This window comes from Paenibacillus sp. VTT E-133291, from assembly GCF_002264395.1.
GTDB lineage: Bacteria > Bacillota > Bacilli > Paenibacillales > Paenibacillaceae > Paenibacillus_AQ > Paenibacillus_AQ nitricinens.
Genome location: NZ_NFVA01000014.1, coordinates 1 through 57,671, shown reverse-complemented (window position 1 = coordinate 57,671; position 57,671 = coordinate 1). Strand labels below are relative to the sequence as shown.

The following is a 57,671-nucleotide window of genomic DNA, read 5'->3' as shown; positions in this document are numbered from 1 at the left end:
TAAAGGCAGCAGACAATACTACACCAACCATATAACGTGATGCCACTCAATTCTTGATCCAACATCCCCTTCAAGCTCGTTATACCGCATCATCAGGAATTTTTTGCGGAATGTAGAATCTTTCCGTTGTCTTGGATTTGCTAAAATCGCTTAAGAATTTTTGCGCATCTTTCAAACCACCGCTTACTTTATCAAGACCTTCACTACTAGTAGATAGACCAGATTCCAGCTTCCCCATCTGGTTCTGCAGGTCATTCAGAACACCCAGCAATTGCTTTTGTCCATCATTAATTTGAGTCACGCCTGATTGCAGCACAGCGGTTTTTTCCGCTATTGCCAAAGTTTGCTGAACATTAGGGTCGTTTGCCAGCTCTGGTTTGCTTTGTACCAAATTATTCACTAACTGCTTCTCCAACTCCTTGCCATTTAGGTGTGTAGTCATTTCGGTGATTCCAAGCTAGGATTTTTTATCCTGCAATGCCTTGATGACTGAGGCAATAGAATACTTTTTTGTATCGGTTAGGGCCTCATTGCTGCCGCTGTTAAATACCGCAATGATATCAAATGTTTCTTTGTTACTCTCATTCATGGTTTTTAACATCATATTTGCCAGAGCGCTTTGTGCAGTATCAGGTATCTTTATTTGCCCTTTCTCCTGCACCAGCTTTTCCATATTCGGCATCGTTATCAAGTAGTGACAAAGGAACCTAATGCTCCTTAGTCTGAAAATCAGCAGACTCCCTGCAATCTAATGGCATTCCAAAAGCTGTCTGTAAGTTCTTCTTCGAGCTCAAGCCAATACAGTAACTCACTTTCTTCCATCATTTTAGCGAACATCTTCAAAGGGCCATATACAGTGCAGATCAATGCCATGGAAGGCAGGGGGCGAAACAATTTCTCCTCCTTACCTGATTTGGGTATTTCTAGAATGAATTTTAATAAATCACCGATTATTGCTTTGCTATGTTCGTCTAAGTAATATCCATCTTCATGCAAGCCTTTCTTTTGCGATTTTTTTGCGCAAGAAATAAAGAGTCCTTTATAATGTAATAATGTACATAAAGACGGATTTGGAGGGAAACAAATGGCAAGTCATAAATGGGTATTAATCATAGACGATGAAGATGATTTAGCTCGTCTGATGAAGGCAGTTTTACATAAAGAAGGTATTGCAGACGTTGTAACGGCCGGGACAGTTGCAGAGGGATGGGACAAGTTTCAGGAGTATAATCCTGAACTTATCTTGCTTGATATTATGCTGCCAGATGGAGAAGGATATGACTTATGCAGGAAAATTCGGGAAACATCAAATGTACCGATCTTATTTATGTCTGCAAAGGATGAGGAAATTAATAAGCTGTTAGGACTGGCAATAGGTGGCGATGATTATATCACTAAACCGTTTAGTCCAAAAGAAGTCGCTTATCGGGTAAAAGCACAGCTGAGAAGAGCTGGCTTTACAGAGGAAAAAAAGGCTCCGAAAAGTTTGCAAGTAGGCCCCTTTGAGCTTAGTGCCAATGAGACAGAATTAAAAAAGAATGGCGAACCCCTTGTGCTTACCGCCAAAGAAGTCGGTTTAATGAGCTGTTTCATGCATCATCCGAATCAGATCATAAGCAAAGAAACCTTGTTTGAACAGGTATGGGGTGAAGATTTTTTTGGTTCCGATAATACAGTGATGGTACATATTCGCCGCTTACGCGAAAAAATTGAGGCAGACCCTTCAAAGCCCGCCTTTATATTAACGGTTAAAGGGTTAGGTTATAAATTACATACCAAGGGGTGAGATAAGTTGAAATGGAAATTGACACTCCGTTTTTTAAGATCGGTCATGACTATTGTTGTGATCGTTGGTATAGTAAATGCGATTTTATTCCTTTTTATATTCTTTTTACAGCTAAAAAACAATAATTTCGGCACTGAAGAAGCATCTGCAGAAACCTTTAGCCGGACCTTTTCACAATATGTAGAACTACAATCCGGCAGACCCGTTGTCAACGAAGATGGCCTCAAAAAACTACAGGAAATGAGCGCCTGGGTACAATTTTTGAATGACCAAGGGGAGCAAGTAGCAGCCTTTTATGCCCCTGAAGAATTGCAAACAGCGTATTCTCCTATTGAAATCGTACAAATGTATAAGTATAAAGAATTAGATGCAAGCACGACTGTTTTTGTCAGCACAGCCCAAAATTTCAGCTACTTTTTAGGGATTCAAAATCCGAAAATAGGCCGCTATGTAATGACCTATGACTACGCTAAAATTTTTAAAGATGTTAATATTTTTCTCTCCATTTTTCTTATCGTTGATGTTCTTATTGTAATTATCATTGGATTTTTATTTGGGAAAAAGTTAACTGCACCACTTCATACATTAATAGAGGGTATTCAACAGCTCAGGGAACGACGTTTTAAGAAAATGCCTACTCCCAAAGGTGTGTATGAAGATGTGTTTCGTAATATGAATGAGCTATCTGAAAAGCTCGATCGACATGAAGAGGAACGTAAGCATCTCGACCAAATGCGTGAGGAATGGATTAGTAATGTTTCACATGACATGAAAACACCACTCGCTTCTATTCAAGGGTATGCAGAATTTATAAACGACAGTGCCACAGATTTAACAGCACAAGAATTACAGGACTACACAGCAATTATCAAGAGTAAATCGATGTATATGAAAGATTTGTTAGATGACCTCAATTTAACGACGCGTTTGCGTAATCACCAGCTATCCCTGCAATTTGAAGAAGTAAATCTCGTTCAGTTTCTACGAGAAATGACGATTGAACTTTTAAATGACCCGACCTTTGGTGAACGGCAAATAGAGTTTGAGGCAAATGAGGTTACAGCCGTATATAATGTAGATAAAAAGTTACTAAAACGAGCGATCCTTAACTTTATCTACAACGCGCTGGTGCATAACGATGAAAATGTCGTGGTGAAGATTCGAGTGGAAACCATTCATCCGCATACCCAAATTACAATTTCTGATAATGGCCAGGGTATTCCGGCTAAAGATCTGGAACAGGTATTTGAGCGCTACTATCGGGGTACAAATACTACAAGCACACATGGAACTGGACTCGGAATGGCCATCGCAAGAGACATTATTTGGGCTCATGAGGGGAAACTCGATTTGACGAGCGTTGAAAATACCGGAACCACCATTACTATACTTTTATAATACAATTGCCTTATTTACTCATTAGGCAGAAAAAAGGGCTGTACTCCACTTACTTTATTGGAGACAGCCCTTCTTCAATCTATTAGTTTTTTAGTGCCTTTAGCGGAATATCCTCTAATTTCACTTCATCGAATGAGGATACTTGATCACCTTTTTTTACATACATTTTCAAGTACGCTCCTTTGCGAAGATTTTTTTGTGCATTAAATTGGAGTGGAATGGTTTCACCTTTGGCATTTGTAGCTTCCAGTGTATACGAATAGGAAGTCATCACTGTACCATCGTTCAGTTTATATTCATGGGCTTCCCCATCCTTTGTTATTTGTAAATAGTAATTATCGGCATTAAAGCGATTGAAGTCAAATTTAGCTAGAGCAAAGACACCTGCAGCTCCTATAACAAACAAAATACCAATAGTAATTAGAAATTTTTTCATCTCAATCATCCTTCTGTTCTATTATTTAGTGTGATAATACGATTGTAAGAAGCTACGGTTAACAAATAATACAATCCGTAAATTACGGTATAAGCAATCATCCAGAGCAACACAGGTTTTGCTAAGTCCATCATCATTAGACTAGAGAAGGCTTTTAAAGCTACTACACTGTGCAATAACCCAACTGTGAGCGGTACTACAAAGATAATGAATACCTGTGACGCAATGGATTTTCGCATTTCTTTTGCATTGACACCCATTTTATGCAGCATATTGTACTGAGATTTATCTTCTTCTGCCTCAGTTAATACCTTAAAGTAAATGATACTGCCTGTTGCAGCCAGAAATACGAGACCCAGAAAACTTCCGATAAACAGTAGAGAGCCGACACCTTCCAAGCTTGTTTGGTAATCTTGCGGACCACTTGAAAATAGCGCTTCTTCTGGTAATTGATTTGCAATTTTTTGAGATAAATCTACTGAGGCATGATCTACCCCGAGGACACGATAGTGCTGCACTTTCCCATCATTTTGCAATATTTCATACTGATCATCTGAGACTACTACGGTTATACCTGCTGTACCTACATTCAATACGGTTTGCGTGTTAAAGCTTTGGAATGTGAGTGGATGGCCGTTGCCTGTTGTTATAGTTTTTCCTGTATATATAGGTGAGAATCTTTTGTCATATCCGATATCTAAAATAACCGCGTAGCCATCATTTACATTTAATTTTTCTTTATGTTGTACACTCGCTAATTGGTTGTAGGTTTTTTCATCGATAACTGTATATTCTCTTTTATCAGAGCTATCGAATGTGGATGGTGAGTTTAACTCTTTCGTATGAAACGTAATGGATAGTGCTTCAAATTTTTTATCGTATTTTGTATCTGATAGCACAGCACTCACTTGCCTATCTATTTCTGAATCTGTTGATTGATACATAAAGGTATTCGGATTAATCGTTTTCGCTGAGTCATTCGTATTGTAATAAAGACTATATACCGCTCCACCGGCAGTTACTGTCGTAGCACTTAACACCGCAATCACTGTTAATGTTCGGGCATTCCCACGGATACGGTAGAGCAGCTGTGAAATAGTCATTACATGAAGGCCTTTCCACAGCCACTTTTCATTTTTCTTAATCATCGCCAACACAAATCCAGTCACACTGTGGAACAATAAAAAAGTACCCATAATAACCGTTGTTAAAATAATGAATACCGTCATAAGAAATCCAATTTGAGCCCATACGTTAGAAGTGAATAAATCCTGCATCGCGAGCCAATACCCTAAGACAATTAGCAATATTCCAAGTACAGCAACGATCATCGATGATTTGGGCGCCACTTCTCCCTTTTTTGAAGCATGAAATAAATCAATCAGTTTAAATTGATAAATCAAGCGATAGCCTTGAAAGGATGTGACTAAGAAAATAATCAGAAATACGATAGCAGTGTTCATTGCTGCCGCCGCTGAAAATGTAAAGGGTGCTATAACGTTATATCCCATTAAATGAATCAAAATCGTCATAAACCCTTTTGAACAAAGGAACCCCAGTACAATCCCTACTACTAAAGAGAATAATCCTAATAATAGATTTTCAAAAAAGAGCATAAAGCCTATCTGACGATTACGAACACCAAGCAGCGCATACAATGCCACTTCTTTTTTACGTTTTTTCATAAAAAATGAATTGGAATACACTATAAATATGACCACGAAAAAGAAGAGAATGACTGCGGCTCCACTCATTAGTGAACCTAGTTTTTGGGATGAAGCCGTCTGTTCTGCTATCGTGTCACTATATTTCAAGGTCACAAATGTAAAGTAAATGATGATACTAAACACCATCGAAGCAATGTATAAAAAATATTGAGAAAAGTTTCGTGCTATATTTCTTCTGGCTAGACTAAATAACGTCATCTACCTCACCCCCAATGGCTGCATGAACATCTAAAATCTGTTGGAAGAAGGCTTTGCGTGTTTGATCCTGACGATATATTTCTGTTGAAAAGGAACCATCCTTGATGAAAATAATCCGGCGGCAGAAGCTTGCGGCAAATGCATCATGGGTCACCATCATAATGGTCGAATGGTTATTTTCATTTAGCGTACTTAAGCTTTCCAATAAACCGGTTGCTGATTTGGAGTCAAGCGCACCTGTTGGCTCATCAGCCAAAATTAGCTCAGGTTCTGTCACAAGCGCTCTAGCCGCAGCGGTTCTTTGTTTTTGCCCCCCAGAAATTTGATAAGGATATTTTGCCAGTAAATCTTCAATCCCAAATACTTTGGAGATCTGAGTCACGAGATGATTGATTTCCTTTGCTGGAACTTTAGCAATCGCCAAGGGAAGCAATATATTTTCCTTTACAGTCAAGGAATCGAGTAAATTGTAGTCTTGGAAGATGAAGCCGAGATGTTCACGTCGGAAGTCTGCTAAAGCGGCTTCCTTCATATCATGAATACTCTTGTTCTTCATATAAATCTTGCCTTCAGTTGGAGAATCTATAGTAGCTAACAAATTTAGCAAGGTTGATTTCCCCGCTCCGGAAGGGCCCATAATTCCGACAAACTCACCTGCATGAATGTCAAAAGATACATCTTCTAACGCTGTATAAGCAGCACTTAACTTCCCATACACTTTTTTTACTTTTTCAACTTTTAACAATGGTTCCATTCATTTCACCTCATAATTTGCTGATACTTATACTATAGGCTGTGAACCTTACAGCAAATTCATGCCAACCTTACAATAAGCTTAAATCCACACAAAAAAAGGGATACCCTGTAGCCATTTAAGACTACGGAGTATCCCTTTTATTCAAGATTTAGGTAAGTTTTGAGCCGAGAGTTCTACATTATTTTTCTCGTTGTATATAAATCAGAAGCATCATCAAAATAGAAGCGGCGTTTCTGTTTGCCAAACACGACTAATATCGCATGGATGAACAGCACGATCGATAATATGAACAAGGTCAATCCAGCACCCAGCGTTAAGAATATGGATGCCTTATAAAATGGAGAATCCATTGATAGCTCCACGTTATTTAACGTATTCGCAATGACTGTTATGAAGTATATCGCGTAAATCGCACCAAAGCGTTTAAATAATCGCTTGTTTGTTTCCTTTTGGCTTAATTTACTGTCATAGCGATAGCGCATAATTTTCGTACCGATGGTCGCTCCGTTCCAAATCCACGGAATTATAAAAAGTGTTACAAAAAGCGTCACTGTCGTCGCAATAAATTCACTAACGATATTCACGTTGGTCATACTCAACACCACTTTAACCACTATGTTGCTGATAAATATATCAATCATAACTGCCAGCAACACAGACATCCCTTTCACTTCATCAAGAGCCAATAATGTTTCTGATTTCTCATTAATTTTCTTTTTGGAGGGGAATAACGCCAACACGGCTGGAGCAATAAAGAATCCCAGTACCCCGCCAGTAGTATTCAACAATAAATCATCCACATCAAAAATACGATAAGGGCAATTATAAATTCCGTAAATGCCGGTTACCTGTGTGACCTCATAAAATAATGTTAGTGAGAAGGTGATCCCTAGCGCTTTCTTCCAGTGTTTCTTGTCTTGAAAAAAGTATCGCAAATAAACACCAAAAGGTAATAACAGCAAAAAATTAAAAAAGGCTTGATAGAACGATGGTTGGCTAAATAACAGTCTATACGTTGCAGGCTGTGACAGAACTACACCACTATTATCAAAGGTACTCACAATAAATTGAAAAGGTATAAGGGAATAGTGTTGTGTACCCGGTTTTTGTAGCGAACAAGTATTGCGTGTTTCTGGCAACGGCAACAAAACTAAAAATAACGCTGCTAGAAAGTAAAAGATAAATGAAAACGAAATTAATGTAGTTGAAAAAGGCAGATAATTAAACTTTCTATAGGTATACACGAGCCATGGGATAAATAAGGCGAATGCTAAAACAACAAAAAAGATCGCTGCCACAAAGATTGGTTGCGTATATGCTGACATTTCTAGTTCACACCCCATAATTATTTAGTATTCATATTAACCATAAAACGGATTCTAATTCAACTGGAGTTGGAACATTTTATCAGATTTAAGGATTCTGTAATGTTGACATTCATTTAATGTAAGGTTCGCAACTTATAGTGACTTCTAGGCAAATAAAATTATTTTCAAAGGAGAACTATAATGAACCCCTCCATCTCACAAAAAGAAAGAATTATTTCACTCGACATCATTCGCGGACTTGCTCTTTTTGGCATACTGCTTATAAATGTTGGGGGCTTTAAACTTATTATGGAAGGAGATCCCTTGCCAGACTATAGTGGCATTAATGGAATCATCAGTACTTTAATCACCATCTTCGTACAAAAAAAATTCTTTTCTATTTTTTCATTCCTTTTTGGAGTAGGCCTGTACATTTTCGCCTCAAGAGCTGAAAGCCGGGGAGATCAACCAAGAAAGCGTATGGCTAGACGTTTACTAATCCTCTTGCTGATGGGAATCATTCATATATTTATCTTTTGGGGATCGATTCTACCCGCTTACGCCATTATCGGATTGTTGTTGATCCCTTTTTATTACGCGAAGATTTCTACCCTTAAAAAATGGCTTGTTGGCATGACATTAATTTATATCCTTTGCCTGATGTCAACAATATTTTCACCCTCACTTGGGGTGTTATCAACTGTGTTAGATCTGTTTTCTAATGACGCTATACAAATCTTCATCATGTTTTTAACTGGCTTTTTAACCGCAAAATCAGGTTGGCTGACACGCATACAACAATTGTACAAACCGATTAGATGGATTCAGATTGTATCTTTTCTTTTGTTCGTTGGTTTCTCATTATGGATTTGGAACGCTTCTCAAAGCGGGAACAGCTATGTAGATTCAGTTACAGCCATAGGGTCACTTCCAACCACTTTGTTTTACTTAACCACATTATTTCTACTATTAGAGAATAAACATATCGTGAAAATTTTGAGACCCATAGCACGAGTTGGTCAAATGGCATTTACAAATTATGTAGCTCAAAGCATTATAGGGACAGCAATCATTTCAATTATAGGTCTCGAAGTCGTCTCACCAAAAGATATTCTCTACATCGCTGTTCTGATTTATTTGATTCAAATCATTTTTAGTACCATCTGGTTCAAGTTCTTTTCTATGGGACCCTTAGAAAAGGGTTGGCGCTTGTTGACCTATGGAACAAAACAAACTACAAAACGATAAAAACTCTCGCTAACTTGGGCAGCGATGGTAGTTGATGTTCTCATTTTTCCAATTAAGCATCGTTTTCATCCACTTTTAACAGCTTCGTGGTCAATCTTATCGCTCTGTTCACACCAACGGTTGAACCGCATGTTCGATGAATTTGTCTCATCGTGATATCTTTATCCTCAGTTGCAGCGTGCATCTTTACCGGAAGTTCGTCAAGAATCGAAAAATTCATAAAAAAACGCCATCCTTTCCAAAAATTCTATAGAGAGGATAACGTCTTTTTGCTTTATAGGTAGTGTAAAACCTTAGCTTGATAGCGATGGGGTAGCGTCAGGAAAATGCGGTTATCCTGCCGCTACCCCGTATACAAATTAAGTTACAAACAACTAATTTGAACTTAATGCATTATTGACAGTTGCGCTGTCCACGATTTGAATAAATTTATTAACCTTATCATTCTCATCAAATTCATATAGATGGCAAAAGTCTGCTATAAATGATTTTCCTGTTGCTTTATACGTCCCACTATATTTTCCGTAGACGATAACAGTGTTATTATTAAACGCATAGATTTCATCTTTTGCAGAATAGCCATCCCATTCGGTTCCAAGGCGTTCATGTACGTTTTTCACTACTTCATCTGGACCTACATAAGTACCCGCATAAGGAAATCCAGCAGCTTCTGTCCAAGATACATTATCACTTAAATACATTTTGAAGGCATCCAATTTTCCTTCACCGGTTAATACATACGTTTCATGTAATAATTTTTGATAAATATTCATAACATTACCCCCAAGGAATTTCTTTCGTTACAACTTTTGCACTTAATTCTAATACGCCTTTATTTGCATAGCCTGGATATGCTGCTTCAAGTTTTGCAACAAAATCCGTAGAAGTTTTACTTTCTTCAGAGGCTTTAATTGCAGTTTTCAGATAATTGCTAGTTGCAATAAGGGCTTGATTATCTAAGGATTTTTCTATTGAACCATGGCTTGGTACGATTATATTAGCATTTAATCCTTGTAACACTTTCAAGTTCTCAATCCAAGCTTCCATTGCTTCTTTTGAGCTAGTATCTGCTAAGAAAACATGTATTTCGTTGAATATTTCAATGCCACCAATCAATAATTTTAATTCTCTGTTAAATAAGCTAGTTCTGTAATTATCTAAACCTACAAGTTCAAATGTTAAACCTTGAAAGTCAATAGTTTTTTCTGCAAATACTTGAGGCAATACAACATTACTTGGCGCGTTTTCTCCAAGTGCATCTTTCCAAACTTTTAATTTACCTAAAACAGAATGAACAATATGTTCAACAGTAGATTCTGTGGCATACGCAATGGCTTCTGGATAAGCTGCTTTAATACTTTCTAACCCAAAATAGTAGTCCGGATCTCCATGAATAATAAAAATTTTATCTAAAGACAAGTTATTTTCATTTAGGAAATCAACAATTTCTTTCGAATCGGATTGAGTAAATTTCGCATTTATTAAGAATGCATGTCCTGCTTTTTCAACTAAGGTTGCAGTCACCATAAAACTTTTTTCTTCAGAACTAAATATCGTCAATTTCACATCATTTTGATTTATTTCGATTGTTTTAAACATAGAATTTTATCTCCTTTTTATTGAACCATCTTTAATTTCTAACGCTTTTTCAGGAGCTTTATTCTTCCTCTCAGCCGATATATTCTGTGGAATGATAAATGTTTTATACCTTAAATTAAAATCCTTAATAACAATCTTTAAAACGTGCTTCAATTTTATCCGACGTCATTACTCCGCCACCAATAGTAATTAATTGGTTATCCTTGTGTAGAAGTAAAGAGGGGTAGCTATTTATACCAAGTTGTTGAACCGTGTTGAAATCATTTTGAACATCTATTATAGTTTCTTGAGATTTTAGTCGCTCTAGTACTTGTTCAGGATCCAAATGATGATCCATAGCTATCTTACGATATGTTTCAGGGTCACTCAGACTTTTTCCATTATAATAAAACGCTTTTTGCATGGCAGAAGTAAATTCTAATAAACGGTTCGGTGCTAATGAACGTAAAGCTGAAAAGCCAATTGCAGCATCCTTTGAATTCATTGTAAAAGTACCTTCTGACAACAACGCCTGATATGAAGGACCAAATTCCGCACCAGTAAGTTCATTTATTCTTTTATTACCTTCTGATATATATGAGAATTTTTTTATTGGCAGATTATCTAAAAATAATCCTCCGGATAAAACAGTTAACGGAATTTCAGGGTGATTTTTGTGAAACCCTTTAATACTTTCTGAAAATCCATAGCACCATCCACAATATGCATCCCATATATATATAAGGGTGTCTTGTTTTATCTCCATTAAAAACGCCTACCTTTATTTTTTATTATTAAGCAGTCTCGCTGTTACTTAGAAATTCTCTGCTAACTTTTTAGCGCGTAGAATTGCATCTTCTTTAATCTATTGTGCTTTTTCAGCGCCTTATTATGCCCTTCAACATCTATTGCTTCAAAAGAAGGGACGCCAAAAAAATTCTTTATTACCTAAAAATGGAGATGCCCCCTCTCTAGTTCTTCAGCTGGACCTTCAGAGTAGAAAGCACCAGGTGCTTGAGTATGAAGTGCTTTTTTATCTGTAACAGGGACTGTTACTACTACCTGTAACTATTGTAGTTACAGGTAGTGTGAAAGTCAATTCTTATTAACGAAAAAATTAACTTCCTATTGTTGGGCTCAATCTAAAAACCTTCAGATGTACTTCCTTGGTATGTATTCAAAAGCCTCCCGCGGGGAGATTTTCACGATCACTCACTTTCCTGATTCCAATTCAAGTCGAAATTTCTTTTCCCAACCCAAAAACCCCTTTTTTATAAGGGGTTTTTGGGTTTAAGCGCTTTAACTTTTCGGCGAAGAATCATACCCTAAACTTTAATAATCAGAGAATCAAGTCTACGGCATCCTGCGAAACCCACACTTTATCCTTAATCATTACCGTCAGCACATTGAGTTTCGTTGTTTTGCCATCCAGAATGGCGATGTTTTTATCAATAGGCAGCTTGAGAACCTGACCTGCTTTTTTCACTACAACCACCGGATTCGTCTTATCGGTCTTGTCTAGGGTGATCGTAGCTCCTTTGGACATGAATTTATCACTGGATACGTACAGCGTATCCTGAAGCTCAGCCAGATTTAGTCCGGTTACTTCTTGAATATACTTATTCACATCCGTATTCTGGATTACACCGCTGTTCACGAAATCGGTCGGTTTATAATTAGCCGGATGGTAGGCGAACAATCCGACTTCTTCCGATGTGTGATCATCCGTAGAGAAGGTTACGCCTATCTTATTTCCCAAGATTTTACCGATGACCGGCGAAAGGTTATCCTTCATACCTAATCTGACTTGATCCGCTTCTTCTTTGGTTAAATCACTAAGTCCATAATTATCCGCAAGGACCTTTTTGAAATTGTTCTCATTAATACTGTCTTCAATGTAATAACTGGTATGCTTTGCTTTCTTCATCACGGAGACTAGGTCTTTAGTAGAATCATAGTTCGTCATATTGAGCCCGCCAGTAGCATGATCTGAAACGGACAAGACTGCTGTATTTCCGTCTTTTTCTGCAAAGTCAACAGCGGCTTTGAAGGCTTTATCAAACGCTAATGTCTCACTCATAATCCCCACCGGATCGTTATCATGACCATACCAGTCAATCTGACTTGCTTCGACCATCAGAATGAAACCTTTCTCGTTCTGTGACAACTTCCCTACAGCAACTTTGGTCATTTCAGCAAGGCTCGGTTGCTTTTGCGGGTTCAGGTCAAAATCAGCATCCAGTGCTTCGGGGTTGAACAGACCCCAGATTTTATTCGTTTTAGAATTCATTAAACCTGCTTTATCCGTTACGTATTCATACCCATTTGATTTCAAGACTTTGGTTAAATCTTCTCCATCCTTGCGGTTAATATCTTCTTTGCCGGGTACCAAATACCCGGACCCACCCCCAAGAAGAACATCTACACCACTGTAGACCATCTGTTCTGCAATTGACTGCGCATTGTCACGCGTATATGCATGACTTAAAAATGTAGCCGGCGTCGCATCCGTTAATTCACAAGTAAATACCGTTCCTGTACTTTTCCCTGCCATTCTCGCTGCATCCATAATTGTAAGCAGAGGTTTGTTCACGTCCTCTGGCTTAACTGCATCCACGAACGGCATCGTGATTCGGTCGGGCAGTATGGATACCGTCTCACTCTTGACCTTATGGCCTGTGGCATAAGCCGTAGCTCCCGCAGCGGAATCTGTGGTAAGTGAATCCGTAGAGTAGGTTCTCACCAGCCCGCTGAAATACTTGTCCATCGTAAGCGCCTGCCCTCCCTGATACCATCTGGCCAAGTTCACATCGGACAAGCTCATCCCATCCGTAATAAACAGGATCACGTTCTTGACCGTTTTGTTTGTAGGCGCATCAGAGTTATTGGCGCCACTGGCATAGGCCGTTCCGTTCCCTGCTGCAAGCAGACTGCAAACCATAATTGTACTGCAAATTCTTCCGATAACTTTTTTGCGCATTTGAATCCTCCTCTAGCAGATTTTATTAAGTACGTTTCTAGTTTAAAGGAGGATGGTTTGCGGGAGCAGCACCTATTCTCTTTTTATATATTAAATTCTATGCATATTTTGACTTGACCATTTAGCAATAACTACTTGTTCAGATTATCAGATAAATACTTTACTATGCCTTCTTCGGAGTCTTGAGAATACTCCCACACCATGACACCAGCCAATTTTTTATCTTTGATATATTTAACTTTTGCCTGCAAAGCTTCTTTATCTTCATACGTAATAAAAGTATCACCATCATACAAATAGGCCGTCTTAGCTGTATCGTCAAAGTATCGTTTAAATCGATCTTGACTCATATATTTTTCTTTTATTGTCTTGTAGCTTAAATCTACTTTGTCGATATTGATGGGTTTACCCAGTAAAAATGTGGCGCCCTTATTCTCATCACTTTTAACATTCTCCCATCCGTAGGAATAAGCTGGAACACCTAGTAGAAGCTTACTCGGATCAACATCACGATCTAAATATAAACGAATTATACGATCCACGCTGGTTTTGCTCTTACTATTCTTATCTATAAATAAATTTGAATTATACCCTGTTGTTTCTGACCAAGCTCCAGTCAAGTCATAGCTCATCACATTAATGAAATCCACGTACTTTTCTACTTTTTTAACCTCAACGTTTTTGAAGAACCAATCTTCATTTCCAGCAGCAAAGGTTAAATAGTAATTTTTATTTTTACGCGGAAGTCTATCCAGTTTTTCATTAAGTTCCTTCATAAGACTAGTAAAGTTCTTGGTATCTTCTGGTCTGGCTTTAGTTGTGTTCCAGGAATCAAAGGCTGGATATTCCCAGTCTATATCGATCCCATCTAAATCCAACTCCTTAACCATTGCGATCATACTCTCAGTAAAAGAGTACCGGTTTCCATCCATAGAAGCATCGGAGAATCCGTCCGCTTTATATCCGCCAACACCAAGGATGAAACTCGTTTTTTTATTATTTGATTGCAGCTTTTTTATATTTTCTTTAATGATCTCATTTTTAGCAGGGTCCAGATCAAAATATACATTGGTTTTATCAATTTTAGCAAAGGCGAGAATAGCAATATCAATGTTTTTGTCTTTTAGATTAAGATCTTTAAAGTCTTTCCATAACGGTATGTACACGGAGGTTATTTTTTTGTCTGAATCATTGAGATTGTAATAGTAAATTCCCATGCCTATAGCTAATATAGCGATGAAGATTTTTGTATATATACTTATTTTCATCATGTTAACTTCTTCCCCCAAATAATACATGTGTAATATATTTATTTAGATTTAAGACTTTAACCGTGATATAGCTAAATAAGAATACAATAATGACATTAAAAGTAAGGTTAACTATGGATTGGAGTAGAGTAGCTTGTATTTCTGCTCTTCTGGATACCAATATTTCAACTAACAAATGAATTAAGTAGATACTAAAGCTAGCCTTGGAAATGGAGCTGATTATTTTTTTGACTTTGTAATTCAACTTCTCGCTAATCACGGTTTCTTTTTCTTTAAAATAGATAAACGTTCCAATAGCCATAAAAAATGTTGAGAGTGAATAGTTGCCATAGAACATTTCATCTAACACACCACTAGATAAGGAAGAAAAATAGGTCGCTAATGGCGTTACAAAAAAGGATATAATGCCTAAGTTAAAGAAAATATTTTTAGCTTTGATGGATATCGTATAGTTGAAGAGATAATATCCCAGGATAAAATATCCTAGATAACCCATGAACAAGGGGATGTTAGTTATGGGAATATTAATATATTCAGAGGTCAATCTGTATACGAGGTCGGAGATGAATTTATAAACCACACTAACCAAAAACCATATCAACAGATAATATTTTAAATCCTTTTCACTGCACACTTTTACCAGCTTACTAATTAATGGAACTGTTATATAGATCGCAATAATCGCATACAGAAACCATAAATGTATATAATTCTTATCAAAAATTAAACCGTACGAAAAATGAATGAAAAAATCATAAACGCCCATGCTGCTTTTTTGAATGATATATTGGGTGTAAACGGCATAAATAAGTGACCAGCTAACTAAGGAAATGATTAAAGGAAGTACTTTTTTAATATAAAATTGCCGATATGATTTCACTTCCACTCGAAGGATCATCGCACCACTTATCATAAAAAATATTGGCACAGCAAATCTAGATATCGAATTAAAAATGTTGCTAATCCACCAAGAGGTTGTATTGAAATCATTTGTCCTTGTAAGCAAGTCTGCAGTGTAGTGCAAAATGATAACAGCTATGATGGATATTATTCTTAACACATCTATAAATATAATTCGTTTATCTTTCAATATATGATTCATAAGTACCTCCTAATGAGTAGTTTGCTGATAGTTACAGTAGCAGACTAGCTGATACTTGAAACACCTTTTCTCTCAACGAATCCCCAGCCCTCGTCATTATCAAAGTATTTAAACGTGCCTACGATATTCATATAAAGCAGCAGATTTCGATAGGTTAGTAATTCAACTTGGCTAAATAAAAACATTCTTAAATAATCTTTAACTGAATAATTGCTGCCATATTTTTTGCATAAATAGAGAGAAATTCCGATTTGCAGCGCATTAATGACAATTACAGACAACATGAGAATAAAAGCCTTAAATAAATTGGTACCTAAAAAGAGTGATTGTATAAGATAAAAAATGCTTGTAAATGCTGTTAATGTACCTAGAACAAAACCATCGATAGCAAAAAAGAGACTGACACCAATGCTAAACTTTCGTGATAATTTGGACCAATAGATTAAAATGCAATCTACAAAGGCTTTTTGCCAGCGTATTCTTTGTTTATAAAAGTTACTTAAGTTTTCTGGGCATTCCGTGTAGCATACGGCTTCTGGCGCGTAGACGAGCTTCTTATTCAAGTTATTCGCTTTAATGAACTCGTGAATTTTTAAAGTAATATCAATATCTTCGCCTACAGTACTTCTAAACCCGTTAACGTCCACCAATATACTCTTATAAAAAGCACCAAATGCGCCTGAAATAACGACAATTGAATTAAAAACGGATTGTGTTAGTTTTCTAACATAAAATCCATGGATGTAACTGATAACTTGGCTTTTTATAATACCTTTACCAGTAAATTTATCTTGGATAACGCCGTTCCTTTTCTCAGCGCCCTGTACGATCTTTACCGTACCCCCTAAGGCGATGATCTTATCATCTTGAAAATATTGATTTACATATTTAAGCGAGTTAATTTCCAGCATGCTATCTGCATCCAACGTGATCACAATATCAGTATTCGCACAATCGATACCGGCGTTAAGTGAATCTGCCTTTCCGCCATTGACTTTATCAATTACAAATATTTTTTCATATTTCTCCGAAAAATAAATCCCTTTAATAGCAGCGTATGAAAGCTTCCCCTCTGCTTCTCTATCACTTATCGATAAGTCCAAAAGCTCATGTAATTTTTGAAACGTCTGATCCTTTGAACCATCATTAATAATGATGACTTCATAATTACAGTAATTTAGGCCCTCCATTGCATCTATGCAGTTCTTAATGGTGAGCTCCTCGTTATAAGCAGGAACTAAAACGGAAATCGATTTTTCATCACATTCGTTATTCAATTTCTTAACTTTACTGAAAAATAAAGGGATGACTGTGTAAAGAGTTTGAAACCCAATAAAAATGAAGGTTAACAAATAAAAAAAGTATTGCATCTCCTCACTCCTTTTTATCTATCTAAAGCTTATAATTCTATGAATTGAACTGTTCTCCAGACAGTTAATCCCACACTAATTTCAATCACTTACATCCTTTGTTAGTAATTCCAACTAATAATAGTAAATAAAACCAAAAATAGCAACCTTTGAAAGCGTTGTTATTGTAATTTTCTGAATAATATATAGTTTTCCTCTTTATTTTACATACATTAATTTTCATTTCACAAAAAAAGAAGAAAGAAGAAACTTTCAAATTCCAAGTATTAAAGAGGAAGATAGGAGAAATGTAAATCGGGTTCTGAGGAAGTCGTTTCATACTAGAAAATAGCATATTTCTTCTATTTATGGTAGACAAATTCCATTTATTTTCATATAATCACTATGAAGTTACAGCAATTGTTATCATTCAATGAATTTAGCCCTACACACCTTTTTCTCTACCTTTCATGTCGATATATGAGCTCTTATGAGTTTATATAAATACGTTCAACAAAGAAAGGAGTTGTAATTGAGATAAGACGTTCGGGTATGAATGCATCATTCATTCGCAGTGCATATTTCATTAAAAGAGGAGGAATAAAATGTCATCTTTTCGCATTTCTCATTCACCTTGGGTAAAGCTGCTAGCTTATGGGAGTATCATGTTGATTATTTCATTGGTTGTAATGCTATTTCCGGAAAGGTCCTTTTCTCACGGCTATGTTGAAGGACCTGCTAGCAGGGCAGCACTCTGTAAATCCGGACAAAATACAGATTGTGGCCCGATTGTTTATGAGCCCCAAAGTCTAGAGGCACCTAAGGGGTTCCCTGCTGCAGGGCCAGCAGACGGGAAGATTGCAAGCGCTAACGGAGCTTTTCCCAAGCTTGATGAACAATCGGCTACACGCTGGTCTAAAGTCAACATATCTGCTGGACAAAATACTTTCACTTGGAAACTGACTGCCGCTCATTCGACAGCAAGCTGGAAATACTATATTACAAAGCCTAACTGGAATCCTAATGCCGCTCTTACTCGAGACTCATTCGACCTGACTCCTTTCTATTCGGTGAACTATGGAGGTGTACAGCCACCCTTCTCTTACTCAGACACGTTTAACGTTCCGGAACGTAGTGGATACCACGTCATCTTGGCTGTGTGGGAAGTCGCAGATACTCCGAACGCCTTCTATAATGTCATTGATGTCAACTTTAGCGGAAGCAACCCTGTCGATACCCAAGCGCCTTCCGCGCCAGCAGCTTTGACGGCAACTGCAAAAACATCCACCAGCGTTTCCTTGGCCTGGAACGCATCCACGGATAATACCGGTGTAACAGGGTACCAAGTATTTAACGGATCTTCTTTGGTTGCTACCGTATCCGGCACAACATTAAATTACACCGTATCTGGATTAACCGCGAATACTGCCTATACCTTTAGTGTCAAGGCAAGAGACGCTGCTGGCAATGTCTCAAATGGAAGCAATTCCGTCAGTGTTACCACCAATGCACCCGTCGGTAATGATACGGAAGCACCAACAGCCCCCGGCGGCTTACATGTTATGGGGACCCCAACATCCTCCAGCATTCAGTTAATGTGGAATCCGTCAACGGATAATGTTGGTGTTACAGGCTACCGTATTTATAGAGGAACGACATTAATCACCACTATACCTGGAGCCACAACGGATTATACAGTAACAGGGCTTAGTGCAGGAACAACATATACGTTCAGTGTATATGCCTTCGACGCCGCAGACAATCAATCAGCGGCCAGCACCATCAATGGAACAACCGCGACAGCGTCTACAACCCCAGCTTGGGCACCTAATACCTCTTACACAGTCGGTGCGTTGGTAACCTATAATGGTTCTGTGTATGAATGTCGTCAAGCCCATACATCGATAACCAGTTGGGAGCCTGCCAATTCCCCGGCGCTATGGTTATTGAAATAATGATGTGAAAAAATCAAATCCCTAAATTGGGTAAAACCACGAGATACAGTGAAACTGTACTTCGTGGTTTTTTGCTTTTTAATACAATTGAGGATTCATTGCATTCCTGCTTCTGCTGGAAGCGAATTACTTCTTGTCCCCACTGCTTTAATAACGAAATTGTAGGATTTAGCAGAATCTATGCCGTTTAATGTATAGCTGTAACTTGTCTGACTGTTTACCGCCGGCACATACACGCTCCAGTTCGTGCTGACTTTATCATTTTTCTCGTAAATCCGGTAACCTCGCACTGGCTCAGAGCTATTTACAGGCGCTTTCCACGAAAGAACTGCACGGTTCCCGGACTGTCTTACTGCGCTTGGATTTTGGACTATGCCGGGTTTAACGTCAGTCCTTTTAATACTGTAAGCGTCATAGACGGCAATGGGTTTATCTTTAACTGCTGTGTAGGATGTGAATTTCAGCACGTCGCTTGTAATGGATACATCCACGAACATTTTCTTGTTGGGCTGATCGTTTTTTGCTGCAAAAAAACTGTCTGCATCTGGATTAATAGCATAGAATTTCGAAGCGGCTGAGTTGCCCATTAGATACACGGTCCCTTTGGGATTCAGCACATTTCCTTGCTCATCGGTAATAACATTCTTAATCGGAACGTTGTTCAACATTTGAAAAGACCTCATATACATATGGTCATGTCCTTCAAACACCATATCCACACCCAGCTCATCAAATACAGGAATCAGGTATTTCCGGTAAAACTCTACCCGGTCGCTTTCTGCCGAAGCATTATCCCCTGAGGAATAAGCTCCCTTATGCATAGAGACGAATTTCCACTTCTTATCGGTCTTTGCCACCTGATTCCGCATCCATTCCAATTGCTTCGTGAACTGAATATCTGCTTTGTACGGCTTGACCTCTCCTTCGTACTGGGAATTGATTTGCATAAACAGGGCATCGCCGTATTCGAAAGCATATACCGACCCGTCATGAGCACCCGTCCCAACATCTTTTGGTAGATTAAAATGATTATAAAAGTTATTATTCGGATAATCCTCTATCTCATGGTTACCGATAATCGGTGCAAATGGTACATTGGCAAATTCTTTTTTCGGCACACCCAAGAACCACTGCCACAGCTGCTCCAGATCACCGTCATCCGTTAGATCCCCTGTAAGAAGAACAAACTTGGGATCTACCGTTTTCTCAATAGCTCGCTTAAAAGTATCCTGCCACAGATCGAAATTCGATTTACTTGAGCCTTGGGTGTCGGTTACGTAGAGGAAATGGAAGTCCTGATTATCCGCCTTGTCCGTGGTAAAAGAACCCGCCTCGCTCCAGCCGTCCGCATCACCGTTACCGGCCCGGTAGATATACTTGGTTCCAGGCTTAAGACCGCTTGCAATAACCTTGTGGCTAGCGAACTTTTTATACTTCTTGGAGCTTCTGTCTCCTGATGTCATTAAGGTTTCAATAACTGTTGCGCTGCCCTCATAAGAAGCTGCCAGTTGTTCCGGGAACTCGCTTCCTCCCGCATTGGAAGCTTCCACTACTTGCACTACTGTACCTCTGACGGTTTCGGCTGTATACCAGTCAAAGGCAATACTTGTCTTTGGGTCCCCATTAAAAGTCATGTTCAGCAGCGTTGGTGTTTTGATGCCGGTATCCGGAGACTTCGTCTTAAAGCTCCAGGTAATATCGTTCTCCGGTGTCCGGCCATCCGCAGTCCCCTTAACAAGCTCTTTTGGGATGGTCACGTTGTAAGTTTTGCCGGCAGTGAAATTAGGGTGGCTGACTTTGACTGTATCTTGACCGAGGAGCAAAGCAGAGATGTTGTTAAGAGGAACATTGTTTTCTGTGATTACAACCTGATAACTACTGTCGAGGCTGATGGCTTTGTTAAACTTCACTGTGATCTCTGCGTTAAGGGGAACATCTGCAGCCCCTGAAGCGGGAGTTTTGCTAACCTCAAGTGTGGGAGCGTCCCCAGGTTCGCTGCTGCTGCGTGTTCCTTTAATTACCACATCTTTAATTCTGCTCGAGCCTGAGCTGGACACCGTTCCCCCGCTTACGCTTTTTGCAGAGTTTACCACCCAGCGGATATAGAGTATATCTTGATTGTTTGTTCCGGCAGGCAAAGCGAGGTTCGTTAATTTGCAGGAATTATTGGAACAATTAAAATTGTTCTGGGCTAGAACAAGGTTGCCGCCCGTAACATCTGTCCATTCCTGTTGATCTATACTGTATTGCACCTTAAAATCCCTGGGTCCTGTACTTGAAGAGGTTTGCTGTGATGAGAGGAAGATACCTTCGAAGCCTTGGGTAGAAAGCGTGGCAAGCCAGTATTTTAGACCCGTTCCTTCATGCCAGCCCTGGTTGCGTACGCTGTTCTCACCTGAATCATAGGTGTATGCATCCGTATTAGTTCCTACATCACGAATGGATGAAGACGATTGATATACCCCGTCTGTAGCCGGAAATACACCATTTTCGCCTTTGTCTTTAAAAATCCACTGGACAATCGTTTCCTGAACTGCCGCCGCTTCACTTGTAAGGTCTTCCTCAATTTCCTCCCTTCCTGCTGAGACAATACCGGTCAACTCCATGGCAAGCAGCAAACCTATAACCATTAGACTGATTACCTTGTAAAATCTATTTTTGAGATAAGATTGGTTGTTATCCATTCAGCCCATCTCCCTCTAAATTAATCTTACTTATCATTGAACCGCCGTCACCAAGAAGAACGGCGGTTCTGTCTACTCTTGCATTCCTGTTATTGAAGTTCCCAATCGGTGACTTGAAGGACTGCCGAATCTGCACCCTTCAGGTCTGTCTCTCCCATGTTGAGCAAATTGCTCCACTGCTTCACACGGTTCTTGCCGTTAGGCGGAGTGTTGTACTCATTAGTATCCACAATCTTGGTCCGTTCTTTATAGAATTTGGTCATGAAAGTCTTCTCATCTGTGCTGCTTCCTGATTTACTCAAAAGCCCTTGAAGAGTCTCGGAGCCGCCGGTAGCACCATGGTTTAGCGCAGCATCCACGAAGGAACCAATCGTTAATGCCGAGTTAAAGCCGCGATTGCGGGCCTGCTCCACACTGTATTTAATGTAGATATTGTAGAATGTTTTCCACATAGCCTCTCTCCACTCGGGATCATTTTGCAAATTGCCGATTTTTCTGCAGAAGCTCTCTTCGCTTTCATTGATTTCGAGGATTTTCCCTTTCATCGAACCCTTAACACCGATCCGGGCCAATGCGCCTTTAACCGAAGGATTACTCGCGCCTTTGGCAGCATCATATGCCTTGAACAGATCCGGACCGTCGGGACCGGTATCATTTGAGCCGCCTGTAGTCGCACCGAATATTCCAATCGTATATCCGCGGTCATCATCAATATCTTCACAATATCCGTAAAAATTGATCCAGTTCAGATCGTCCTGCTCCGGTTTGTTGACAAGCATCATAATATTGTTCCACTGCTCACCATCCAGACCTGTGTTGTCGCGCAAGAATTGAAGTGTTGCCGGTGAGAAATTAGAATCCGGGTTCCCTGCCGCATAACTTTTCTGTTGAGATGCATTGGACAGATAGCCATAAGAAAAAATCATTGAAAAACTGAGCAGAATCAACAATGAAAATTTCATCTTCTTGGAAACCTTACTATTCGTTGAATTAAGCACCGCAATCTCTCCTTTAATTAAATAGTTTAAGCGCTTTAACTTTGAGTGGCAGCGAACCTTATCCCCAACCTATCTGAGCATGACAGCCCTCCTTTTTCCAACACTTGGTAATTCAATTCAAGCTTATCTCATAAAGTTTGACTAAACAGCACGTATTTTCTTGTAATTATTAAATTTTATACATATGTTGCTACAAACCCTAGATTAAGTCTACAATCCTCTTAGGAGGTGCTGAATGAAGCCGGTATTTTATGAGTCTACTCTTTTTGAGATCAGCCGCAAGAAACAGGTATACACCAGCATGCCTTCAAGACACTATCATGATGCCTATGAGATTCTGTATTTAATATCCGGGGATTTTTATTATTTTATAGGGGACAGAACCTACCAGGTTGCGGGCGGTACGTTGCTATTTATGGATATTCATGAAATGCACAAACTGGTCAATTCTGGATGCAATATGTATGAACGGGTTACACTGCTGTTTAAAAAAGAATTCCTGCAGCATTTCTGCACTGGCGGTCAATGTGAGGAACTGCTCGAATTGTTCAAAAGTGATTACCGCGCTTTGAAGATGACCGGGAAGGATCAGTATTTCATCGAACAGCTTTTTCAGAAGATGATCCAGGAGGGAAAGAAGCAAGATCGTGGATATGAACAGTACCAACAAATAATATTGGTGGAGTTGCTTCTCTATCTTAATCGTAAACTATTTGACAGCCGTGTAGCTCCAATGTTGGAATCCAATCGCACACACAAGAAAGTCCTGGACATCGTTAATTATGTAAATCAACATTATATGGAACCGCTTAAGCTCTGTGAGATTTCACGGCAGTTCGACATAAGCTCTTCCTACCTATGCCGAACTTTTAAAGAGGCCACCGGCTTCAGTTTTATTGAATATATTAATAACATCCGCATTAAAGAAGCGCGTGATTTGCTCGTTGGCTCTTCTTTTAATGTTACTGAAATTGCAGGTATGGTTGGGTTTGATAACATCTCCCATTTTGGACGGACCTTCAAATTAATGATGGGTATCTCGCCGCTCTGCTTCCGCAAACAATTTAAGTCATAACAGTAAAAATACTGGAATGCGTCAAGACATTTCATCAAGACGAACAAATTGCAGGTTTCTTGCCTGCAGTTGATTTAGCACTTCCTCTAAAGCTTGCAGCATAAAATAAGGAGCATGCCGGTCCGCGCCCACAGTCTCACCGCTGTCGTGAAGTAAGACAACGGAGCCATCGGTGATTCCATCTAAAAGAATGGCCTGCATCCGGGTTTGACAGACCCTGGTGTTCCAGTCGCCTGCCTTCAGCGACCATAGAACAATTCGATACTGCTTGTATCGAAAGAAATCAAATAGATTGATTAATCCCCAAGGTGGACGGTAATGAGTGGGCCTGGTTCCGACAATAGACTCTATAATATCAGCGGAGCGGTCCAGATGTTCTCGCCTAATCGTACGGGGCAGCATCAGCCAGTTAGAGGTATGACAATAATTATGGATGCCAATCTGATGGCCTTCCCGATTCATTCTTCTGATCAGGTCTGGATACTGCTCCGCTCGCGATCCAAGCACGAAAAAAGTGGCTTTCACTTGATGTAACTTCAATAAATCCAGTAATTCCGGCGTATATTCCGGATGTGGTCCATCGTCAAAAGTGAATGCCACCTGTTTCTTTACCGTTCCTTTGCGAAAGACACCAAAGCCGCTCACTCGCGTAATCAAACTCGGAATAAACATGTAAAGGGTGGCAGTACATAGTATTCCTCCTATAAGATATGTAAGAATAATTACACCTCCATATTACAAGCTTAAGACTTATCCAGAATAGTTCTGTCCGGGTGAGAACCGATTCTTCAGTGAGGCCCGTGAATGAATCAGTAACATCGGGACCAGTTGTTCGGTTCGCCGACTGATTCTTTGTCTGCCTTCCGGATGCATGGCAGACAGCAGCAATCGAAGATAAATGGTGGTGATGCGTTCAAAAACACCGGACTTTATATTTTGCTGTTCAAAACCAAGACCATGTGTTAATCCCCGATGGAGCAGTGTAATACCTAATAAAGCCTTGACCTGCCTGAACTCGGACTGCGATTCGAAGGCTTCATTGATTTGCTGCATTGATTTACGCAGCATGCGAGCCGTTTGGAGTGCAGCACGATCCGATCCTTCGGACTGGATCAACTTCAGGATACTTCCATTATCGAGGTGGAGCTCTCCCACCCACTCGCCCTGGTTGATGACCGTGGCGTCTTGGCATATAATAGGCTGTCCCCGGTGCTTTTTTAACATCACGGTACATATACCAAAGTGCGACTTATGCGCTCCACGAAAATGTGAAAGCAACGCAAAAGCTTTTTCCCACATCATCCAGACGGACTGCACCGTGGTTTTACGTATTTTGAAACCCAACTCATCCACCATCCTTAAAACGGTTATAGTCTCTCATTTCATACATTGTGCATAACGGATCGGCTGCAACAAAGGAACATAATGAACCTCATTAAAACTTTCTTAACGTCTACATCTATTGGACGCCATACAGTGGAATTTCTCTGCGATTATATTAAATTTTCGTATAACTTTTTTCATTAGCTACTCTTTCTAGTATTTTTTGAGTTGTCGTGGGGAAGTCACTACCCAAACGATGAAAGCCGTTAGTGCCACACCACCGAAAAAAATGTACCCATTAAAAAACAGGTTATTTGTGTATTGGTTAATCCAACCGAAACGATACACCACGGAGTCTTTATGGTTAGTAAATCCATTGAGATTGTTAGATAATGAACGAATTTTAGATGTTTCTCCCCAAATCATTATTCCTATAATAAGTATGGAGGTTAAAGGGAGTGTAACATGGACAAGTTTACTTTTATTCTTACTTTTGAACCCCCTAATTAAAGCACCTACATTAAATAATAAAATGGTGAACAACAATAATCCTACAACCAAAGCTATGATACCTGGGTTACCATTCCCTGAAATACTTCCACCAGGACTATATTTAAAAGTCATCCCTTCTACAGCAAAAATACTAATCACATTTAATATCAAAATAATGAGTAATTTTCGCAACATAATGCCTCCTCTTCACCTGACCTAACTGGTAAAATACTAAAAAGGCGGCTTTCCCCTTTGCAGAAATCTCTGTTCAAGGAAAGCCGCTTCTTCATGTTGTCAATTCTCTGAATTTTGTCTAACGTGTTCAAGGATACTTGCTTAGCTCAGCTTTTCCAGCCAGATATCTTTAAAATCGACCCACCCAAGTGTATTCAAATGGACGCCACGGATTGAAGGATGTAAGTATGTTCGAAACTCTTTATGATGGAGAAAAATGACCGAAGCTTCGTCGCTTAAATGTTCCTCAATCCCCTTCAAATGCTGGCGTCTGCCAGTTTCCGTATCGGCGCTTAAGGCATCGTCAATTCTTCCGTTAATCCAGTTCAGAAGCTCATCGTCCAAATACGCCCGGAAAGGACTGTCCCCATGCTCATAAACTTCAATCTCACATACCTCGTCTTCAGCCAAGACGAATCCTACGATCATCAAATCTTCGTCGTGATGTGGACTGCCACAACCAGGTTTATCTTCCCATGAAATGATCTTTAGATCTACCTTAATACTCCACTGCTCAAGTCTTTCCACAATCCATCGAGCATCTTCCTCAAACTTCTCATGGGCAGTGAAGCGGATGACTGAACCGTCATAATTCGATTCACGCAGAACAGTTTTTACACGATCTAGACGGAACGGTTCAACAGAGCGGGATTGGCTCGCTTCCGGGTGGAAACCGAAGGCAGATAGCACGCGATCACCCCCCAGTTCCGAGACCAGGTCGCCAGTATTCAGAATCATGCGTACCGCCCGGCGGAACGCCTCCGACTGCTGTGCACCCGGCCGTCGAAGATTCCAGGTTAGCATCGTACAGCCATTGGATAATTGCTTTAGCGTCTGCCAGTCTCCGTTATGGTTTCCCAGCGGATGATTCTCGACGAACTCGTGATGCAGCACCTCGGGAATATTAATTGTTGACTGAAGACATTCCTCCGGCATGGTAATCATATCCACACCATCCAAATAGGGCCTTCCTTCATGATAGGCAGTGTGGGCAGCCAACTCGATGCAGTGCGATGACTGCGAGACGATCCGAAAAGGGCCGGTGCCGATCGGCAGCCGCCAGAAGTCCGTCTCTTCCATACCACCCAAGTTGGCAGGCAGGATGGATGCTGCGCTGGAGCACATGTACCTGTCGAAGATTCGGTTTGGCTGCTTCAAATGCATTTGTATTACACGCGGGCCTAGCGCTTCGATCCGTTCTACTCCCCGCAGCAGCCAGCGGTTATTGGTGTCTCCGCGCAAACGCTCCAGCGTAAAGGCTACATCTCTTGCGGTCAGTTCGTGCCCATTATGGAAGTGCACCCCCTTGCGTAGATAGAAGGTCCACTCACTCGCTTCTGCATTGGACGTCCAATGATGAGCGATACTCGGAACAATTTTGCCCGCAGCTTCATCAAACCGGAGGAGGCGGTCGTAAATTTGCCGCAACAGATGTGCGTCAGCGCAAAATCTTACTTGAGCAGGGTCAAAGGTCGTGATGGGACTGTAAATCGGGAAGCGCAGTATGTCACTCGTAGAGATACCATCACGTGCTTCCTCTTTTCGGTAGCCAAATTGACCGTTTAGCCATTCAAGGAATTTGGGCTTGGCAAGCGTTCCCTCACCGAACAATTGTAGCCATTCAAAAGCTTGCTTATAATCCCCTTTTTCTGCCCAGCTCTGGATCAAGCTTAGCAGGAAAATTTCCTTGTCCGTCTTGAAAGCGATCCGCGAGCGATTCCCACGTCCGCGCCCCGGAATCCAATCAATCAGACCTTCTTCCTCCAGCCTGCGCAGGATAAGCTTCGCGTTCCGAGTGGTGCAGAACAACGCTTCCGCCAGCTCCTCCAAGGTTGCTTCTACGGGCATTCCCTCACTAATCCCCCCACCGAAGCGGTCGTAAAGCGTAAAATACCGTTCAGTCATGATCACCTTTTTCTGCCTCCTTTCGGTTATATTCCTCAAAAGAGGAAATCATGTGTGGAAAGTATACGCTTTTTATCCCCTTTTGAACAGCGCATAATAAGTCTTACAGAAATAAGGAAGCGGGGGAGAACATATGTTGGAACATCCATATCTGATTGAGAAACTGAGAGAATATCGAGAGGCAGAAATAAGTTGGCGACTTTTGAGGCGAATTCAGAGCTGCTTATGGAAAGTTAAAAGAAGTAACACCACACAAAAATCAGCTATCCATTCGTAAACTGGCTTTCGGCTTCCAAAACCCTCATGACCAACTCCTGCAGGATAGACGTAAAAAAAGACGACTCGAACGTCGTCTTTTGGGATGTATTCATTTTCAACTCCTATTAGGACTGTATGACATTGAGGTTTCCACAAGCCTCGTTTCCAATGGCTTTGTTTTTCTCAAAAAAACGAGCGTTATGAGAAGAAACACCAGCCATATCTGAAGCTGACGGATCTAGATAAAGTTTGGCACTATTAACTGCTAACACAGCATCATTAAAGGCACCAGCAATTAAACGAACCTTACTGCCATAAGTAATAAAATCACCTGCTCCGAAAATCCCGGGGATACTGGTTCGCATCCGCTGATCAACAGACACACCATAATCTTCTTTGTCTAAGCCCCAGTTCAGTAAATCCCCAAAATCACGATCAAATCCATGACTCACGATCACTTCATCGACTTCAATTTGTTCTATTTCACCAGTCTCAGCGTGTTCAAGAGCTACAGTTCCAATGCGTTCACCTACGCCATATAAGCGAGAGATACTATACGGTGTCATGACCGTAGCGGATGTTTTCATTTGGGCTACAGGCAGCTCATGTGCAGTAAACTCATTTCGTCTATGTACCACAATGACTTGCTTCGCCAAACTCACAATTTCATTTGCCCAATCCACTGCGGAATCTCCTCCGCCAGAAATAAGAACACGTTGATCTTTAAATCTCGATAAATCTGTAACGGTGTAGTGGAGATTATTCAATTCATAACGGTTTGCACCTTCAATATCCAGCTTTTGAACTTGCGTCATTCCGCGACCAGCACATAGTAATATAGTACGTGTATAATGAAGTCCGCCTGTTTTGGATGTCAGAATAAATATATCATCCTGCCGCTCCATATGAGCAATTTCCTGTCCTAGTACAAGGGTTGGATCAAAAGTTCTAGCCTGCTTCTCTAAAGAATCTATTAAGCGTTCACAGCGTATTGGATCAACGCCGCCAACATCCCACACTAACTTTTCAGGATAGGTGCGCATGAATCCACCTAATTCCTCTTTGGCATCAATTAGTTTTGTACGCATGGCTCTCATACCACTATAAAAAGCTGCATACATGCCTGCGGGGCCACCACCAATGATCGTAATATCATAGATATCGAGTTGTTTTTCGTTCACTTAAGGCACCAACTTTTCTACGATATAGTCAATAAGCTTACTTGTTCCAATTGGACCTTTGGCTTGAATATAATCATTGGTACGTATTGGGAAGACATCATTATTTTTGACGGCTTTCAGGCTTTTCCACAGCGGATTCTTTTCTAATTCTGCTAATGATTCTGAGCTATCAAGATCCACCATACTTCTTGTTTCTAGGAAAATATAATCCGGTTTGATGTCCGGTAAAATCTCTAATGAAAACTGTGTGAACCATACATCGGAATCTTTAGTAACTTCAGGACTATTCAGCCCGAGCGTTTTATAAAAGAATTCACTAACATCGTCATCTGCTTTTGGACCTAAATAACGGTACCGGCTAGGTTCTACTCTAAGCACGAGTACGGTTTTATCGCCAATTGCCAGATGAATTTTTTCTTTGGCCTCACTCGCCTTCTGATCAAGAGCAGTTAACAGCTTGTCCGCTTCGGCTTCTTTATTAAAAAGTACTGCCAGCTCTTTCACCGCATCATGTACCCCTACACCTGCGTTTAGAGCGACTGTCGGCGCAATTTTTGACAACTCATCATACACCTTGGTATCCAAGCCTTCACCTGGCGTAATAATCATATCCGGTGATAAGCTGAGCAGTTGCTCGAGGTTGTATTCATATTGTGTTTGTGAGATCAGTTCAACTCCGTGTTGTTCCAAATAGGGTGTCCGATAATCAGGTTCAATCTCAGGAACGACTACACTCACCTGCGGGATAATGCCCATCTCGATTAAATCCTCTGCATAACTCGAACTCGTGACAAGAATGTTTATAGGATTAGCCGGGATGGTGACCTCCCCAAATATATCACTTACCACTCTTGTTTCTTTATCATCACTTACGTTTGTTTGATTATTACTTACTTTTTGCTCCGTGGAAGCTTCTTCTGGCTTATTTGCTGATTTGGAACATGCCGTTAAGACAAACACTAATAGCGTTATTCCTATCAACGTAAATATACGTTTTGACATCATCTATTCTCTCCCCTTGTATTGATAATAATTATCATTATCAAAGATTATCAAATAAGAAGATATCATTCCATAGGGAATGGTGCGAATTTAATTGGATTATTGTGCTCTACACTATTAATGGCTTATTAAGTTACTAACAATTTGATCAATTATAATCTTCTGCCCATTGACTCCACAACCATCTACCCAAAGACTTGTATCAATATAGGAAACGTGATTATTTTTGACTGCTTTTAAATTTCTCCACGGTTCGCTTTCCATAAGTTTATCCATATTTTCTTCAGCACTAAAATTCTCCATCACACGTTTCTCTACGAAAAGATAGTCAGGATTAGCCCTATACAATTGCTCTATCGAACAAGGATTAAACCATGCCTCGCCTGTCTTTAAAAACTCTGGAAGTGATAGTTCCAACTTCGTGTAGAGTAATTGAGAGACTCCGCTTGAGTTCCCTCCTAAATATCGATATCCGAAAGCTTCTACTCGTAACACCATTACTGTAGCACCGGATTGAACGATGGGCTGTAATTGTTGCCGTGCTTCGTTTATCTCATTTTCCATTTGAGTTTGGAGTTTTTCCGCTTCTTCCTTCATCTGAAATAAAGCGGCCAATTGACTAAGGAGAATATCTATATCCATAGTTAGACCTGTTATGATTGGAGCGATTGTGCGCATTTTCTTCTTAATATCTTCTGTTAAAAAATGTCCAATGATTAATTCTGGCTGCTCTTGTTGAATCAACTCTATATTCGTATCATATTGGGGCACTTCCAACAGTTTAACGTGATGCTTTTTAAATAGTTCTCGTTGATGTTGAGGTACTAGTAACGGTGTTACCATTACAGCATGCGGTATTATCCCTAATTCGATTAGAACTTCAGCACAGAGTGGTGAAATCGATAAAATATATCGTTGATGCAATTGTTGAGCATAATTTCTGGGTGACACACCTGCAAAGTGTTTGAAGCGACGACTAAAATAGTGCACATCTTCAAAACCAACCTTTTTAGCAATCTCTTGCGATTTCGCTGAAGTTAATAATATTTCTTCTTTCGCACGGTAGATCCTATAATTGGCCAGATAGTCTAATGGAGGCTTCCCACATTGCTCACTAAATTTCCGAGAATAATGCCACTGACTTATCCCTGCAATTTGTGCTAATTGCTCGCGTGTTATCATCTCACTATAATGTTCCTGGATATAGTCAATAGAACGAAGAATTCCTTTTTCTGTCGTCTCTTCATCACCCGATTGTTTTTGATATAAGTGTTTCAACAATCCATATAATAGATGCTGGTTTCTGACCATCGATTCGCTGACACTACTAGCCAAATTCTCATTCAAACTATCACTAATACTCGTCAAAAAACCGCCCGTCAACTGTATAATTTGATAGGTATTTCCAACGGGGACATGCCAATTGAATTTAGACACCTTACCTTCTGCAATGAACGGGGAATAGGTATCAAATTGAATTTGCCAACCTGCTAAATCCAGATTTCCTCCTTCTAAAACTTCAATAAATGAGTTTGGTTCAATAGCAATTAAATTGCCGAAAGAGACTTGAACACGATGCCCATTCATATTCCAAATCGCTTGACCATCCGTAATAATGATTAATGTATTTGAAGTAAAATAATGAATTGCTTCCACAGTGATCCATTTAGCTGGTATCGGTTGAGTGGACTCCCATTGAGCGATCCATCCAAGATCATTTGGTTGTGCTTTCAAATTCTCTCCCCCTATTCTCCTCTGTTCAACATCGGATTTTCAAAATATTCCTGATTCTTCGCAGCAAGCTTTTCAAGCAAAACTTCTGCGTATGCCAATTCCTTATAAGGCGTCAACGAGGATCATACAAGAAACAAGCTGTGGATAAAGACTTGCGAATAATCTTGCTACCAATCAGACAACTCCTCTACCCAGTCAAGTCATGTTCGGTGGACAGACGTTGCTTGGCTTTTACCGATATTTGTTCTATCGTAAGAAAATGTTGACGTTTCCTGCATTATGCGTTCTTGGACTTTGTTCCGTGTCTCACTGCAATCACCTAATCCTGCTATAAAAATCACACTTGATGTGCTTTTTTTTGAATATCTACAGTATAGCTTGCTGTTGTAAACTCACCACTGATTTTTTGATTGATTTTCTATTATACTATGGAATGACTTGGCTAATCTATTGGGTATGTTGTTTATTGTCATGGGGCATCACCTTCTTGTCTTTTAGAACTTTTTGTTGTGTATCGAGTTTTTCATTCCCTTCAAAAAAAAGAAAAAACCCTTATATGACAGCTAAGGGTTTGAATCACTTCTTCACTTAGTTTAATAATAAGAGGCATTAACTCAGAGCGCTTATGGCTATTCTTTCTCCCCGGCCTAAACGATCAATATCCATAACCACTAATCCATCGCAGACATCAGTCCGAACCGGACGTATTGTCTCTATTTGAATGGATGTCCAGCTTTAATTGTTTTCCATTAACGCGCCTATTCTTGCCACACCACTCTTGAGCACCGCACGAATAACCGCTTCCCGGATACGCTCCACTACTCGTGGATCAAACGCATTCGGCATAATATAAGTTTCATGAAGATCGCTGACGTCAATCACCGAAGAAATCGCCTCAGCAGCAGCCAGTTTCATATCTTCATTGATTTCAGTGGCGCCACAGTCAAGGGCTCCACGAAAAATACCGGGAAAACAGAGAACATTATTGATCTGGTTAGGAAAATCGGAGCGCCCTGTCGCCATAACCTTGACGTAAGGCCCCGCAATTTCAGGATCAATCTCCGGAGTAGGATTGGCCATGGCAAATACAATCGGATCAGCAGCCATTCTTTTTAGAATCCAGCCAATTAATCGCACTTGCGGAATGGTCTACGAAGAAATGAAGCATCTCTTTATCGTTCGTATCGTGGCCACCTTTTAAGGACTCTTCATAAAACAGATCATTGCTGTCTTCAATGCCTTGCTCTTTTTGGAATTTCGTTTCAGAAGCGTTCATTCCCGAAGATGATTTTGTTGTATTCCCGCCGGCAACCGGCATTTTTTCAAAAATAACCGGGTTCATCCCTTTTGCTCTCGCCTCAAGTGCAGCAGACATTCCGGCACCGCCTGCACCGATAATGATGATGTCATATTTATCTTTTAGTTGATCGTACGGTGTATAGCTAGCTTTGGATGCTCCCGAAACGGCTTCAGTTTCCTTTGTCTCGTTGATCTTGCTGGTGTTCTTGCTGGTGTTCTTGTTCCCGTTTCCGTTGCTGCTGTTGCTGTTGCTGTTGCCACATCCTGTGATAACAAGCATAACTGAGAGAACGAGAATAAGAGCAGTGGTTACTTTTTTATTCATGTTATAGCTTTGCCACCTTGTGAATAATTTTTACAATCAGCTTAACGGCAAAGACCCTGCCCTTGAAAGTTTATGTAACTAAAAAAAACGTTTTGTAACTAAAGTAATCACTGCAATGTGTATGAAAGACCACCGGTTAGGGCATGGCTCAAAAAAAGAAGAGCCTTTAGGCTCTCCTTCGTTTACAAGATCGCTTTCATCCGATTGTTTCTTGGATTATGTTCTACTTCCGCAAGACCCAATTCTTCGAGCAATGGTGGGATATACATTCCAAATCGCCCCCGAAGTCCCTTCTTTAATCCATACCAACCGCCAACAGGGTTTTCAGGTGAACGCCCCCATGCTTCAACGGTACCTTCTTTTGCTGGTTTTTGCTCATCAGCACTTCCTAACTCCATCCAATCACCATTTTGTATAAGCATGGCGTGCAGATCTTCAATACAGCGGTAGTCATAATGCAAAACCGTTTTCCCTACAATGCAAACTATAATTTCTTTACCGTCTTTTTCGACCTTGTACATTTCATACTCGGATGTTTGCGGTGGTGTCTTTAATTTCCAAGGATTTTCCTTGGTTCCTGTAGTTGTCGACATATTTTCAACTCCCAAAGTAACTCACAAAATTAGTAAGTTGTAATCATTTTATTAGTTTGCATCACCTTACTATACTTCATTACCTTTATTCGTCCTACTCAGTATAAGGAAGCTGGCACTATCATTCCAAACTACTCATCTCCACCACATCTCCACTAGTGGCCTTCACAGCATAATTACAATCTAACTTCCCGCACTGCACATACTTCTTCTGCCCAGGATCATACACATAGACTGGCGTTAATTCGAGCCATCCCTTGAGCTTGTCATAAGCTTCGTCATGACTTACAGCAATTTTCTCTTCGCTCTTGAACTCATCAAACATATCGAGCATTGGTTTGTTATCCATATAATTTATAACCTTATAATTCTGCACATCGATGAACAGGAGGATCTTACGCTGGAATATACGATTACTTGGCGCCTTCATCCTCAGTGTTGCCTGAATATGTCCTCTTTCCCGTTGTAAAGTCTTCAATATCCATTCTCCGGATTCATCCGGATAGAGCTGGCTTAAACCAGCTTCGACTGCGGCTATACATACGGCTTGTTCTGCGTCTGTGATAGGAAGTGAGTCCGGATGCGGTTCGCGAGCTATTGCCTGCTCAATGGTAACTACCTCAGGTAGACGTTTCTCCGCCCTTTCGAAAGGCTCCAGCTCCGTATTCTGTTGCTCCCAATGCATTACCTGATCTATATTCAATCGTGCTCTCGTACCTGATATAAACTCAAATGGGATGGTGGTTGTTCCGTCATTTGTAATGTAGATCTCTTCTATCCCATAGATCAGCAGGAGTTGCTTCGTCTCGTACACCGGATATTCTATAAGTTGTAGTTGTTTCCTCGCCTGGGGCTCTATCGTTTGAAGTGTGAGAATATAGTTCTCTTTGTGCATAATGGAGCTGGAAGGAAACTGGCCATATACACTGTAAAAAACAAGCCTGCCTTCCGCATCGAAGCGAAGCTCGATCCGTCCACCAGGAGTGACTGGTATGCTACCTATTTTTTCAATAAAATGATATTCTCCAATCTGTTCCTTCTCTAAGTGGAATTGTTTACCGTATACCACCCTTGCCTCAGCTTCAATCCACCGGATGACTCCGTTAAAATCTATATTTTGGAATGGTGTCCCCTCCGCATAAGATTTCCCGCCAACAAAAATCACACTTTTATAGTTGCGGGATTGTAGGTCAATCGTGATGACGGCAGTTCCTTCCGGATTGTAATCGCCCTTCCATTCCTTAATATGAGCAGGAAACCATTCCATACTAAGAAAATAGTTGGTTTCTCCCAGCATCATAACGTCGCGATAAATTTCATGAGAGTGTAAGTAGTAGTTGTCCAATCCATATTTTTGCTGTGTGGCGTCAAGCAGTTCTTTGATCCGAATATCCATCATAGTGCACCCCATAAAATTGATGCTTACATCATACCATTACATAGTGTTGATTACGAAACGCAGCAGCGCATATTAGAGTCGATTGTTACTTATTAAATAGTAGAATCTTCTGAATATTCTACAAGCTCATGCAATGGGCTTTGCTGATGTTCAGAAAATGATCAGTAACTTGGGTTTTAATAATGCAGAGGGTAATAAAATTTTGCACAGCCTTAAACAGAATTCTATACGTGAATAATGACCAAATATTTAAATGGAGGTAAATCATCATGTATGACATCATCGATGGAAATGCGGAATTAACACAATTTTTCCCACTTCCAGCGCATCTTTATGGTAAGGATATTGCTTGTATTGTAACTGTTGCTTATGCGGAAGAGCAGGGACCAAATTTAACGGGCCTCATAAATGCTCTATACTCCAAGGGATATACAAACCTTGATCATCTACTAAATTCCACATGGAATAAACTATACCAAGTTCCGAGGTTGGGACACAAAAGACTGATGCTTCTGCTTCGTTTACTAGAACGAATTTCTGCAGATCCCAAGACCATAGAAAACCATGCCATTGTCCCTCGTGTTACAATGCAGAGTAAAAATGAAATAAAAGAATTAACTTTAAAGAGGATTATAAAGAAGTATAACGAATCATCTGTGGAGGTATTAAGTGAAGCTACCGAAAAAGAAGCTCGTTTAAAGAAAATTAAAGATAGACTCCGTGAAATGGGGATGATCATATAATAAAACCCTGCCTGTATAATGAAGTGCACTCTTTCAATTCATTCAGTAATCACGCGATGCATCGAACCAGCGTTGAGCCATCTCCTCTGTTATAGGCTCGCCAATCAGATGATCTTCACTCCCTCATTTTTAAAAAAGAGGGTGTCCCTCCGTCATTTTATGGCTTTTGGGACACCCTCTGTTGAATTATTTCACGCCGTCACATAGGGTACGATTCACTGCGTTATCTGAAACGGCAAGTTATCAAAAATATAGATTTATTTGCGTTAGTGTTGTATCACTTATCTTGATTACAAGCGCCTGCGGCCAATGTCTCTAACATGATTAACCTACGACAACGCCAACATCGCGTTCATATCTTCCTCAGCGGTAGTAATCAGCTTTAATCCGAAAAGCTCTACCAACACATCCAGCACACCAGGCGAGATAAACTCCGGCGGCTTCGGCCCAATACGAATGTCCTGAATGCCAAGGCTGAACAAGCCCAACAGAATGGCTACTGCTTTTTGCTCAAACCAAGACAGTACAATACTCACAGGTAGCTCATTCACCGAGCAGTCAAATGCTTCAGCCAAAGCCAACGCAATTTTCACCGTAGAGCCGGAATTATTACATTGCCCAAGATCTATATACCGCGGAATGCCAGTGTCTCCAACAGTCCCATAATCGACATCATTAAAACGGAACTTCCCGCATGAAGTGGTTAAAATAACGGTATCGTTCGGTAAGGAAGTTGCCAACTCGCGATAGTAATTCCCATCTTTACCTGGTGCATCACAGCCTGCAATAACGAAGAACCGGCGGATATGCCCGTCTTTGACAGCTTGAATAATCTCAGGTGCCAGCCCGATTACCGTTTCATGATGGTATCCTGTCGTGAGTACAAGATCTGAATCTACATCTGCCGCAGGTAATGACAACGCTCGGTTAATTAATGGTGAGAAGTCATCATTTGTAATTTTCGCTACCCCTTCCAGCCCTGCTACTTCATAGGAGAAAAAGCGGTCTGCATACGTACCCTTAATCGGCATCACACAGTTTGTAGTTGCAAGAATCGCACCTGGAAACTGCTCGAAAAGTCTGCGTTGATCGTACCAAGCTTTGCCGATGTTTCCTTTCAGATGTTTATACTTCTTTAGCGCAGGATAGCCATGAGCAGGTAGCATTTCCGAGTGAGTATAGATGTTGATGCCCTTTCCTTCCGTCTGCCGCAACAATTCCTCCAGCGCATACAAATTATGCCCTGTCACTACAATACATTGACCTTCTATTTTGTTCTGACTGACTGTAATTGGCTGCGGAATGCCAAAGCGATCCGTATGTGCGCGATCCAGTACATCCATGATCCGAACCGCCGCATCACCGACCTTCATTGCCATCTCCAAATGCTCCTGCGTATTAAAATTGGAATTGGTCAAGGTCATATACAACGCTTCGTGGGTAATACGATCGACCTCGGGGTCACTATATCCTAGCTGCCGAGCATGAGTCGCATAGGCTGCAATTCCTTTTAAGGCAAAAATCATCGTATCCTGCAAACTAGCAATGGTTTCATTTTTGCCGCATACTCCAACAACGGTGCAGCCGCCAGTCGGTGTCTGTTCACATTGGTAACAAAACATATCGTTATCCTCCATATTTCAGATAGTCTTTCGATACTCTCAACGTAACAGAACACCCTACCTTGAGTTGTGATTACACACACATTTTTCACATCAAGAAGATTGAATTGTCCGTCTATGGATCACAAGCATCATTATAATAACGCTTATACAAATGAAAATATTAATGCCAAAAACCATTTTGATCGCCTGAAGTTGACTCTCTTGCCCGATCTGTCCACTCACCATCCCAAGTCCAAGCGCAGAGCCAAACACCATACCCGCATTTCGTGTTAAGGCAATGATTCCTCCAATGGAACCTACGTGTTCCTTAGGCGTCTGCTGCATAATATAGCTATTATTCGGAGAAGCAATAAGTCCCATCCCTAGTCCAATAAGACATAGAATTGCAGCGATTCCATAGACCGGGATATTCTCTAAAAATAATAGCAACAGTACGAACCCGCTTCCCATGCAGCTTAGCCCCATTAGCATCAATCGATGAGAGCCATAACGATCGGACCAGTAACCAGCAAGAGGACCTGCAAAGGCTAATGCAATGGGATAAGCAGCCATCATGTAACCGGTAGTAGAGGACGAAAACTGAACCGTTGCTCCCATCAAGAAGAATGGAATAAGGACAAGTAACGTATTAGAAAGAATAAAAGAGGCATTGCTCACGATCAACCCAACCGATACAGCAGGAATTCTTAGCGCCCGAAGAGGTAGAAAAGGTGTCTTTTGCCTCCGTTCCCATAATAGAAACGTGACCAACAGCAGGATAAACCCCATCAAACTCGCCATCGTCTGCGCAGACACCCATCCCCACTTGCTCCCATTTGTAATTACGAGAATAAGCAAGGTGATCCATGCCATGAACAAGCCCGCCCCCACGATGCTGACAGTTCCCGACTTACGATCTTGCACGCGGCCCGGAATGTACCGGTAAGCCATAATTGTAGCCACAATCGCCACAGGAACATGGATCAAAAATAGCCACTGCCAGCTGAGCCACTCCGCAATCAACCCTCCCGCAATAGGGCCAGTCATCCCGCCCAGTGCGACAGCCGTACTCAGAATTCCGAGTGCATGTCCTCTCTTCTCTTTCGGCATATGGATGCTGATGAGCGCAATATTCGTTGCTTGGAACATCGCAGCACCTATGCCCTGCACAACTCTAAGCGTAAGTAATATTGGCAGATTAGGTGAAAAAGCGACCAAGATCGAACCAACTGTAAAAATCACAAATCCGAGATTATGAATGCGGCGAAACCCATAACGATCACCCAATTTCCCCATCACAGGGAGAAGCACAGTAATCACTAGTAGGTACCCTGTTGTGATCCACAACCCCTTCGCAAGCTCTGTCTGAAAATGATTAATAAAAAAAGGAAGCGATACATTCATAATTCCGGCTGTAAAATGGGAAATAAAAGCTCCCATACAAATAGCCGCCATCATACCCAATCGCCGCCTGCGGGTGTCCGTTAGCTCTTTATTTTTTGCAACATTCATGCTGATCCCGTCCCCACTCATATTTGTCTAAGAATACTAACAATTATAAGTAGATCCATTGCCAGGACCAATCCCATAAAGATGGGATAAAGAGAGGGCTGTCTTTTAAGTCCTAAAAAGACAGCGAAGCAGCTTATTCTCCGTAATTGGAGAACAAGCTGCTTCGTATTTTGTGTCGTGAAGGCTACATCATCTATGGAAGTTATTTAATCAAACGTAGTCTGTGGACGAAAAAAGTCTATTTTATAATCCAAGGATTTGCTTTTTCTTGGCTTCAAATTCTTCTGGAGTTATGATACCGGAATCCTTAAGTTCTGCTAACTGTCTCAAATCATCGATCGACCCAACAGGAGCTGGAGGATTAGGGCGATTGTGTTTTTCTGATTTATATACTGCTATGTAATCACGGATTTTTTCGGCGATTTTCATTTTTCCCGGTTGAATAAGAACAACGTTAGCACTCGCTCCTTTCAAATTATCCTTTTTGGATGTTTGAAGGCTGGATGTAATTACTTGTAAATAAGGGACTTTTAAAAAGGGCTTAACTATACTGATCGTAATAACGGAATCCAAGGGAATCGTTTGAGTTTGTCCTCCCAATTTCTGAACATTACTAGGCTTAATTACTAGGTAATCCTCGTATAGTTCAAGAGATGATGTACCGCCGCTGATTTCGTGTATCATATTATCCACCTCATTCATAAGATATCCCTATCTTATCATATATTTACAGTCCGCTTCTATATTTATCCTCTGCTTCAAATTTCATAGATTCAGTCACTGAATCCCCACTGAATAAATTCCTAAATCAGGGAGAAAATAAAAATCACTTAACATCTAATTTATTAAGGAGAACTGCATGCGGAAATTTTTCAGCCCCAAGATTCCTCCGGCAAATCCAAAGCTGCATCCACAAACAGAAACCAAAAATGAGTGTTCAAACAAGGATCCTATATCCCCTGCCATATCTGAATCTCTCGAGGACAATTTGCAGATTATTAGCAATTGTTTTGCCAATTGTTCAGATCTAAAGATTATCCCTTGGAATTATGGCCCTGATCTTAGGTATCAAGCCTTGGCAATCTACTTTAATACACTTACCAAGTCTGACCCTACAAATCATTTTAAAGATACTTTGCAAAATCTAGTTCCGCATGAGCTAGGTCCCGCCTCAGATGTAAATGTTCACGATGTCATCTCTTTCTTTGAACAAAATGGGGTTACCTCCCCACTCCTTGAATTGATGGACAATATCAATCAGGTCGTTAAGGGAATTCTTGACGGAAAGGTTGTCATTCTCTTTGATGGCTGGCAGAAAGCAGTCGCATATTATGCCCTTGATGTTGAGCAGCGTCAAACCTCGGAGCCTATTACTGAGCCAACCGTACAGGGTCCACACATCAGCTTTATAGAAAGCTTGGAGCGTAATATCGGTGTTATTCGTAGCTTATTAAAGACTACTAATCTTAAGTTTGAGTTCTTCACTTCCGGTAAGCAGGTTCAAAGAACGTTGTCCTTTGGTTACCTGGATGGAGTAGTGAAACCAGAAACGTTACAACAATTCAAGCAACGTATAGCTGATATCGAAAAGGAAGAGATTATTGACGTATCCTATCTCGAAGAGTGGATCGGGGATTCTCTCTACTCTCCCTTCCCACAAGTCCGCTACACAGAACGACCAGATACAGCTATAACCGCTCTACTCGACGGGAAAATTATTGCTATGGTAAACGGAAGTCCTTCCATATTGATCTGTCCTGGAAATTTTATGGAATTTTTTACGAATAGCGAGGATTATTACTACCGAACCATTTTTTCATCTTTAATACGGTTGATTAGAGTGCTGCCTTCATCATCGCGCTGTTGTTGCCTAGCACCTATATCGCGTTATCTAACTTCCATTCCGAACTAATTCCCACTGTTTTGCTACTTGCCATTCTTAACACGCGCGAAGGCATCCCCTTTCCTGCCTTGATTGAGGCATTAATCATGGAATTTTTCTTTGAGCTATTAAGAGAAGCGGGCATACGCTTACCTAGGCCGATCGGGTCAGCCGTCAGCATCGTTGGTGCATTGGTCTCTTGCGGTTTCCATTAATGATTCTTGCGGCAACGTTCGGAGGGCTTGGGATCATGGTTGGTTTTATACTGATTTATCTCCATCTGACTACCTTACGCTCTTTAGGTGAGCCGTATTTAGACTCGTTGGCGCCACTTGACCTTAAAAAAGTACGTTTTTCAATTTTCGTACTTCCGAGAAAGCTACTGCTTCATTCACCTCGTAGTCGTCATTTATATAAAAAGACTTCAGGAAGGAAGTAGATATAGTGAAACGACTTACTACCTTGCTAATCTGCCTTCTTGTTCTCAGCCTAACTAGCGGATGCTGGGATAATAAAGAACTTGACGAGTATGGGTATGTACAAGCAGTAGCCATTGACCAAGGGGAAGATGATCGCTTTGTGATAACGACTCATTTCTATAATCCTTCCACCAAAATTGAAATGGGGACGTCAGGGAATCCAGCGTCCAAGGGGATTAATATTTCAACGAGTGGAGAAACCTTTTTTGAAGCCATACGAGAGATCCCTGCAAAATTCGGCCGAAAAGCCAAATGGGATCATATGCGTGTCATTTTAATCGGTGAACAATTAGCTAGAAACCTGAACATAAGGGAAGTGCTTGATTTTTTCTCTAGGGATCAAGAGCCACGTGGTACCGTTCTTCCCCTCATTGCTGAACAAGCCGCGACGCCTTTTTTAGATATAAGTCCGTTTATTGAACAAACCATTGGTCAACAGTATAAGAGAATGGAAACAAGTGGTGCCCTATATGCCGCAAAAACTTCCAAAATCCCTCTTTATGAGCCGGCTATTCAAATGTGTAGTCCCTCCAACACTTCTGTTCTACCATACCTGCATAAGACCCGTGTAGATAATAAAGCAATAATATCAGGACTAGCGTTAATACAAGACGGGAAAATGGTAGAACTTCTGAAGGAGAAAGATACTGAGGCGTTCATGATGCTAATGGACAGATATATTTATGGAGTCTTAGAATTTCCTTGCACGAATGAGACCGAAAATGCACTACGAAAAAAGGAATCTCTTGAAGTGCTCACCTTCAACAGTAAGCTTACTCCAACCGTAAGCAATGGCTCTGTTTCCGTCGGTGTAAAAATTGCTATTGAAGGTACAATCGGAGAGTTACGCTGTTCACACTTAAAAACTGTTAAAGACATGAAGCAATTTGAACAGCGAATTGTAGCTCAGGTTGAACAGCAGGTAAAACATACTACTGATTTTTTTAAAACAAAAAAAGTAGATGCACTTGGAATTGGTAATCAGATCTATCGAAGAAATCCGCAGCAGTGGAAACAATTGGGGCCTGTATGGAAGGAAAAGCTTGCTCAGACTGAATTCGATATCAATGTTGAAGTCAAAGTGCCAAGCACTGGTATGAATTCAGGTACAATATTCGGGACAAAGGAGTAGTGGCTATGCTGGTACAAATTATCTGTGTACTGATATTAGCTTCCGCTATGCTAGCCCATGACATCCCAAAGTTTAGTCTGGCCTCCGTTCGTGATCGAGTGGTCTATGGAGTCCTTCTGCTGCCGGTTCTTTATCTCGGGTTTATCTTCATAGCAGCAAAACCGTGGCCTAATTTGGACTCGCTCTTCAATCAACTTACGGGTCCAGCTGAACACATCGTCCATTGGATCAATCCGGCTATTTCATAAGCGTATAGAAAGAGGAGGAACGTATGAATAAGCAAGAACGTGTTAGCTCTATCCAAATGTCCATGCTGTTTCTCTTCTTTATGACAGGTTCTTCAATCGTCATCGTCCCTGCTTCACTAACTAATTTTGCTGGCAATGGAGCCTGGATTTCTCTCATCATTGCCTCGGCCATAGGAATGCTTCTGCTAACCGGTATTCTCTATTTAATAGACGAGCGCCGGAGCTATCACTTGTGGAACAAAGCCGCGCTGTGCTTGGAAACGGACTGACTCTCGTTCTATTACTTCCTTTCACATGTGTTTTGTTTTGGAATGTCGCAGGAATTGTCATTGAGATTGGTACCTTTTTCAAAAGTACGATGTTAAAAGAAACGCCTACTTATGCGGTAAATACGATGTTTTTTATAACGATTGCCATGACGGCACTCGCTGGCATCGAAGTAATTGCCCGTATGGCCGCGGTCTTAATGTCTCTAATGTTCGGATTTATTATCTTGGTCTGGATTCTCGTAGCAGGTTTGTATCATCCCGAATACCTGCTGCCCATCATGCCTGATGGAGTTAGACCTATCCTAAGTGCTGCATATGTAGTCTATGGCTTTCCCTATTCCGAGCTAATCATTTTTTCCATAATTTTACCTTTTGTGCATAAAGAAGATAAATCAAAGCTAGGAAAACAAATGTATCTGGCACTCATCATAAATGCCCTGACGTTAATTACTTCTGTCATTAGCAGTATTATGGTACTGGGACCCCTGTCCGGCAGCTTAAAATATTCATTGTACCAGTTGGCGAGGCTAATTTATTTTCAGGAAACGATAGAGCGGGTCGAGTCCGTGATCGGTTTTTCCTTGATTATTGGCTTCTATTTCAAGGCTTCAATCCTGCTGCTTATTCTAATTAAAGTCATGAAGGAGCTTCTGAGATTAGAAAATGAAAAACTGATCGTCTTCCCGCTTGCTTTTATTTGCCTTCTGCTGTCTGTGACAACTTACACACAAGAATCTGAGCTTACAGAAATCGTGAACACTACTTGGCCCTTGATCACTAATTTGGCTTACATCCTGCCGTTCCTTCTGATTCTGTTGGTCACATTGTTCGATTCCACATGAAGAAGCATAAAAATCAACAGTTTTGATCCAATTTTTAATCAAGGTCATCGATTACACTGAAATTGAACTTGGAGCCTTTCTTTTCAAGCTTGAAGAGCATACGCGCAATATTCGTTTGAACTTTATAGAATCTTTCAGCATAATATAGCTCTTTATTTCGCAGATTTTAGGTTCCTCTTCTCTTGAAACCAGCCCATCACTAGAAGTATGAGTGGAATGATAAACAACATCGGAATCTGGAGATAGTACTGAGTGATACGCATATCTATATAGATAAATTCTACATTATTGCCAGCTATCGCAAGGGAGCAAATGAACATCACCATACTTACAGGGATAATTAATTTACGATAGGATGGAATTCCGAACAAGGTTGCCGTACCTAATAGCGTCACATATAAGAAAATGCCGAGCCGAAAAAAACCTCCCACAATGGCCGTGACGAGAAACAATGCATCAAGGCGTTCCAGAAAAGCACGACCTTCAATTAACTGCGAGGTAGTCAGCAATGGATATTGTGTTCTTGTAAATAGATCTGCCCCGAGGACAGACACATTTAAAAGGGTAACAAACGCAATAAAACATCCGCTGATCAATAAGCCTGTGATCACTGTTTTCTTTATTTTGCGTGGCTTATTTACATAGGGAAACAACATCAAGAACACAATAATCTCACCAAAAGGAAATGCAACGGTGCCGGGAATCGATTGCTTCAGCACGGTTAACCACCCCTCTTCAAGCACAGGTCTTACATTTTGAAGATTTATATTCCCTGACGTAAGAATCAAAGTTAAAACGGTAATAGAAACGAGAAATAACACCGCAAAAAAAAGCTCCGCAGTCCTCGACAATACCTCTATCCCTTTTCCAACGACATACATAACCGTGAACAGCATCAAAGCAATAATTACGAGAAAGGGTGTCTGCATAAACACAAAGGATACAGCCATTGAAGCAAAATCACGGACTACAAAGCTCCCATTAAACAAAAAATAAACGACATATAACAAGGCGACGAGACGTCCCACTACAGGTCCTAATATCTTTTTTGCATACTCCGTGAGCGGAAGATCCGGATAAAATAGTGACAATCGATGATAGATCAGAAATAAACAAATGCCCCCGAGCATCCCTAGGATTGCGGTAATCCATGCATCTTGTTTGGCTTCCACACCAAATCCGGAGATAATCGCACTCACGATTTCAAAAATTAATACAAGGATAAGCAGTTGACGGGGACTGATCTTTGCTTTTTCCAATATCCTCCCTCCTCTCTATAAAAAATGGATTCAACTACTAATATCGATACTTTCCAATATGGTTCTATTCCGTAATCCAGTATTACGCAAATAAGCCTCCACTTTCACTTGTACTTCAATTGTTGGGAAGGTCACATCATTCCAATCCCGCTTCAACGTTCTCCATTGCTTAGGATAATCACGATGCAGCACTTCACCGAATCCAAAAATGTCCGACTTTTGCTGTTGCATTAATTTAATCGTGGCTAGCGCCTCATCTTGAACGGCTTGTGTGTACAGACGCTCAATTTGCAAGAACAATTTAGGGTTAGTGATATCAATGGGGACATCAACCTCACCAATATTTGCATCCGCGCCAATCTTCACCTCAATTATTGGTTTACCGAATTTATCAAAGCTTGAATGAAATGATGATTTGGACCGTATATTCTCGATCCCGATTGTATGTGGCTGCCCATTCCAAGCCATGGTTAACAATGTCGAACGAACTCTGCCTAACACCCATAAGAATCCACGACTTTCACTCCCGTCTAGCCACCTCATTAATTTCCCGTCTTTAAAAGTAGCAATCCCATTAGTCATAATCTTATCTTCTTTATTTGTAAGATCGAGTTGAACGCCAGTAATGGTCGGTTCTTTACCCGATGAAACGATGGCTTGAATGACTTGGTATATTTTTTCATCAATAGTTTCGCCAAATGCTTTCTCGGTATCAGCTACCATTTTCTTAATCTTAATAGCAGGTGAATTATCGAGACTTGTTGGTTGTTTAATGATCTCTTCTCCCGTCGTTCCCCTCGCGATAACCATTGTAGCGGAAGGACGAAACTCACTATCCCGCTCAATACCGTCAAAAAGTTTCTTAATCCCCTGTGTTTCAGCCAATTCTTCACCTACCAAGAGAACTAACGAATGACCATAATGTAATTGCCTAGAAAGGTTTTTCGAAAGAACACGAGTGGCATCAAATACATTATTTCCTTCTGCTGAATATGTGGTTGGAGGTAAGGGTACTGGACTGCTCCCACCTTGTGTACTTGAAGCATTTGTGGGATTAACAATTTGAACCGTAACCCGAATGTTTTTCTTCTCACCTTTATCAATCGCCATCGCAACCACAAAACCAATATCCGTTAGCTCTCGACTATCCCAACATCCCGTAAGCAGAACAATCATAACCATCGACAACCAAAATCCTGCTAATTTACGCTTCATCTGGATCACCCACTTGCTCTGTTGTAGGCCTCTTCATTAATTTAGGAACCAAATGTCTCATCCAAATCGGTAAAGCCGCATGAACCTGATCATTCTTTGCATGCATCGACGGACTATAAGGAGCCATATAAGGAACACCAAATGAACGTAAACTACACATATGTGCAATGATCATAATCAAGGTAAGAATCATTCCAAAGAAACCGAACGTTGCTGCACTGATCATGAGGAGAAAACGTAACAATCTCGCGGATACAGCAATGGAGAAAACAGGTGTCGCTAAACTTGAGATAGCTGTAAGTGAAACAACAATAACCATTGCCGTTGACACTAAACCTGCTTGTACAGCTGCCTGCCCAATGACAAGTGCTCCAACGATGGATACTGCTGATCCAATCGCTTTTGGCATGCGAACACCTGCTTCACGTAGAATCTCAAAAATAATTTCCATTAATAGCGCTTCAACAAAAGCAGTAAATGGCGTTGCTTCTAGCTGTGAAACAAGCGATATCACTAACTGTGTCGGTATCATTTCTTGATGAAAGGTTGTTGCTGCGATATAGAAAGAAGGTCCAATCAACGAAATGATATACATAACGATTCGTAACAGCCGCAACGCCGCACTAATGTCATACCGATGATAAGAATCCTCTGTAATTTGAAAGAATTGATTAAAAACGGCTGGGATGATTAGCATAAAGGGGGTTCCATCCACCAAAATTGCAATTTTACCTTCTAAAAGATTAGCAGCAACGGTATCTGGGCGTTCAGTAGGTAGGATCGTCGGAAACGGAGTGAACCTCTGATCTTCTATCATTTTCTCAATATATCCCGATTCCAGAATGCTATCCAATTTGATCTTGCGTAGACGTCGCTTCGCCTCTTCAACAATAGCATCATCCGCGATCCCATTTATGTACATGATTGCTATCCTGGTATGTGTAACTTGTCCTAACGTCATCGATTCCAGCCATAAATTAGGATTTCTTATGCGCCGCCGAACCATCGAAATATTGGTTGTTAAGCTTTCAACAAACCCTTCACGAGATCCTCGAATTGAGGTATCCGTACCAGGCTCATCGATGGCGCGAAATTCACCGCCCGATGTAGCAATTGCTAGGGCTTCATTCGATCCATCAATTAATAAAATGGTCTGCCCCCACAGCAGAGCATCATAAAGTTCATCCCATTGAACAAGCGTCTTCAGACCACCGATAGGAACAATTTTATCTGTGATGACTTGGACCAGATCATTTAATGACCTTTGTTCACTACTCAGCATGACGTTTAGCAAGACTTCCATTACAAATTGATTTATGGTTGTATTGTTAACAATGCCATCCACATAAATAATTGCGGCTTGAAGCTCCTCCTCCGAGCCCCCTATCGTAAATTCACGAATAATTATATCTCCACTATTCCCTGTCTTTTGGCGAATCTGCTCTACATTGACTCTTAATTCTGTTGAATCAATCGGTATTGAAGGGACAGTCCATTGCGGATTGCTTCCAGTCCTTTTACTACTTGCATTTCCATCCATTGCCATGCCCCTTCACCTTTCTCTCCATTATTTGCTGCGCTTTGCGTGATTATTCTGCCCATTAGCAGCAAATATTATTGGAAGATAACAATGAAGGCAGGGAAGTGGTATGAAAATATTCTTCATAACTGTACTGTTACTTTTCTTAGGATTAGGACTTATCTTTCTGCTTGACATCATTTCAATCTTTAGCTTACAAGAATCTTATCGTAATATAACGGCCTCGTTTCGTGTAATGAGCCCTTCCGAACGCCTCATCTTTAATTTCTTGATTGTAGGCACAATAACTTATTTAATATGGCCAGTGATTCAAAGATGGTTGCCACAGCAACCTCCATCATCGCAAGGTCAACCATCCGAGCATGTCGGCAGAAACCAGACGAAATAGTGAATCATAAATAAAGCCCATGTCTTTGGACATGGGCTTTTAAAATTAACTGTACAACATATGTTGTTTATATTGCTGATCATACTAACCAATAAATTCTTGAACCCACTCGCTGTTGTAGTATCCTATTCCAATTTCAGTAAAGGAGCTATTCAGGATGTTGGCACGGTGACCAGGGCTGTTCATCCACTGATTCATTACTTCTTCCGGGCTCGACTGGCCTTTGGCGATATTTTCCCCTGCTGTATTATAGGAGATCCCAAATGCCTTCATCATATCGAACGGAGATCCATAAGTTGGTGACTGATGGTCAAAATAATTGTTGTCGGACATATCCTGCGCTTTGGCCAAAGCCATTTTCGACAGCTCACTATTCAAACTAAGGGGTTTCAAGCCTGCGTTTGTTCTTTCTTTGTTCACCAATTCCAACACCTTCTGCACAGATGCCGATGAACTGGTGGAGGTTTGCGGATTAGCAGAATATTGTGGATTGGCCGATTGTTGCGGATTAGCAGAATATTGTGGCTTAGCGGAAGTTTGCGGATAAGTAGTTTGATCCGCTGTTGTACCACCTGTAGGAGGAGTAGTACGGATAAATCCATCCAGCCATTTCGATACATCACCGGGTACTTGTTTAGTCTTAATCGTTGAATTGCCTGCATTCTCTGTGGAAATAGAAGACGCTTGAGTCAAGTTTGACGTTGTAGCTGTTTTGCCAGCATGATGTCCAACCTTCGTTTGTTGAGTAGTCATTTGGTTGTTGGCTGATTGATTACCCGAACAAGCTGTAACAAGCAATAGCGCTACTATTACGATAAATGGTTTGATAACGACCCCTCCTGATTTGGCAAAGTTGTGGTTGTGACTTAATCGAATAAAGTTTTTGTAAAGCACGATTGAATTATTCATCTCTAATCCGAAAAATAAAAAGCAAAAAAATCCACAGCAACATACATTGCTGTGGATTTTTTTGTAAGCTTATTATGTATCGAGATCCGTATTCTTGTTCACATAGAGCTCACTAGGTTGAACTTGATATCGACCGGAATGCAGCAGCTCTGGTAAACGCCCATGCGCTCCGCCAAACAAGAAAGACTTTGCTCATGAAAATTAGAAAGCCCCGTATGAATCCGATCTTGAAAAGGCTTAAGCCATCTTGATTCTAAATGATCAGGACCGAAATAAACCCCAAGCAGAGAGCCAGCCGTTGCCCCGAAACTATCCGTATCGTTGCCTTGCATCACCTGCTTGCATATTCCATCGCCAACATTATCTGCAAAGCGCAGGGTATTAATTAAGGTTCCTATTTCCTGATAAACCTCACAGTGACAATAATTTACATACTTATGGTTAATACTCTGATACGCTTCCAGCCAGTCATCTGCATTCGCTACCATCTCAAGGCAATCATTAGTAATCTCGTAAAATCGGCTTCTTTTAGGAACGAACTGCAGAGCCGTATTGATTATTTCAATGGGATCGCGCAGCACGTGAGCAGCAGCAATCGCAGCAGCAATAAACATCGTGGCGTAAATGCCGGTCCGGCGATGAGTAAAACTCGCATCCCGCCAAGCTAGCTCAGCAGCCAGAGCAGGTTGACCAGGACAGGCATATCCATAAGCATCTGCACGAATCGCCGCACCGCATAGTTCCGTACCCTGCACCATAAAATCAGGCCAAGCCTCTATTTCAGAATGATTGAATAGTTCCTTATCATGTTCCAAATAACTAATGCCTGATCGCATCAAAATTGCCCTTTCCGGACCCCAAGTTGTACTTAACGGAAGATGATTTAACCATAAATCTCTTAAATTTCTTTTCGTAAAACGATCACCGAATTGTTCTAGCACCATCATTCCCATTAATGTGTAATTGATATCATCATCAGGTGCCACATAACGAATTCGCCCCCGTGTTGTCTCTAACCAAGACCAATGACGACGATCCAGCGCATGGAGAATTTCTTCAGAAATGTAATCATTCAGTGGCCATTCCCCTACAGAAGTTAACGCTTGACGTAATTCTGACAAGCTGGGGTTAACCTCTATCGGTTTGCCCAGCATTGAGCCACAGACTGAAGCAAGGAAACCTGCCTCTACACGCTTGGAGCTATCCTTCAGATTCAAAATCCCGACCTGACCTAGTGGCCGTGCCGGTTCACATTCCCGCCATATCTCATCTAAAGCGTTCGGCTCATAGTAAGGCCAGTTGTCCCTCATTGGAATGACAGCCAAGCTATGGGCGAATTCTAGATAGGCATCATAGCTTGCAGGAAGCTTTTCCAACTTGGCTAAATAACCGGAGGTTTGTTGCCCCTGCTCGAATTTATTACGCAGAACTCCTTCCAATTGAAGTTTAAGAAATGTAAGCGATGGTAGCATATTGCATCTCCTTTGTCCCCGTATCTATCCACAATACCTCAATATCACAAGCTTTAGAAGTGAAAAAATAACTAGATGATTTCCCCTTAATAATCCTTCAACCCAACACTATCGAAACTGCACAATACACTAACAACAGTCCCATCAGTACATTAAATTGACTTCTATATTTAGATATCATTTTTTTGAAAAGAGAACCACACAAACACCAACAAAAAGTGCCCATATAACCGATGAATGCAAGAATTAAAGAATAACTCAATAATCTAAAGGAGGAAGAATGATAGGTAAGGATAAATGTAGATGTAACTGTGATCCCATATAAAATCCCTTTCGGATTAATAAATTGTAAAAGCATTCCCGCAATAAAGCTATTGTGTTTATCTCCATCTTCATCACTTTCTGGTTGTTTACTTGTAATCATTTTAACTGCTAAATACAGCATGTAGACTCCGCCTAATAGAGCCATAATAGATTTAATTTGTGGAAGAAGATTATTCAAAAGTAGATTAAAGTAGGAACATAACAATATAATTATAAAAAATCCTGTGCCCACTCCTAAACAAAATTTCATTGTTTTTTTCAGCCCAACTTGGTTTGCAAAAGTCATTGCCATAATGTTATTGGGTCCCGGAGTAAAACTTGCAACAAATGCATATAAAAACAAAGAAACAAACACTAAATTATATCTCCCTTCCAACTTGTATGTTATAATGCATTTATAAGACGTTATAACGTACATACGTGCGTTTTATTGTATATCACGATCGTTATAAAGTAAATGGAGAGAGGAAAATTACAGTGGAAGAAATAAATTTGGTTATTGCGGAAAATATAAAAAAGATAAGAAAAAATAAAGATTTAAGCCTGGAAAAGGTTGCGGAATTAACTGGAGTCAGCAAAACAATGATTGGTCAAATCGAAAGAGGCGAATCGACACCAACCATTACAACTCTTTGGAAAATCGCCAATGGCTTAAAAATTTCATTTTCTGCCCTGATAGATTATCCAAAACCTGACACAAGAATAATCTTAAGAAGTGACATTCAGCCACTGCTTGAAGATAACGGAAAATATCGAGTGTATCTATCTTTTCCATTTGAAGAAAGTAAACGGTTTGAAGGTTATACCGTGGAGATAGACAAGGGTGGGTACCTTGATGCCAATTCTCATATGGAAGGTACCGAAGAATTGATCACCGTGTTTGACGGTGAATTGTCTTTACGTGTCAATAACAACGAATACCTCTTAAAATCTGGTGATTCTATCACCTTCAAGGCAGACAAGCCGCATGTATATCATAATCCAGGACCAACAATAACGCGTTTAAGCATGATTTTATACTACCCCTCTTAGCAAAAAAAACCCAAGGCACTTGAGCCTCGGGATCCCGTCTTTCAATGATAACCTGCGGATATTTGAAGTTCCGTTTGCTTATATCTTCCTCCTATATCGGGATAATAGCAAATCTGCCACCAAACCAACCAAGATGGCCGTCCCAAAATGAATGCCATAGAGAATCAATTGGCAAAAGCTAAGTCTTTTGTTTAAAATTTTCATAACATCCTCCTGCAAGTTATGAGCCGCCCAACATAAATTTGTAAATCTTACCGTCCTGTACATAATCATTATTAAAAAGTAGGGCATCACCTTCTCTTTTCAGGAACTTCAGGTTGTCTCCATAATAAGGGAGGTCGTTTGTTTCAGCATATTTTTGCTGTTCTACGTCAAGGAGTTCCTTGTACAACAATGTCTTGGTCCCTGTTTTACGATCTATCATCATGAGGAAACCTTGTTGATTGGACCGTATCATCAGATAATCCTCGTCCATTCCCTCCACTAAATAATTATCCGAAATATCCCCTAGTGTGGTCAGATCAATCTTCTCCGTTACGTTACCCGTTCCATCTTCAATTAATCGTAATATTTTCCCATCGGTAAGCAGGAGCTGATTGCCAGCTATTTTCACATTGTCACCGTAACGAATATAATATCCTACACTCGCTTGGCGAATGACCATTGCATCCTTAATAATCATCGTATACCATTTATTATTGATATGTGGTTCTCCGTAAACATCTGTTAAGGTTAGATAGAGTAGACCTTTTGGCGTCTTCTGAAAGTTGAACTGAACAGCATCGAACAGCTGCGATCCGAGGTTCGCTAGTAAGCGAGTATGTCCTGCGGAATCTGTTAAATATAAACTCCCAGTTTTCTTATCTACTGTATAAGTAGATCCACCGAATTGTGCACTGGCACTTGCAAAGCTCAATAGTCCAGTTGCTGTATATATCCTCTTCGTCGCATCCCAGCTAACCGTTGTTCCTCCTAATGAATTAACAAGAAAGCGTGCTGGTACATAGAGCTGGCCATTAAGCTCAAATGGAACACCCTCCGCGTTTACAAGCTTACCATCGAGGACTCCCTGTTTACTTCCAATTCGAACGGCTATCTTTTTCCCCCATCCAGTAAACTCTGCTCTTTGATGGGATTTATCCCATACTACCTTAAGTCCTGCCGCTTCCCAGTGGCTAGCTGAAACATAAGTCATTCCATCCTTTACTAGTGCTGAACTCGTTACTTTCCCGCCTCCATCCATAATGTAAGTGAAATAAGCGGGCAATGCCGCATTCGCTACTGGAGCAGTAAGCAATGATACAACAAATATTGGAGCTAGCAACCATCTTTTATCCATACATTGACCAGCCTCCATGTTAGCGAACTATAAACTCTTCATATTGTATTGACGCAGTTTTTTTCCAAACGTTCCTATAAATTTTCAATATTAGTAAATTTAATATCAGTTTCCCCCAACGAACCGACCCTCTCCTTCTGCCTTTTTCCCCTCTTTTGCTTGTTCCCCCAAGAATCTGTGAAATTTTTTTCATATATTGTTGAAGAGGTTGGCGCCAAACCTTGAACAAACAAATAGAAAGAAGGCAGATAAAATGGCTCTAGGTTGTGATACTGCTACTAATGTAACAGCGGCAAGATTAACTACACTTAAAAACAATAGCTTCATATTTGTTGGCCGATATTTGAATCGTGTAGAAGGTTATCAGGATGGTCTCACATCAGCCGAGGTGACACGAATATCAGACGGAGGATTATATATCGTATCCCTTTACCAAATCAGTAAATCGCTCGATCACTTTACGAATGCCAACGGTGTTGCAGATGCTGAAACTGCTGTAGGATTAGCAAGCGATATGGGACAAACCAGCAGCACTCCTATTTATTTTGCCATAGACCGTGATATGACCTCATCAGAAATCACAAACAATGTTGTGCCTTATTTTCAAGGCATAAAATCCGTATTAGACAGCAGTACCAAAAATCCCAAGGGCTATAAAATGGGTGTATATGGATCAAGAGCGGTCTGTTCTTATATCCGTGGCACTTATTCTGCTACAACACGCTACACCTTCATCGTAGATAATAGCTGGTTGGGAACCTTCGATGATTGGAATCTCAGACAATATAATTTCAACCCTGAGCTCGGATCTAGCACTGGCAAAATCAACGTAGATTATGTAGAATCCTCATCGAATGACGGCGGTGGCTGGAAAAAGTAAGCTCATTCATTGCACGCCAGAGCAAGGGGTACCTGTAAAACCAACAAGGCAGTGGTTCTCCTTATTGGAGAATCGCTGCCTTGTGTTTTGGGTATGCCGCTGGTTGCATGCGTAGAGGTGGAAGTCGATCGACGTTCCGCTATCCCCTCTCCGTATATTTTTTAACGAGATAACTGCATTCTGTACACTTATTTCGTCTACAAAGGGCTGAATTCTCACTTTAACTGTATTCAATACAATTAAAAGCCTTTTGTTACTATTTAGAATCCTCAAGCTGATCATATGCTGAATCATATGTCCACTCTAAGCCGTAGCCCTTACTCGACAGGTAGATGGTACCGATTGTATTTCCCTCTTTAGTGAGCAGAATAGGAAACAACCCTTCTTTTCCATTGAAAATAGGTGAAAGCGGCGTTTTTTGATAATCATTGAAGACATCCGGAAGAGTCACCGCGAGCTTTTCCCATGACTGCCCCTTATCCTTGGTCCAATAAATAACTGGCCCATTATCTTCATAGTATCTGAACCCCAAGAAGCCGATATCCTTGCTAGAGAAGCCAGCTCCTGTTAAACTTTCCGCGTACAAATCGTTAGGATTACCAATCTCCGTCCATGTCTTCCCACCATCAGAGGTCAGATATACATAATTCAACGAACGTCCCACACCCGCAGAACCTCCGGAGACAATCCAGCCGTTTTGTTTGTCTGTAAATCCGATGAACTTCGTGTCATAACCTTTTGCACCTTCAATGTTGTAGGTATTCCACGTTTCTCCCATGTTATCACTGATTAATACCTGAAGTGGAGATTCTTTTCCATCTGCAAATCCATAGACAATAGCGGTTTTATCCTCGGAAATAAAAAAGCCAGTCTCTCCTCTCCCCATCCCCATTTCTGTTCCAGTTGTATCAAGTTTTAAAGGCGTTGGCGCTTGGATCTCCCCCTCCCGATAGGAGACAGAGACATTACCGTTCTCGTCAACGGAATATTCATTTCCAGCATTATGCACAACAACTTGTTCACCGCTGGAGCTATAGGAATAAATCGTACCTGGTTTGAGCGTCTTATCTGTAGATTGACCATTTAGATTCGTACATGCAGCTAATATTGCTGTCACTCCAACCAACATTATGACTGTAAAAAAAGCCCCTACTCCATTTCGTTTTTCTTTCATATTTAAAATACTACCGAATCGCTGCTTCATCGAGTGTTTTCCTCCTGCAAAATTCGTTGACAAAGCTACATGCCGAGTGGCACTGCTTTGCATGACCGATAAAATCGCTTCACAGTATTTCTTCCGATAGGCCGCGCCTCGCTCACGTACAACCGTATCATCACAGTAAATCTCAATCTCGTGGGCAGCTTCGCGCATCATTAACCAAACAAACGGGTTAAACCAATGTAGTGCCTGCACTATCTGCAACAACAGCTTATAAACGATGTCAAGCCTTTTGTAATGAACCAACTCATGTTTTAAGATAAACTCCAGTTCTTCATCACTATATTGTTCATGAGGCAAAAACAAAGCTGGCTTGTAAAAGCCCATTAACATCGGATTGGGAACTTTACTGCTTATCAAAACTGGAATGGAGGCTGTTACGTTCATTTCTTTAGAAACTTGTTTGAGCTTAGTGACTATATTCTCCCCAAGAAAAGGATTGCTCCAACGCAGTGCCTGTTTTCTGAAAAAGAAATAGCTCAGCAAATGATACGCTAAAAATAACACAGCTCCAGCAAGCCAGATGAATGCTAAAATGTCCAGAATTGATGGGATATGGCTTACATTCCCTGCCTGAGCTGTTTGAGTGATTACAGATGGATCAGCCTGTAAATTCTGAGAAAGTGTACCCTGAAAGACTGCGGCCATCCCCTGACCTTCTGGTATTTGAATGGCTACAGGAGGATTAGTAAAGGAAAAGTTGAACGGCAGCAATAATCGCAGGGTTAAAATCAACCATATCCAATAACTCCATTTCGCTGAATAATGTCTCCTTAACATAGGCCTTAACAAGATCAAACCGATAATAACTAGACTTGTAGTTAATGAAATAACCAGAAAATCTAAAAAAAGACTTGTTATCATCAGGTTTCCTCCTTTTCTACTCTATCCAGCATTTCCCTCAGCTCTGCAAGATCACCTTTATCGATTGCCTTTCCGTTGTATAAAGACATCACCATATCTTGCACAGAGTTACCGAACAGCTTCTCAAGCGTGGACTTCCCTTCGCTCTCTTTATATTTCGTTTCCGAAATTGCGGCAAGATAACGATTGCTACGTCCCTCTTTTTCACAAAACAAAAAGCCCTTTTCAACTAGACGTGACAACACAGTCAATAAAGTTGCAAGTGCCCACTTACGCTTATCCCCCAGCTGATTCAAAATGTAGGAGGAGTTAACCCAATCTTCCGCCCTCCAAATCACCAGCATAATTTCCAATTCAGCATCGGGGAGCCGTTTGATTTTGTTATTCATCACTATTTCACCTCGTTATACAATTGTGTAATAAAACCATTATACAATTGTATAACAAAAAAGCAAGCCCATTGTTTCAGCGTTAATGTATACATCATAGACGCTTATATGCACTAAAGAGTTGCTAGATAAGTTAATATCCTTTTACAAAAAAACAAAAGGCTGTCCCATAAGTAGGTCTCTTTATTCAAAAGACAGCCCTTCCTGACTTCAAAGCTATAAAAAATAATACAACAACAGAGCACGTCACCGGGTTATTGGAGACGTGCTCTGTTATATTTCCGGTCGATGGCGGCCTGCTTAAGTTGATTGTAGGCAAGGCGAAAGCCAACCGACCTCTAGCGTCACTTTTTCTTTGTCGCGAAGCAGAAATCGCCGGAAGTTCCGGTTATATTTCAATTGAAATTGTAAAAAATTTACCGCTTAAACAGCGGAGAGAACGGACTGATTGTGGAAAAGTGACAGGTGTCCCCTTGGTCTCCAGATTTTCACCACTAAGAGGAATGAAAAAATCTGGAGAGCACAGCGATTGGAAC

The 57,671-nt window shown here is 40.6% G+C and carries 49 protein-coding genes and 6 pseudogenes (1 of these 55 running past the window's edge); 14 read left to right on the top strand and 41 right to left on the bottom strand.

All coding sequences use genetic code 11. The features are described 5' to 3' along the window. The 3 genes and pseudogenes from CA598_RS32910 to CA598_RS08830 form a co-directional block, all read right to left on the bottom strand. A pseudogene (locus tag CA598_RS32910) lies at positions 1–334 on the bottom strand (hypothetical protein); its annotated part reaches 209 nt to the left of the window's first position; the annotation flags it as partial. 123 nt (positions 335–457) lie between these two features. Beyond that, positions 458–673 (bottom strand): hypothetical protein, encoded by a 216-nt coding sequence (locus CA598_RS08835; protein ID WP_094869332.1) that lies wholly within the window; start codon positions 671–673, stop codon positions 458–460. Between the two features lie 56 nt (positions 674–729). Beyond that, complete coding sequence (locus tag CA598_RS08830) at positions 730–996, bottom strand: TetR family transcriptional regulator C-terminal domain-containing protein (RefSeq protein WP_179283625.1); 267 nt, start codon at positions 994–996, stop codon at positions 730–732. 88 nt (positions 997–1,084) lie between these two features. Here CA598_RS08830 and CA598_RS08825 point away from each other — a divergent pair, with 88 nt between their 5' ends. Both CA598_RS08825 and CA598_RS08820 read left to right on the top strand, forming a co-directional pair. Beyond that, on the top strand, positions 1,085–1,786 hold the full coding sequence (locus tag CA598_RS08825; protein WP_094869330.1) for a response regulator transcription factor: 702 nt from the start codon (positions 1,085–1,087) through the stop codon (positions 1,784–1,786). Between the two features lie 6 nt (positions 1,787–1,792). Beyond that, complete coding sequence (locus CA598_RS08820) at positions 1,793–3,184, top strand: sensor histidine kinase (RefSeq protein WP_094876279.1); 1,392 nt, start codon at positions 1,793–1,795, stop codon at positions 3,182–3,184. Between the two features lie 82 nt (positions 3,185–3,266). On the opposite strand, the gene CA598_RS08815 is transcribed toward CA598_RS08820, so the two are convergent. The 4 genes from CA598_RS08815 to CA598_RS08800 form a co-directional block, all read right to left on the bottom strand. Beyond that, complete coding sequence (locus CA598_RS08815; protein ID WP_094869328.1) at positions 3,267–3,620, bottom strand: YxeA family protein; 354 nt, start codon at positions 3,618–3,620, stop codon at positions 3,267–3,269. A gap of 5 nt (positions 3,621–3,625) precedes the next feature. Next, positions 3,626–5,545: an FtsX-like permease family protein gene (locus tag CA598_RS08810; RefSeq protein WP_094876278.1), complete on the bottom strand. Its 1,920-nt coding sequence runs from the start codon at positions 5,543–5,545 to the stop codon at positions 3,626–3,628. Beyond that, complete coding sequence (locus CA598_RS08805; protein WP_094876277.1) at positions 5,532–6,299, bottom strand: ABC transporter ATP-binding protein; 768 nt, start codon at positions 6,297–6,299, stop codon at positions 5,532–5,534. Before CA598_RS08805 ends, CA598_RS08810 begins: the two co-directional genes overlap by 14 nt. Positions 6,300–6,475: 176 nt before the next feature. Then, positions 6,476–7,627 (bottom strand): VanZ family protein, encoded by a 1,152-nt coding sequence (locus tag CA598_RS08800; protein ID WP_094876276.1) that lies wholly within the window; start codon positions 7,625–7,627, stop codon positions 6,476–6,478. A gap of 183 nt (positions 7,628–7,810) precedes the next feature. Between CA598_RS08800 and CA598_RS08795 the strand changes: the two genes are divergently transcribed. After that, positions 7,811–8,857, top strand: a complete 1,047-nt coding sequence (locus CA598_RS08795) for a DUF418 domain-containing protein (protein WP_094876275.1) — start codon at positions 7,811–7,813, stop codon at positions 8,855–8,857. 52 nt (positions 8,858–8,909) lie between these two features. Here CA598_RS08795 and CA598_RS32215 read toward each other — a convergent pair whose 3' ends face one another. From CA598_RS32215 to CA598_RS08755, 8 genes are all read right to left on the bottom strand, one after another. After that, on the bottom strand, positions 8,910–9,077 hold the full coding sequence (locus tag CA598_RS32215) for a hypothetical protein (protein WP_179283624.1): 168 nt from the start codon (positions 9,075–9,077) through the stop codon (positions 8,910–8,912). 154 nt (positions 9,078–9,231) lie between these two features. After that, entirely contained in the window at positions 9,232–9,630 is a 399-nt protein-coding gene (locus CA598_RS08790) for a nuclear transport factor 2 family protein (protein WP_094876274.1), read from the bottom strand. Between the two features lie 4 nt (positions 9,631–9,634). Further along, complete coding sequence (locus tag CA598_RS08785; protein ID WP_094876273.1) at positions 9,635–10,456, bottom strand: MBL fold metallo-hydrolase; 822 nt, start codon at positions 10,454–10,456, stop codon at positions 9,635–9,637. 124 nt (positions 10,457–10,580) lie between these two features. Then, a complete protein-coding gene (locus CA598_RS08780; RefSeq protein WP_094876272.1) occupies positions 10,581–11,201 on the bottom strand; it encodes a DsbA family protein in 621 nt (206 codons plus the stop codon). 573 nt (positions 11,202–11,774) lie between these two features. Then, positions 11,775–13,415, bottom strand: a complete 1,641-nt coding sequence (locus CA598_RS08770) for an alkaline phosphatase (protein WP_094876271.1) — start codon at positions 13,413–13,415, stop codon at positions 11,775–11,777. 131 nt (positions 13,416–13,546) lie between these two features. Next, on the bottom strand, positions 13,547–14,683 hold the full coding sequence (locus CA598_RS08765) for a glycoside hydrolase family 18 protein (protein WP_094876304.1): 1,137 nt from the start codon (positions 14,681–14,683) through the stop codon (positions 13,547–13,549). A 4-nt stretch (positions 14,684–14,687) separates the two neighbouring features. Then, on the bottom strand, positions 14,688–15,788 hold the full coding sequence (locus tag CA598_RS08760) for an acyltransferase (RefSeq protein ID WP_094876270.1): 1,101 nt from the start codon (positions 15,786–15,788) through the stop codon (positions 14,688–14,690). 44 nt (positions 15,789–15,832) lie between these two features. Beyond that, the gene (locus CA598_RS08755) at positions 15,833–17,158 is read right to left on the bottom strand and encodes a glycosyltransferase family 2 protein (RefSeq protein WP_094869318.1); all 1,326 of its coding nucleotides are present in this window, start codon (positions 17,156–17,158) and stop codon (positions 15,833–15,835) included. Between the two features lie 584 nt (positions 17,159–17,742). Between CA598_RS08755 and CA598_RS08750 the strand changes: the two genes are divergently transcribed. Beyond that, complete coding sequence (locus CA598_RS08750) at positions 17,743–19,092, top strand: lytic polysaccharide monooxygenase (RefSeq protein ID WP_094869317.1); 1,350 nt, start codon at positions 17,743–17,745, stop codon at positions 19,090–19,092. Positions 19,093–19,187: 95 nt separating this feature from the next. Here the strand turns inward: CA598_RS08750 and CA598_RS08745 are convergent, their stop codons facing one another. Continuing rightward, on the bottom strand, positions 19,188–21,776 hold the full coding sequence (locus tag CA598_RS08745; RefSeq protein WP_094876269.1) for a metallophosphoesterase: 2,589 nt from the start codon (positions 21,774–21,776) through the stop codon (positions 19,188–19,190). Between the two features lie 89 nt (positions 21,777–21,865). Next, positions 21,866–22,774 carry a chitosanase gene (locus CA598_RS08740; protein WP_256990411.1) on the bottom strand — a complete coding sequence of 303 codons (909 nt, stop codon included), beginning with the start codon at positions 22,772–22,774 and terminating at the stop codon, positions 21,866–21,868. Positions 22,775–23,009: 235 nt separating this feature from the next. Here CA598_RS08740 and CA598_RS08735 point away from each other — a divergent pair, with 235 nt between their 5' ends. Next, a complete protein-coding gene (locus CA598_RS08735; RefSeq protein ID WP_094876268.1) occupies positions 23,010–23,849 on the top strand; it encodes an AraC family transcriptional regulator in 840 nt (279 codons plus the stop codon). 21 nt (positions 23,850–23,870) lie between these two features. On the opposite strand, the gene CA598_RS08730 is transcribed toward CA598_RS08735, so the two are convergent. From CA598_RS08730 to CA598_RS08675, 12 genes and pseudogenes are all read right to left on the bottom strand, one after another. Beyond that, positions 23,871–24,521, bottom strand: a complete 651-nt coding sequence (locus tag CA598_RS08730) for a polysaccharide deacetylase family protein (RefSeq protein ID WP_179283623.1) — start codon at positions 24,519–24,521, stop codon at positions 23,871–23,873. A gap of 78 nt (positions 24,522–24,599) precedes the next feature. Continuing rightward, positions 24,600–25,205 carry a YkoP family protein gene (locus CA598_RS08725; protein WP_179283622.1) on the bottom strand — a complete coding sequence of 202 codons (606 nt, stop codon included), beginning with the start codon at positions 25,203–25,205 and terminating at the stop codon, positions 24,600–24,602. 180 nt (positions 25,206–25,385) lie between these two features. Next, positions 25,386–25,859: a hypothetical protein gene (locus tag CA598_RS08720; RefSeq protein WP_143812103.1), complete on the bottom strand. Its 474-nt coding sequence runs from the start codon at positions 25,857–25,859 to the stop codon at positions 25,386–25,388. 141 nt (positions 25,860–26,000) lie between these two features. Further along, on the bottom strand, positions 26,001–27,803 hold the full coding sequence (locus CA598_RS08715; RefSeq protein ID WP_256990424.1) for an SgrR family transcriptional regulator: 1,803 nt from the start codon (positions 27,801–27,803) through the stop codon (positions 26,001–26,003). 383 nt (positions 27,804–28,186) lie between these two features. Next, positions 28,187–29,242, bottom strand: coding sequence for an NAD(P)/FAD-dependent oxidoreductase (locus CA598_RS08710; protein ID WP_094876264.1), 1,056 nt, complete (start codon positions 29,240–29,242; stop codon positions 28,187–28,189). Further along, entirely contained in the window at positions 29,243–30,247 is a 1,005-nt protein-coding gene (locus CA598_RS08705; protein ID WP_256990410.1) for an ABC transporter substrate-binding protein, read from the bottom strand. A gap of 114 nt (positions 30,248–30,361) precedes the next feature. Beyond that, positions 30,362–31,978 carry an AraC family transcriptional regulator gene (locus tag CA598_RS08700; RefSeq protein WP_094876263.1) on the bottom strand — a complete coding sequence of 539 codons (1,617 nt, stop codon included), beginning with the start codon at positions 31,976–31,978 and terminating at the stop codon, positions 30,362–30,364. A gap of 23 nt (positions 31,979–32,001) precedes the next feature. Continuing rightward, positions 32,002–32,256: pseudogene (locus CA598_RS33445) on the bottom strand (alpha/beta fold hydrolase); the annotation flags it as partial. Between the two features lie 457 nt (positions 32,257–32,713). Next, positions 32,714–33,094: pseudogene (locus CA598_RS08690) on the bottom strand (malic enzyme-like NAD(P)-binding protein); the annotation flags it as partial. Further along, positions 33,093–33,602: pseudogene (locus tag CA598_RS08685) on the bottom strand (FAD-dependent oxidoreductase); the annotation flags it as partial. The pseudogenes CA598_RS08690 and CA598_RS08685, both read right to left, overlap by 2 nt. Before the next feature lie 182 nt (positions 33,603–33,784). Beyond that, positions 33,785–34,195, bottom strand: a complete 411-nt coding sequence (locus CA598_RS08680; RefSeq protein ID WP_094869311.1) for a DUF6855 family protein — start codon at positions 34,193–34,195, stop codon at positions 33,785–33,787. Between the two features lie 121 nt (positions 34,196–34,316). Further along, the gene (locus tag CA598_RS08675) at positions 34,317–35,594 is read right to left on the bottom strand and encodes a hypothetical protein (protein WP_256990409.1); all 1,278 of its coding nucleotides are present in this window, start codon (positions 35,592–35,594) and stop codon (positions 34,317–34,319) included. Positions 35,595–35,863: 269 nt separating this feature from the next. On the opposite strand from CA598_RS08675, the gene CA598_RS08670 reads away from it, so the two are divergent. Further along, positions 35,864–36,337, top strand: coding sequence for a hypothetical protein (locus CA598_RS08670; RefSeq protein ID WP_094876262.1), 474 nt, complete (start codon positions 35,864–35,866; stop codon positions 36,335–36,337). Positions 36,338–36,666: 329 nt separating this feature from the next. Here the strand turns inward: CA598_RS08670 and hcp are convergent, their stop codons facing one another. The 3 genes from hcp to CA598_RS08655 form a co-directional block, all read right to left on the bottom strand. Further along, positions 36,667–37,959, bottom strand: a complete 1,293-nt coding sequence (gene hcp / locus CA598_RS08665) for a hydroxylamine reductase (protein ID WP_094876261.1) — start codon at positions 37,957–37,959, stop codon at positions 36,667–36,669. A gap of 93 nt (positions 37,960–38,052) precedes the next feature. Then, positions 38,053–39,453, bottom strand: a complete 1,401-nt coding sequence (locus CA598_RS08660) for an MFS transporter (protein WP_094876260.1) — start codon at positions 39,451–39,453, stop codon at positions 38,053–38,055. A gap of 243 nt (positions 39,454–39,696) precedes the next feature. Beyond that, a complete protein-coding gene (locus tag CA598_RS08655) occupies positions 39,697–40,137 on the bottom strand; it encodes an SHOCT domain-containing protein (protein WP_256990408.1) in 441 nt (146 codons plus the stop codon). Positions 40,138–40,312: 175 nt separating this feature from the next. On the opposite strand from CA598_RS08655, the pseudogene CA598_RS08650 reads away from it, so the two are divergent. The 4 genes and pseudogenes from CA598_RS08650 to CA598_RS08635 all read left to right on the top strand — a co-directional run bounded on the left by CA598_RS08650 (position 40,313) and on the right by CA598_RS08635 (position 44,305). Continuing rightward, a pseudogene (locus CA598_RS08650) lies at positions 40,313–41,774 on the top strand (spore germination protein). Positions 41,775–41,779: 5 nt separating this feature from the next. Continuing rightward, positions 41,780–42,946: a Ger(x)C family spore germination protein gene (locus CA598_RS08645; RefSeq protein WP_179283621.1), complete on the top strand. Its 1,167-nt coding sequence runs from the start codon at positions 41,780–41,782 to the stop codon at positions 42,944–42,946. A gap of 5 nt (positions 42,947–42,951) precedes the next feature. Next, positions 42,952–43,194, top strand: a complete 243-nt coding sequence (locus CA598_RS08640) for a hypothetical protein (protein WP_094876258.1) — start codon at positions 42,952–42,954, stop codon at positions 43,192–43,194. Between the two features lie 23 nt (positions 43,195–43,217). Beyond that, positions 43,218–44,305 (top strand): annotated as a pseudogene (locus tag CA598_RS08635) (GerAB/ArcD/ProY family transporter). Positions 44,306–44,457: 152 nt separating this feature from the next. On the opposite strand, the gene CA598_RS08630 reads toward CA598_RS08635, so the two are convergent. The 3 genes from CA598_RS08630 to CA598_RS08620 are packed head-to-tail and all read right to left on the bottom strand — an operon-like array spanning position 44,458 to position 48,325. Beyond that, positions 44,458–45,564 carry a GerAB/ArcD/ProY family transporter gene (locus CA598_RS08630; RefSeq protein WP_179283620.1) on the bottom strand — a complete coding sequence of 369 codons (1,107 nt, stop codon included), beginning with the start codon at positions 45,562–45,564 and terminating at the stop codon, positions 44,458–44,460. A 30-nt stretch (positions 45,565–45,594) separates the two neighbouring features. Then, positions 45,595–46,779, bottom strand: coding sequence for a Ger(x)C family spore germination protein (locus CA598_RS08625; protein ID WP_094876256.1), 1,185 nt, complete (start codon positions 46,777–46,779; stop codon positions 45,595–45,597). Then, positions 46,769–48,325: a spore germination protein gene (locus CA598_RS08620; RefSeq protein ID WP_094869300.1), complete on the bottom strand. Its 1,557-nt coding sequence runs from the start codon at positions 48,323–48,325 to the stop codon at positions 46,769–46,771. Before CA598_RS08620 ends, CA598_RS08625 begins: the two co-directional genes overlap by 11 nt. A 103-nt stretch (positions 48,326–48,428) precedes the next feature. Between CA598_RS08620 and CA598_RS33560 the strand changes: the two genes are divergently transcribed. Beyond that, positions 48,429–48,707: a YczF family membrane protein gene (locus CA598_RS33560; protein WP_280786465.1), complete on the top strand. Its 279-nt coding sequence runs from the start codon at positions 48,429–48,431 to the stop codon at positions 48,705–48,707. A gap of 84 nt (positions 48,708–48,791) precedes the next feature. Here the strand turns inward: CA598_RS33560 and CA598_RS08615 are convergent, their stop codons facing one another. The 3 genes from CA598_RS08615 to CA598_RS08605 all read right to left on the bottom strand — a co-directional run bounded on the left by CA598_RS08615 (position 48,792) and on the right by CA598_RS08605 (position 51,767). Beyond that, positions 48,792–49,616, bottom strand: coding sequence for a CAP domain-containing protein (locus CA598_RS08615; protein ID WP_256990401.1), 825 nt, complete (start codon positions 49,614–49,616; stop codon positions 48,792–48,794). A gap of 98 nt (positions 49,617–49,714) precedes the next feature. Continuing rightward, positions 49,715–51,088 (bottom strand): ADP-ribosylglycohydrolase family protein, encoded by a 1,374-nt coding sequence (locus tag CA598_RS08610; RefSeq protein ID WP_094876255.1) that lies wholly within the window; start codon positions 51,086–51,088, stop codon positions 49,715–49,717. Positions 51,089–51,185: 97 nt separating this feature from the next. Next, on the bottom strand, positions 51,186–51,767 hold the full coding sequence (locus CA598_RS08605) for a LysE family transporter (protein ID WP_373455815.1): 582 nt from the start codon (positions 51,765–51,767) through the stop codon (positions 51,186–51,188). Positions 51,768–51,889: 122 nt separating this feature from the next. On the opposite strand from CA598_RS08605, the gene CA598_RS08600 reads away from it, so the two are divergent. Next, the gene (locus tag CA598_RS08600) at positions 51,890–52,444 is read left to right on the top strand and encodes a helix-turn-helix domain-containing protein (RefSeq protein ID WP_094869297.1); all 555 of its coding nucleotides are present in this window, start codon (positions 51,890–51,892) and stop codon (positions 52,442–52,444) included. 220 nt (positions 52,445–52,664) lie between these two features. Here the strand turns inward: CA598_RS08600 and CA598_RS08595 are convergent, their stop codons facing one another. After that, positions 52,665–53,783 carry a copper amine oxidase N-terminal domain-containing protein gene (locus tag CA598_RS08595; protein WP_179283619.1) on the bottom strand — a complete coding sequence of 373 codons (1,119 nt, stop codon included), beginning with the start codon at positions 53,781–53,783 and terminating at the stop codon, positions 52,665–52,667. A 253-nt stretch (positions 53,784–54,036) separates the two neighbouring features. Between CA598_RS08595 and CA598_RS08590 the strand changes: the two genes are divergently transcribed. Further along, on the top strand, positions 54,037–54,663 hold the full coding sequence (locus tag CA598_RS08590; RefSeq protein ID WP_094876253.1) for a glycoside hydrolase domain-containing protein: 627 nt from the start codon (positions 54,037–54,039) through the stop codon (positions 54,661–54,663). A 256-nt stretch (positions 54,664–54,919) separates the two neighbouring features. Here CA598_RS08590 and CA598_RS08585 read toward each other — a convergent pair whose 3' ends face one another. Both CA598_RS08585 and CA598_RS08580 read right to left on the bottom strand, forming a co-directional pair. Continuing rightward, positions 54,920–56,746, bottom strand: coding sequence for a M56 family metallopeptidase (locus CA598_RS08585; protein WP_094876252.1), 1,827 nt, complete (start codon positions 56,744–56,746; stop codon positions 54,920–54,922). Beyond that, positions 56,746–57,135: a BlaI/MecI/CopY family transcriptional regulator gene (locus CA598_RS08580; protein WP_094869292.1), complete on the bottom strand. Its 390-nt coding sequence runs from the start codon at positions 57,133–57,135 to the stop codon at positions 56,746–56,748. The genes CA598_RS08585 and CA598_RS08580 overlap by 1 nt, the downstream gene beginning before the upstream one ends. A 305-nt stretch (positions 57,136–57,440) precedes the next feature. On the opposite strand from CA598_RS08580, the gene CA598_RS32705 reads away from it, so the two are divergent. Continuing rightward, a partial coding sequence (locus tag CA598_RS32705; RefSeq protein WP_218832590.1) for a hypothetical protein occupies positions 57,441–57,671 on the top strand: 231 nt, incomplete at its 3' end.

Bases quoted from the DNA above. Each gene is read 5' to 3' on its own strand.
- CA598_RS08835 (WP_094869332.1), bottom strand. From the start codon at position 673: ATGGAAAAGCTGGTGCAGGAGAAAGGGCAAATAAAGATACCTGATACT.
- CA598_RS08825 (WP_094869330.1), top strand. From the start codon at position 1,085: ATGGCAAGTCATAAATGGGTATTAATCATAGACGATGAAGATGATTTA.
- CA598_RS08815 (WP_094869328.1), bottom strand. From the start codon at position 3,620: ATGAAAAAATTTCTAATTACTATTGGTATTTTGTTTGTTATAGGAGCT.
- CA598_RS08810 (WP_094876278.1), bottom strand. From the start codon at position 5,545: ATGACGTTATTTAGTCTAGCCAGAAGAAATATAGCACGAAACTTTTCT.
- CA598_RS08805 (WP_094876277.1), bottom strand. From the start codon at position 6,299: ATGGAACCATTGTTAAAAGTTGAAAAAGTAAAAAAAGTGTATGGGAAG.
- CA598_RS08800 (WP_094876276.1), bottom strand. From the start codon at position 7,627: ATGTCAGCATATACGCAACCAATCTTTGTGGCAGCGATCTTTTTTGTT.
- CA598_RS08795 (WP_094876275.1), top strand. From the start codon at position 7,811: ATGAACCCCTCCATCTCACAAAAAGAAAGAATTATTTCACTCGACATC.
- CA598_RS32215 (WP_179283624.1), bottom strand. From the start codon at position 9,077: ATGAATTTTTCGATTCTTGACGAACTTCCGGTAAAGATGCACGCTGCA.
- CA598_RS08790 (WP_094876274.1), bottom strand. From the start codon at position 9,630: ATGAATATTTATCAAAAATTATTACATGAAACGTATGTATTAACCGGT.
- CA598_RS08785 (WP_094876273.1), bottom strand. From the start codon at position 10,456: ATGTTTAAAACAATCGAAATAAATCAAAATGATGTGAAATTGACGATA.
- CA598_RS08780 (WP_094876272.1), bottom strand. From the start codon at position 11,201: ATGGAGATAAAACAAGACACCCTTATATATATATGGGATGCATATTGT.
- CA598_RS08770 (WP_094876271.1), bottom strand. From the start codon at position 13,415: ATGCGCAAAAAAGTTATCGGAAGAATTTGCAGTACAATTATGGTTTGC.
- CA598_RS08765 (WP_094876304.1), bottom strand. From the start codon at position 14,683: ATGAAAATAAGTATATATACAAAAATCTTCATCGCTATATTAGCTATA.
- CA598_RS08760 (WP_094876270.1), bottom strand. From the start codon at position 15,788: ATGAATCATATATTGAAAGATAAACGAATTATATTTATAGATGTGTTA.
- CA598_RS08755 (WP_094869318.1), bottom strand. From the start codon at position 17,158: ATGCAATACTTTTTTTATTTGTTAACCTTCATTTTTATTGGGTTTCAA.
- CA598_RS08750 (WP_094869317.1), top strand. From the start codon at position 17,743: ATGTCATCTTTTCGCATTTCTCATTCACCTTGGGTAAAGCTGCTAGCT.
- CA598_RS08745 (WP_094876269.1), bottom strand. From the start codon at position 21,776: ATGGATAACAACCAATCTTATCTCAAAAATAGATTTTACAAGGTAATC.
- CA598_RS08735 (WP_094876268.1), top strand. From the start codon at position 23,010: ATGAAGCCGGTATTTTATGAGTCTACTCTTTTTGAGATCAGCCGCAAG.
- CA598_RS08730 (WP_179283623.1), bottom strand. From the start codon at position 24,521: ATGTTTATTCCGAGTTTGATTACGCGAGTGAGCGGCTTTGGTGTCTTT.
- CA598_RS08725 (WP_179283622.1), bottom strand. From the start codon at position 25,205: ATGGTGGATGAGTTGGGTTTCAAAATACGTAAAACCACGGTGCAGTCC.
- CA598_RS08720 (WP_143812103.1), bottom strand. From the start codon at position 25,859: ATGTTGCGAAAATTACTCATTATTTTGATATTAAATGTGATTAGTATT.
- CA598_RS08715 (WP_256990424.1), bottom strand. From the start codon at position 27,803: ATGACTGAACGGTATTTTACGCTTTACGACCGCTTCGGTGGGGGGATT.
- CA598_RS08705 (WP_256990410.1), bottom strand. From the start codon at position 30,247: ATGATGTCAAAACGTATATTTACGTTGATAGGAATAACGCTATTAGTG.
- CA598_RS08680 (WP_094869311.1), bottom strand. From the start codon at position 34,195: ATGTCGACAACTACAGGAACCAAGGAAAATCCTTGGAAATTAAAGACA.
- CA598_RS08675 (WP_256990409.1), bottom strand. From the start codon at position 35,594: ATGATGGATATTCGGATCAAAGAACTGCTTGACGCCACACAGCAAAAA.
- CA598_RS08670 (WP_094876262.1), top strand. From the start codon at position 35,864: ATGTATGACATCATCGATGGAAATGCGGAATTAACACAATTTTTCCCA.
- hcp (WP_094876261.1), bottom strand. From the start codon at position 37,959: ATGTTTTGTTACCAATGTGAACAGACACCGACTGGCGGCTGCACCGTT.
- CA598_RS08660 (WP_094876260.1), bottom strand. From the start codon at position 39,453: ATGAATGTTGCAAAAAATAAAGAGCTAACGGACACCCGCAGGCGGCGA.
- CA598_RS08655 (WP_256990408.1), bottom strand. From the start codon at position 40,137: ATGATACACGAAATCAGCGGCGGTACATCATCTCTTGAACTATACGAG.
- CA598_RS08640 (WP_094876258.1), top strand. From the start codon at position 42,952: ATGCTGGTACAAATTATCTGTGTACTGATATTAGCTTCCGCTATGCTA.
- CA598_RS08625 (WP_094876256.1), bottom strand. From the start codon at position 46,779: ATGAAGCGTAAATTAGCAGGATTTTGGTTGTCGATGGTTATGATTGTT.
- CA598_RS08620 (WP_094869300.1), bottom strand. From the start codon at position 48,325: ATGGCAATGGATGGAAATGCAAGTAGTAAAAGGACTGGAAGCAATCCG.
- CA598_RS33560 (WP_280786465.1), top strand. From the start codon at position 48,429: ATGAAAATATTCTTCATAACTGTACTGTTACTTTTCTTAGGATTAGGA.
- CA598_RS08615 (WP_256990401.1), bottom strand. From the start codon at position 49,616: ATGAATAATTCAATCGTGCTTTACAAAAACTTTATTCGATTAAGTCAC.
- CA598_RS08610 (WP_094876255.1), bottom strand. From the start codon at position 51,088: ATGCTACCATCGCTTACATTTCTTAAACTTCAATTGGAAGGAGTTCTG.
- CA598_RS08595 (WP_179283619.1), bottom strand. From the start codon at position 53,783: ATGGATAAAAGATGGTTGCTAGCTCCAATATTTGTTGTATCATTGCTT.
- CA598_RS08590 (WP_094876253.1), top strand. From the start codon at position 54,037: ATGGCTCTAGGTTGTGATACTGCTACTAATGTAACAGCGGCAAGATTA.
- CA598_RS08585 (WP_094876252.1), bottom strand. From the start codon at position 56,746: ATGATAACAAGTCTTTTTTTAGATTTTCTGGTTATTTCATTAACTACA.
- CA598_RS08580 (WP_094869292.1), bottom strand. From the start codon at position 57,135: ATGAATAACAAAATCAAACGGCTCCCCGATGCTGAATTGGAAATTATG.